Genomic DNA, 57,671 nt, shown 5'->3' on the forward strand with positions numbered 1-57,671 from the left:
CCCAACTTCGGTTATAAGATCCCTCAAAGATGATGAGGTTAATAGGTTCGAGGTGGAAGCGTGGTGACACGTGGAGCTGACGAATACTAATCGATCGAAGACTTAATCAATTTATTTCAATGTTTTGTGAAGCAAAATCATTTACTTACTATCTAGTTTTGAATGTATAATCATTCTCTTGTCTGGTGACAATGGCAAGGAGGTCACACCTGTTCCCATGCCGAACACAGAAGTTAAGCTCCTTAGCGCCGATGGTAGTTGGATTTACGTTCCGCTAGAGTAGGACGTTGCCAGGCAAACTAATGAGACCGAAAGGTCTCTTTTTTTATGCATAAAATTAAAACCGAAGATTTAATAAGAAATCAACAAATAAAAGTGTAATAGCTTTACGAAGAGAAAGCGTTTGAAGCTGATGAATTGAAAAAATTGAGAAGCGAGTTTAGTTGAGCTAAAAAAGCAAGCAATTTTATAAAATGAAGAAAGATGCGAGCGCTTGACTCGAAGTAAAGTAAGTTTCTTAGCGCCGATGGTAGCAAATTTACGTTCCGCTAGAGTAGGACGTTACCAAGCAAATTAAAGAAAACACTCCCATCTCAAGGAATGGGAGTGTTTAATATTCAAATTAAAAGTGAGTACAACATTTTATTCTCATTGATATAAATATTTGATGGATCAAAATCATGAACATTAATTTTTAGTTGGTTAAGGTTATCATGATTCTTAAGTTGAATACCGATAATGACAGTACCAGTGTTTTGAGAAGTTTTCTTTAAATATTCAAACTTAGTAATATCATCCTGAGGTCCTAATACATCGTTAACAAATTCCTTTAATGCACCAGGACGTTGAGGAAAGTTAAGAATAAAGTAATGTTTCATCTCCTCGTAAAGTAATGAACGTTCTTCAATTTCTTTCATTCGATTAATATCGTTATTACCACCACTAACTACACATACTACTGTCTTACCTTTAATTTTTTCCTTATAGTGCTCTAATGCTGAAACACTTAATGCACCTGCTGGTTCAGCAACTATGGCTTGTTTAGAGTACATATCTAAAATAGTTGAACAAACAGCACCTTCATCTACTTGAATATAATCGTCTACAAATTTCTTAGCTATATCATAAGTGATATTACCAACTCGTGCCACAGAAGCACCATCTACAAACTTGTCAATATGATCAAGTGTCACTATTTTGTTTTGGACAACAACTGATTCATACATGCTACTAGCGCCAGAGGGTTCGACACCAATAATTTTAGTTTGTGGACTATATTGATCCATATAAGTACTAATACCTGAAATCAAACCTCCACCACCAATAGCAGCAAATAGATAATCGAACGTAATTGAATCATTACTTGATTGATTCAAAATTTCTTTTGCTAATGTTCCTTGTCCAGCTATTGTATCTACATTATTAAAAGGGTCGATAAAAGTCATGTGATTTTGTTCAGTATAAATTAAAGCTTCTTTTAAGCAATCATCAAAAGTATCTCCAGTTAATATGATTTTAACGTTTTTAGAACCAAAAAATTTAACTTGATTAACCTTTTGAAGAGGTGTGGTAACAGCCATGAAAATCACAGCTTTTAAATTTAATGCTTTAGCAGTATAAGCAACACCTTGAGCATGATTTCCAGCACTTGCGCATGTAATACCTTTTTCTTTAGCTTCACTTGTTAGAACAGAAATTGCATTATATGCACCTCTAAGTTTGAAAGAGCGAACCCATTGTAAGTCTTCTCTTTTTAAATACACATTACAGTCATATTTTTGAGAAAGATAGAGATCGAATTGTAAAGGTGTCTCTTTAACAACATCTTTTATTCTTAAGTATGCATTTTCTACATCTTTAGCATTTAAAGTTGTCTTCACAGTCATTTTATCTCAACCCTTATTTTTATTTTCATATTGTTCTATTAAATCTTCATATTCTAATGTTATGGCTATATCATCTAAACCATTAACTAATTTATGTTTCCATGTATCATCAATTTGAAAGTTAAATGATTTATCATTAGCTGAAACAGTTTGATTTGGTAAATCAATGGTAATTTCTTTTTGAGAAGCTAAATATTTTCTCTCGTTTTTACCTAAAGTAATAGGTAACATGCCATTTTTTGTACAATTCATAAAGAATATGTCACTAAAGCTACCAGCTATAATAATATTGAATCCATAATCTTTTAAAGCCCACGCAGCATGTTCACGACTTGAACCACAACCAAAATTGTCACCAGTGATCAAAATAGTAGCACCAGAGTATTCAGGTTTATTCGGATTAAAATCTGGATTATTTGTACCATCAGCAAGGTATCTCCATTCGTCAAATGCAAAAGGACCGAAACCACTTTTAGTTATTCGTTTAAGATGTACTTTGGGAATAATTTGGTCAGTATCAATATTATCATTAAACAATGGTACAATTTTTCCTGTATAGGTTGTAATAGGTTGGATATCCATTACTAAACAACCACCTTTCTAACATCTACGAATCTACCTTTAATAGCCGCTGCAGCAGCCATAGCAGGGGACACTAGATGCGTTCTAGCGCCTTTACCTTGTCTTCCTTCAAAGTTACGATTGCTCGTAGAGGCACAATGTATGCCTTCAGGTACTTGATCAGGATTCATACCTAAACACATTGAACAACCTGGTTCTCTCCATTGAAATCCTGCATCTTTAAATATTTTGTCCAACCCCAATGCTTCAGCTTCTTTTTTAACTGAGCGAGAGCCAGGTACAACGATTGCAGTGATTTTTGGATGGACTTGTTTACCCTTAACGATTCGACTAGCTTCTACTAAGTCTGATAATCTTGCATTGGTACAAGAACCTAAGAACACATAACCTAAATCAATATCTTCAGCTTTTTGGCCTGGTTTTAAGCCCATATATTGATAAGCGCGTTCATCATTAATATTTTTAATTTTGGGGAAAGGTGTATTAAAACTAACACCCATTTCAGGATTTGTTCCCCATGTAACTTGAGGTTCTAAATCTGTAACTTCAAGTTTGATAACTTTATCAAATTTAGCATCGGCATCAGTATATAATTGACGCCAATCATTGATAAAACGGTCAAAATTTTGGGCATATTTTCTGCCTTTGACATAAGCAAATGTCGTTTCATCTGGTTGCATCAATCCATATTTAGCACCAGCTTCAATAGCCATGTTGCAAATAGTCATTCTAGCTTCCATAGACAGAGATTTAATCGTTTCACCTGTAAATTCAATAGCGTACCCAGTACCAAAATCCACACCATATTGACTAATAAGATACAAGATAATATCTTTCGCATAGACGCCTTTTGGTAATTGACCTGTAACGTCTATCTTTAAATTTTTAGGTTTAGTTTGCCAAAGTGTTTGAGTAGCAAATACATGTTCAACTTCACTTGTCCCAATACCAAATGCAATTGCACCAAAGGCCCCATGCGTGGCAGTATGTGAATCACCACAAACGATTGTTTTTCCAGGTTGAGTGAGACCTGTTTCTGGACCTACCATGTGAACAATACCTTGTTCATCAGAACCCATATCAAATAATTGAACACCAAATTCCTTTGCATTCTTTTGAAGTGTAGTAATTTGTTTGTTCGCAATTTCATCTTTAATATTAAAAATATCTATTGTAGGAACATTATGATCTAAAGTTGCAAATGTTAAATCAGGACGTCTTAATTTACGATTTTGAAGTCTTAAACCTTCGAAAGCTTGTGGAGAAGTCACTTCATGAATTAAGTGTAAATCAATATATAATAATTGTGGTTCACCTTCTTTCCCGGTTAAAACATGTTTATTCCAAACTTTATCGAATAACGTTTGTCCCATAAAAGCATGCCCCCTTATTATTAATTCTTTTTTAATTCATTGAATATATCTGATGTAGTATAGTGCCCATTTAAATCTTTAGTTGTTTTACCATCTTTAATAAGTTGATATACAGCCTGTTCTAGTTCAGACGCCGCATCGTCAAAGTTAAAACTTTCACGTAAACACATTGCTAATGAAAGTATCATACCAAATGGGTTAGCTAGATTTTGATTTGCAATGTCGGGTGCTGAACCATGTATAGGTTCATAAAGTCTTGGTCCTTCTAAACTAAAACTTGCAGAAGGTGATAAACCTAATGAACCTGGAATGGTAGAAGCTTCATCACTTAAAATATCTCCAAATAGATTTTCAGTAACAATGACATCAAAATTAGTAGGTTGGGAAATTAACTGCATGCTACAAGCATCAACTAGTAAATGATTCACTTTAACATCAGGAAATTCATGACTAATTTCATTAATAGTTTGACGCCAAAGTTTACTTGTAGCTAACACATTTTCTTTATCAACTGATGTTAATTTTTTCTTTCTTTGAGATGCTAATTCAAAAGCTACCCTTGCAATAAGTTCAATTTCCTTTTTAGTATAAGTTAGTGAGTCTAGTGCACTTTGATTATCACTATGCCGTGGTTCACCAAAATATAAGCCACTAGTTAATTCTCTCACTATGATAAAATCCGTTCCTTTGACACGTGATTCTCTAATTGGAGAAAAATGACTTGTGCCTTCAGTAACTTTAGTAGGTCGTATATTGGCAAACAAGCCTAGAGATTTACGTAATGCTAATAATCCTTGCTTAGGTCTATTATTAGGATCAGTCCATTGAGGACCACCTACAGCACCCAATAAAATTGCGTCAGCATTTTTACAAGCATTTAAAGTATCATCAGGAAGGGGAACACCATGCGAATCTATGGCTGCACCTCCAAAATCATAAGAAGTTAATTGATAATCAAATTGATATTTTTTACTGATTAGTTCTAATAATTCTAACGTACCACTTAAGATTTCTGGTCCTATTCCATCACCTGGCAAAGCTACAATATTATAAGTCATTAGTGATTACCTTCCTTTTTGTGAATTTCACTAGCGTATTTAGCATGTGCTTCTACATATGCTTTGCAAGAGGCATATAACACATCATAATCAATACCAATACCATTAACAGGTTGACCTTCAATAATTAATGAAACATGTACTTCTGCTTGAGCGTCGGTACCTTCAGTGACAGAATCAATACGGTAATCAATGAGTTCACTTTTATATTTAAAAATTCGATCAACTGCATTATATATAGCCACAATTGAACCAGTTCCTATACTTGAATCTTGATAAATATTACCATTTTTATCTTTTATAACGACAACAGCACTTTGTAAACCATTGGAAACAAACTGCAATTGAAGCGTATCAACTTGATAAATTGCATTTTGCTCATGTTCAGTACCTTGGATAATCGCATGTATATCTCGATCAGTTACACTTTTCTTTTTATCAGCAATGGCTTTGAATTGTTTAAATAATTCAGCCTGATTTTGTGGTTCAATATCATATCCTAAAGATTTCAATTTTTCAGCAAAAGCGTGTTTACCGGATAGCTTACCAAGAGGTAAATCATTTTTACTTATACCAACAAGTTGTGGCGTCATGATTTCATAAGTTTCTGGATTTTTTAAAACACCATCTTGGTGAATGCCAGACTCATGACTAAAAGCATTTTGACCAACAATGGCTTTATTTCTAGGAACGCGTATGCCAGCATAACGAGATATAATATCAGAAGTATTTTTTGTTTCTGATAGTTTCAATCGTGTTTCATTGCCATAGTGGTCTTTGCGGACATACAGTGCTAAAGCTAATTCTTCTATAGCAGTATTGCCTGCTCGTTCACCGATGCCATTTACTGTTCCTTCGATTCGTGTGGCACCATTTTCAATAGCAGCCAGACTATTAGCAACTGCCATTCCTAAATCATCATGACAATGTGCACTATAAGTAATGTCTTGTTTAGAGTTAATGTTCTCAATCAAGGTTTTAAAAATTCGACCATATTCATTTGGATAACTATAACCAACTGTATCTGGGATGTTAATGATTGTAGCACCACAGTCTACTGCCATCTGTACACATTTTATTAAGAAATCTGTATCAGTTCTTGTGGCATCCTCAGGTGAAAATTGAACGACATCAAAGTATTGTTTGGCGTAACTGACGTGCGCTTTAATTGATTCCAAAACCTGTTGTTGGGTCATTTTGAGTTTATGCGTTAAGTGAATAGATGAAGTTGCTATAAAAACGTGAATAACTGGTTTTACAGCATCTTTTGTAGCTTCATAAACAGCATCGATATCTGATTTTTTACAGCGTGCTAAACCACATACAGCTGTTTTAGTTAAAGTATTTGATATAGCTTGAACAGACTTAAAGCTACCAGCACTTGAAGCGGGAAAACCTGCTTCAAGTATATCCACACCCCATGTTTCTAACTGTTTGGCAATCTTTAATCGCTCATCAAAAGAAAAGTTAACTCCAGGTGTTTGTTCACCGTCTCTTAATGTTGTATCAAAAATTTGAATATGGCTTTCCATCTTTAACAACCCCTTAGCTTTTATTTTTGAATACTTTTAGATTTAATGAATGGCATCATTTTTCTTAATTCACGACCAACTGCTTCAATTTCATGACCGTGTTGTTGTTCACGTAATTTATAGAATTCTTTAAAGGCATTTTCATTGTCTTTAACAAAGCTATTTGCAAAATTACCATTTTGAATATCTTTTAATACTGCTTTCATATTGTCTTTAACATCAGGAGTGATGACTCTAGGACCTGAAACATAGTCACCATACTCTGCTGTGTTAGAAATTGAGTAACGAACGTTCTCCATACCGCCTTCATACATTAAATCAACAATTAACTTCATTTCATGTAATACTTCGAAATATGCTAATTCTTTTTGATAGCCCGCTTCAACTAAAGTTTCAAAGCCACTTTGGATTAATTTATGAATACCACCACAAAGTACTGCTTGCTCACCGAATAAATCTGTTTCGGTTTCTTCTTTAAATGTTGTTTCAATTACACCTGCACGCGTAGCTCCAATACCTTTCGCATAACTTAATGAAATATCACGTGCTTGACCAGTAGCATCTTGTTGTACACCAAATAGTGCTGGTACAGCAGTTCCTTCAACAAAGGTACGTCTTACTAAATGACCAGGTCCTTTAGGAGCTACTAAGAAGACATCAACATTTTTAGGTGGTTTGATAACTTCAAAGTGGATATTAAAACCATGCGCAAATGCTAGGGCATTTCCAGCTTCTAAGTTAGGTTCAATTTCATTTTTATAGACATTTCCTTGGATTTCATCTGGCAATAACACCATGATGACATCTGCTTGTTTAACAGCTTCTGCAACTGGATAAACATCGAAGCCATCTTCTTTAGCTTTATCAAAAGAATCACCAGAGCGAATACCAACAATAACGTCATAACCATTGTCTTTAAGGTTTTGTGCATGCGCATGTCCTTGTGAACCGTAACCGATAATTGCAATTTTTTTACCTTGTAATGCATCTTTCTCAACTGATTGATCGTAATAAACTTTAGTCATAATACATTCCTCCAAAATTTAAATAACTTAATATTTAGAATATTCTTAAAATTTTAGATAAAGAAATTATCTAAATTATGTGATGTTAGTGGTGATTTATTTAATTATACTAGCGCATCAATGTACAGCTTAACTCAGTTCTGACTAATATCTTGAACTTCGAGTACACTGACTTGTTTTTTTAACTTCGCAATTAAAATTTTAAATATAGCTTCATCTTCAATATCTGCAGTAATTTGCATATCAGAGATACCTTTTTCTTTAGATGGTTTAACTGTTAATTCATTAATATTATATTGTAGTCTAACGAATGCACTTGTAATTCTGTTTAATGTGCTCACTTGATCGGTTACTTTTAAATGTAAAATTCGTTTCATTCTAACCCCTCCATTTCATGGTTCGCTTTGCCACTTGGAATCATAGGATTAACTGGTTCAGTAGGTGAGATTCTCACTTCGATTAGCGCAGGTCCACTATAATTAAATGCTGAATCAAGTGTTTTAGTTAGTTTATTTGGATGATCAACTAAGAAACCTTTTACACCATATGCTTCTGCCATCTTCATGAAGTCAGGTTGATCATTAAATACTGAATGAGAGAATCGATGGTTAAAGAATTTATCTTGCCACTGTTTAACCATACCTAATGTGCCATTATTGATTAGAACGATTTTTACATTGAGTCCGTATTCAGGCAGTAACGCTATTTCCTGATTTGTCATTTGAAAACCACCATCACCAACAAAGCAAATAACTGTTTTATTGGGTTCAGCTAATTGAGCACCGATAGCTGATGGAATACCAAAGCCCATAGTACCTAAACCACCGCTAGTAACCCATTGACCATGATGTTTGAATGGATAAAATTGAGCTGCCCACATTTGATGTTGACCAACATCAGTAGTAACTATAGCTTCACCGTTTGTAATTTTTCCGATATATTCAATAGCTTCTTGAGGTTTGCAAAATGTGTCATCAGCTTTTTTATATTTAAAAGGATGTTTGTGCTTATTCTCAATACAATGATTAACCCAGTGTTCATGGGAAGTTTTATTTGTAAATTTTTGAAATAAAGCTTCTAGTACTTTTTTGCAGTCGGCAACTATCCCTAGGTCAGTCGAAATCACCTTGTTAATTTCTGATTCATCAATATCCACATGAACTACTGTTGCATGAGGAGCAAATTCATTAGGGTTACTTGCTAATCTATCATCAAACCGACTACCTAAATTAATTAATAAATCACATTCAGTTAAAGCCATATTACTTGCGTAGGAGCCATGCATACCACCCATACCTAGAAATAGTGGATTGTCATAAGGAATAGCTCCCAGACCTAAAAGTGTAGTAGCTACTGGAATTTGATGTTTGGTTACAAATTGAGTTAATAATTCATTAGATTGTGAATGATTGATGCCAGCGCCTGCTAAGATAAGTGGTTGTTTTGCATTCTCTAAATATTGAATTAATTGACTAATATCTTTATCTTTAGGATTTTCAATGACATTATATGCCGGTAAGTCCACCTTATTTACAAGTGGTACGGATGTTTTAAGCACACCCATATCTTTAGGAAAATCTATAACTACAGGGCCTTTGCGTCCAGAATTTGCTAAGTAAAATGCTTCATGAATGATTCTTGGAATATCATTTACATTTTTAACTTGGAAATTAGCTTTTGTAATTGGTGTAGTCATAGAAAGTAAATCTGCTTCTTGAAAAGCGTCTTTACCAATTCCTGGTGTTGCTACTTGTCCAGTGAATACAACTAAAGGGAGGGAATCACAGTACGCATCTGTTATACCGGTAATAGCATTTGTAGCGCCAGGACCACTTGTTACAACCACTACACCTGTTTTGCCAGATACTCTTGCATAACCTTCTGCAGCATGAGTAGCACCTTGTTCATGTCTTGCTAAGATGTGTTTAATTTTACCATCATAGAAAGTGTCGTATAATGGTAAAACTGCGCCACCAGGATAACCGAATATGAAATCAACACCTTCATGTAATAATGCCTCTACTAAAAGTTCTGAACCAGATCTGAAATTATTATTTGCGTCTAAATCACTATCTACTTTTAGACTAGTTTGTTTTGAATAGTCCATAGCATCAGGACTTACTATGCTACTTTCCTTTTTACTTGTCATGTCGAACAACTCCTCTAGTTAGATTAGATTTTCGGGAACTTGCATAATACCACCAGTATTCGCACTAGTGACCAAAGCAGTATATCTTGCCAGATAACCTGATTTCACTTTTGCCTTAAAAGGTTGTAATGCTTCTTTACGATGATTAAGTTCTTCTTCAGTTTGATTAACATCTAAAGTTCGATTGATTAAATCAATAGTGACTTCATCGCCGTCTTTAATGAGTCCAATAGGTCCACCTGAAGCTGCTTCTGGTGAAATGTGGCCGACAGCGATACCTCTCGTTGCACCAGAGAATCTACCATCAGTTATTAATGCGACATCCTTACCTAAACCTCTACCTACAATTGAAGAAGTAGGGGCTAACATTTCAGGCATTCCTGGTCCACCTTTAGGACCTTCATATCGAATAACAACGACGTGACCTTCGCGTACGATTTTATTATCAATTGCTTCAACAGCTTCATCGTGTGAATTGAAACAAATTGCTTTACCAGTAAATGTCTTAATAGAAGGATCAACGCCACCAACTTTAATGACAGCCCCTTTAGGCGCTATATTTCCAAATAATATTGAGAGACCACCTTGCTTATCATAAGGATCATCTAGTGAATGAATGACATCAAAATTCTTAATTTCTTTACCTTCATTATTTTCACGAAGTGTTTTTCCAGTAACTGTGAGTCTATCTGGATGTAATGTTCCTTCTTTTTTCATCAATTCATTGATGATAGCTGGACAACCACCTGCTTCGTGGACATCATGCATAGAATATGAAGAACTTGGTGCAATCTTAGATAAATAAGGCGTCTTTTTAGCGATTTCATTGATACGTTCCAAATCGTAATTAATACCAGCTTCGTTTGCAATGGCTAGCGTATGTAATACCGTGTTAGTTGAACCACCCATCGCCATATCAAGTGCAAATGCATCATCGATAGCTTCTCGAGTTACGATATCAAGTGGTTTGATATCTTTTTTGATATTATCTACTAATTTAAATGCAGCTTCACGAATCATTTCTCTTCTTTGTTCGCTTACTGCTAAAGCTGTACCGTTATATGGTAGTGCCAAGCCTAACACTTCCATTAAACAATTCATTGAGTTTGCAGTAAACATTCCCGCGCAAGAACCGCAAGTAGGGCAAGCGTTTTGTTCCATATCTAAAAATGCTTCTTTGGAGAGTTTACCTTCTTTAAATGCGCCAACCGCTTCAAACATTGATGATAATGTCAAAGCTTTACCTTGCGCTGATAAACCAGCTTTCATAGGCCCACCAGAACAGAATATAGCTGGTACATTGGTTCTAACGGCAGCTAATAACATACCGGGTGTTATTTTGTCGCAATTAGGAATGTAAAATACGCCATCGAACCAGTGCGCATTAATAACGGTCTCTGCAGCATCAGCAATGATTTCTCGAGAGGGAAGTGAGTAACGCATTCCAATGTGTCCCATAGCTATACCATCATCAACACCAATAGTATTAAACTCGAAAGGTATAGCACCTGCCTCACGAATAGCTTCTTTAGCAATGTCAGCCAATTCTCTTAAATGCACATGTCCAGGTACAATATCGATATAAGAGTTACATATTGCTACAAAAGGTTTGTTCATATCTGTAGGATTTTTAAGTGCGCCCGTGGCGTGTAAAAGACTTCGAGCAGGTGCTTGATGATCACCTTTTTTTATCATGTCACTTCTCATAAATAATTTCCCCCCATAAAACACAATAAGTTTAAAACATAAAAAGACGTCCCAATTTATGATTGGGACGTCTATAAGTCCCATTCAATGAGAAATAGGACTTAAACATTTAGTAACAGATAATTACTAAAGTTCCAGTCCTTGCGAGTATAATAAAATAATTAAATTGTCAGTCGGGTTATATGTTTGATTTGTCATTTTAATATACTCCTTTCTTGAATGGTTATATTAGAATAGTTAGAATTGTTTAAAAATTCGATAAACTTAATTTACTATATCATTTTTATTAAGTCAATAGCATTTTTAAGAATTTTCTAACAACTTAATCTCATCATTCTTGTGTTGAGTATAGGGAAATTGTTTAAGGAATTTGTTATAATTAGTAAGTTAAAATTTTTATGACTTAATTTAGTTTACGAGAATAAAATAAGTTACCATAAGTTCTGAAATGGTCATGAATAATCATTTGATTAAAAAAATTTGAAAGAGTGGGACTAATGATAAGTATTAATAATTTGGATGAATTAAATCATTTTGCAAACGTGTTAGTTCGACACTTAGAGCCTAGTGATTTAATCCTTTTAAATGGCGACCTAGGGGCAGGTAAAACTACACTAACACAATTTATAGGTAAACATTTAGGAGTTAAGCGTAATATTAATTCTCCTACTTTTAATATTATAAAATCATATAAAGGGAGTAATTTAAAATTACATCATATGGACTGTTATCGTTTGGAAGATTCAGATGAAGATCTAGGATTTGATGAATATTTTCAAGATGAAGGCATTACCATTATTGAATGGAGTCAATTTATTCAAGATTTATTACCTAAGGAACATTTAATAATCAATATAGAAACTTTATGTGAATCAAAAAGAATTATAAAATTAGAAGCCCAAGGAACCCATTATTTAAAAGTAAAGGAGGAAGTTGAAAGTGAATTTATTAATGATTGATACATCTAATCAACCGATGTCAATCGCAATCATGCAAGATGATATCGTCTTGGCAGAAACTACGTCGGAAGATAAAAAAGATCATACGAGTCAACTTATGCCTGGTATTCAGCACTTATTTGAAGAAGCAAAAATTGAAAAAAATGCTATTGATGGGATTGTAGTTGCTAAGGGTCCAGGTTCCTATACTGGAGTTAGAATTGGCGTAACCACCGCTAAAACGTTGGCCTATGCATTGAACACTAAATTATATGGTGTATCATCTTTAGCAGCATTAGCTGCAACAGTAGAGAATGATGAACAAAAATTATTAGTTCCAATCATTGATGCACGTCGTGAAGCGGTATACACTGGTGTTTATCAAAACGTTGATGGAAATATAACAACTATTTTAGAAGATCAATATTTACCTATTGAAGAATTAAAAAAGCAATTAACTAAAATGAACCAACCATTTCTTTATGTTGGTAGAGATGCTGATAAGTTATCCGAACAACTTGGTGGAGAAATAAAAAATAATTTACCTCATGCTCCAACTATGAAACAACTCATAACTAAAAGTGAACCGATTCATACATTTGTTCCTAATTATATTAAATTATCAGAGGCTGAAAGAAATTGGCTAAACCAACAGAAGCAGAATTAACAATTAGAGCAATGCAAGTAGATGATGTCCCCAGTGTATTCGATATAGAACGAGATAGTTTCAATGATAGTTCGTGGACAATTGATGCATTTTATCATGAATTGAATGAAAATAACTTTGCTAAATATTTTGTGATTGTTTTTAAAAATGAAATTATCGGATATCTAGGACTATGGATGGTTATTGATCAAGCTCAAATTACAACAATAGCAATTCATAAAGACTTTAGAGGTTATGGACTGGGACAATTATTATTAAAATATGTCATGGATTATGCAAGCCATTCATGTGAAGTGATGAGCTTGGAAGTTAGGGTAGATAATGTAATTGCGCAACATGTTTATACTAATTTGGGTTTTCAATATGGAGGTAAACGTAAAAATTATTATGGAGAAGGCGAGGATGCAATGGTAATGTGGGTGAACTTAAATGAATAAAGAAACATTAATATTAGCAATAGAAACGAGTTGTGATGAAACAAGTGTAAGTGTCATTAAAAATGGAAATTCAATTTTATCTAATATTGTATTAAGTCAAATTGAGAGTCATAAGCGTTTCGGTGGTGTTGTACCTGAAGTTGCAAGTCGACATCACGTTGAAGGGATTACGACAACGATTGATGAAGCATTAACAACTGCAAATATATCAATGAATGATATTGATGCAATAGCAGTGACTCAAGGACCAGGATTAATTGGTGCACTACTTATCGGTATTAATGCAGCGAAAGCACTAGCTTTTGCTTATGACAAGCCACTTATTCCTGTACACCATATTGCTGGTCACATTTATGCTAATCATTTAGAAGAAACATTAACATTTCCATTAATTGCGCTAATTGTGTCAGGGGGCCATACTGAATTAGTATATATGAAATCTCATATGCATTTCGAAGTAATTGGTGAGACAAGAGATGATGCAGTGGGAGAGGCGTATGATAAAGTCGCTCGAACAATTGATTTACCATACCCAGGAGGGCCACAAATTGATAAATTAGCTCAATATGGTAAAGATACTTATGATTTTCCTAGAGTGTGGTTAGAAAAGGAAAGTTATGATTTTAGTTTTAGTGGATTGAAAAGTTCTGTTATAAATAAACTGCATAATTTGCGACAAAAGAATGAAGAAGTTGTAAAAGAAGATGTAGCAACTAGTTTTCAAAATAGTGTTGTAGACGTATTAAGTACTAAAGCGATTAATGCATGTAAAGCCTATAAAGTTAACAGACTTATTGTTGCTGGAGGTGTTGCAAGTAATAAAGGACTGCGACATCGTTTACAACAATTATGTGAAGATAATAATATTCATTTATCCATTCCAAGTCCTAAATTATGTACTGATAATGCAGCAATGATTGGTGCTGCAGCATATTACTATTATAAGTCAGGAATTACAGCTAAGTTAGATTTGAATGGCGAAAATAATATGGATATAGAAGAAGCTACTATAGACGTTTAAATTTATATTATTTAATCGAATTAATTATTTCAATAATCATAAGGAACCTCTTTTAACGTAAGGATTAAGATCCACTGTTAACAAGAGGTTTTTTATTGAGATAAAAGCAATTGAAAAGGTCAATAGGGAACGTTTGTACTTATCAACATTAAGTGTATAAGTTGTGGATAAACCGTTCTTAACAATGTGGATATGAATTTAATTTTGTGTAAAAAGTTTGTAAAAGAATTTTAAATAAGTTGTGGATAAGTGGGATAACTATGTGGATAGTTGATAATATCGTATTTTAGCTGTTTATAACTTTTGTTGAAATTTGTATAAAAAAATTAGCTAGAAAGTTAATTAATACTTTCTAGCTAATAGTGAAATGATGAGTTTTTAGATATTTTCTTGTAAATTTTCCCATTCCAACATAACCTGTTCTAACTTCTGTTCGGTTTCAAGTTTCTGATTCGCTAATGATGAGGCTTTATCAGGATTATTGAACACGTCAGGCTGAGTGAGTTGTTCATCAATGCGTGCTATTTCATTCTCAAATGTTTCAATTTTGGCTTCACAGTTCTCAATGAGACGTTCTAATTTTCGTTGCTCACGACGTTGTTGCTTTTGAGAATCATAAGTATTTACATTTTCATTAGCTTCATTTTGATTTGAAGTATCCTCTTTACTTAAATCATTTCGTTCATTTTTAAAAGCTTCAAGTGCTGCTTCTTCTTCTGTTTTCTCGATGTAATATTGATAATCTCCCAAATACATTTGGCCACCGTCATTATTTAAGTCGAATACTTTATTTGCTAATTGATTAATAAAGTAACGATCGTGTGACACAAAAAGAATAGTTCCTTCAAAATCTTTTAGCGCTTGTTCTAACATCTCTTTAGAATCTATATCAAGATGGTTTGTTGGTTCATCAAGGATTAATACATTATCTCTTTGAAGCATAAGTAGTGCTAATTGCAAACGAGCTTTTTCTCCACCAGATAAATCATTGATGACTTTTTTTACATCATCTTGCACGAATAAGAAACGTCCGAGTATAGCACGAATATCTTTTTCATTCATTGTTGGATATTGATCCCAAACATAGTCGATAATTGTTTTATTAGATTTAAATTCAGCTTGCTTTTGATCATAATAACCAATTTGAAGATTTGCACCAAAGGTAATTTCACCTTCTAATTGCTTTTGACGTCGAGCGATGGTCTTGATCAGAGTAGTTTTACCTACGCCATTTGGGCCAATAATAGCAATATGATCCCCCTTACTTACTTCAATATTAATAGGAGATGTTATAGGCGAATCATAACCAATTTTCAGATTACGAATATGCATAACGTCATTACCTGTATTACGATTAAAGCCAAATTGAATGTTAGCACTTCTTGCGTCCAACATAGGTTTGTCAATACGTTCCATTTTTTCTAGTGTTTTTCGACGGCTTTTTGCCATTCCACTAGTTGAAGCACGTGTTATATTTTTCTCTACAAATGTTTCTAATCGTTTAATTTCATCTTGCTGACGTTCATATTCTTGCATTCTGCTTTCGTAATATTTATCACGTTGCTCAATAAATTGTTCATAATTTCCGACGTAACGTTTAACATCGCCAAGTGCAACATCATAAATTTGAGTGACGATTTTATCTAGGAAATATCTATCGTGACTAATAATAACAATGGCACCTTTGAAATATTTTAAATAATCCTCTAACCATTTCGTCGTTTCTAAATCTAAATGGTTTGTAGGTTCGTCTAGTAGTAATAAATCTGGCTCATTCAATAGCATTTGGGCTAAGGATAATCGCGTTTTTTGACCACCACTGAAATCGTTGATAGGTTTATCGAAATCATCTTCATTGAAATTTAAACCATGTAGAACAGTTTTAATTTTACTCTCATACTGATAACCATCAAGTTGCTCGAATTGATTAGTTAAAGATTCATAGCGTTCCATATGTTGTTGATATTCTTCTGAATCGTAGTTAGATGCTTGATCAGCTAGCCAGTTCGTTTCTTCTCTAATTAGAAGTTCCATTTTTTTTAAATGTTCAAACGGTTTTGACATTTCTTCGAAGACTGAAGCGGATGAATTAAGTGTCATTTGCTGTGTTAAATAACCCATACGTAAATTTTTGATTTTTGATATATGACCGCTATCATAATCTTCAACACCGGCAATGATTTTCATTAGAGTCGATTTACCGGCACCGTTTCTTCCTACGACACCAATTCGTTCGCCTGTTTTTACTTCGAAATTCACACGCGTAAAAATATCTTCGCCATCAAATGATTTCGAAATATCGTTTAATTGCAAGAGTATCATTCAGGTTTCACCTTTCTATTTATAAGTTTATTACTCGAAATTAGATTGTATATTACTCTATATTTTACCGTATAACTTAGTTTCTTGAAACTAAGTTATTTATTTTTAAAATATGTTAAGGTATAATATTCCAGTATTCATAATAGGACATAACGACATATTTAAATTTAAAACGTATAGCACTCAAAATAGTTTGGATACATAGATTATAAAATTCAAACATAAAGGGGGGGCATTTTAAATGGCTCATAATAAATCTAAAATTCCACGGGCAACTTTGAAGCGATTACCTTTATATTACAGATTCGTTAACACACTCAAGTCTAAAGGCATTGATAGGGTTAATTCTAAGGCTATTAGTGAGGCACTTAATATTGAATCAGCAACCATCCGAAGAGATTTCTCTTACTTTGGAGAATTAGGCAAAAAAGGTTACGGTTACAATATAGATAGTCTATTAGAATTCTTTAAAACAGCACTAAGTGATAGTGATAATATATACATAGCTTTAGTAGGTGTTGGTAATTTAGGTCGAGCACTTTTGACATATAACTTTTCAATTCATGATGAAATGACAATAACTGAGGCTTTTGATATAGATGAACAGATTGTCGGAACAGAGATTGGTGATGTATCTGTGCATCATATGAACGATTTAAAAAAAGTACTCAATGCTCAAAAAATAAATGTTGTAATATTAACTACACCAGAAGAAGCGGCACAACAGGTTGCGAATCAATTAGTTGAAGCTAATATTCAAGGTATACTAAATTTCACACCAGCTAGAATAGAAGTACCTAATACCGTACAAGTGCATCATATTGACTTGGGCATAGAATTGCAATCATTGCTATTCTTTATGAAAAACTATTCTAATTAAATTTTTATATTTATATTCTTACATCCTTCTTTATAAGAGGGATGTTTTTTAATTTACGTTTAAAATTCATTAATTTCATTTAGTATTGAAAACATCATATTATTAAAAATCAAAAGCGTTTAATTTTAAGATGTTGCCAAATTTAGTACAATTGATTATAATACCTTAGTAAAATAATCGGGAAAGGATGAAATGATAGTGATATGGATGATTATTAGTGGTCTTATAGTAGGTATATTATTAGGGTTTGTGATGCAACGTACACGCTTCTGTTTAGCTGGTGGCTTCAGAGATATGTACGTTCAAAAAAATAATAAAATGTTTTATGCCTTATTAGTTGCTATTACAGTCCAAAGTATTGGACTACTTATTTTAACCGGATTAAATGTTATATCTATCCCAGATAGTACATTTCCAATTATAGGTACAATTATTGGTGGTTTTATATTTGGAATCGGTATTGTATTAGCAGGAGGATGTGCTACAGGTACATGGTATCGAGCTGGTGAAGGTTTGATTGGCAGTTGGGTAGCGCTCGTACTATATGCTGTAACTGCCGCTATTACTAAAACTGGTATTTTACTTCCAGTAATGACATGGATTAATAAACCTACAAACATTAGTGCAAATATGTCTCAGACTACCGGTATTCCTATGTGGGTGTTTACGTTAGTATTAACAATTATAACTATCATTTTTGTAACTAAAACATTACGTAAACCAAAACCCAAATTTGCAGTTCCAAAGCTTAAACAAAAGTATAGTGGCTTGAGACACTATTTATTTGAAAAACGATACCATCCATTTGTGTCTGGTATTGCAGTAGGGTTAATTGCTTTGATAGCTTGGCCAATGAGTATTTCTACTGGAAGAGATTACGGCTTAGGCATTACTACACCTTCAGCAAACTTAATTACCTTTTTAATTACAGGTGATACTAAGCTAATTGATTGGGGAGTATTATTGATTTTAGGTATATTCTTAGGTTCTTATATTGCTGCTAAAGGATCACGTGAATTTAAATGGCGATTACCTGATAAGAAGACCATTCGCAATAGTGCTATTGGTGGTATTTGTATGGGATTTGGTGCTTCAGTAGCTGGAGGATGTTCAATTGGAAATGGTTTAGTAGAAACTGCTATCATGTCTTGGAAAGGATGGATAGCACTTGGTTCTATGATTTTAGGTGTATGGTTTATGAGTTACTTTATATTTATTAGACCAATGAAAAAATTAGAAAAACAAACATCTAAGTCTCAAGCAACAACAGCGACAAAACAAGTACAAACAACTTAATTAATTTGGAGGTAATACAATGTTATATGAGTTAGGTACTGTAGGTATGGTTTGTCCATTCCCATTAATAGAAGCGCAAAAGAAAATGCAAACACTAGATAGTGGTGATGAACTTAAAATTGATTTTGATTGTACACAAGCAACAGAAGCTATTCCTAATTGGGCAGCCGAGCAAGGTTATCCAGTTACGAATTATGAACAATTAGACGATGCTTCATGGACAATTACAATTCAGAAAGCTTAAAACAAAATAGGCATGTAAAGCGTCTATGTTACATTATGTAACATATTGTGTCATTTTATCTTACGTATTTTTGCTATTTCAATTTAGTATCATTATGATATTTTTAAAGGAAGTGGTAATTATGAAGATGGATGACACAATTTTTTTATTTCTTTGCACTTTACTTGTATGGATTATGACACCAGGTCTTAGCTTGTTTTACGGTGGTCTAGTTCAATCAAAGAATGTTTTGAATACAGTAATGCAAAGTATGGCAGCAACGGTTATCGTGACTTTCACATGGGTTACATTAGGATTTTCATTAAGTTTTGGAACTGGGAATGCTTTGATAGGGAATTTTGATTTAATTGGGTTACAGCATGTTGGCTTTGCAATTAATGATCAATTAAGTCCGCATATTCCATTTGCATTATTTATGCTATTCCAAATGATGTTTTGTACAATTGCAGTTTCAATACTTTCAGGTTCAATCGCTGAACGTATGAAATTCTTTCCATTTATTATCTTTATCTTTTTATGGGTGATTTTAATATATAGTCCAGTTGCGCATTGGGTGTGGGGCGGAGGTTGGATTCAACAACTTGGTGCTCTTGATTATGCAGGTGGTACAGTTGTACATATCACATCTGGACTCTCAGGACTAATTTTGGCTATTATGATAGGTAATGGTAAAAAAATTGAAAAAATACAGCCACATAATCTTTTAATCACTTTAATTGGAGGTATTTTAGTATGGATAGGTTGGTATGGCTTTAACACAGGTAGTGCATATACTTTAAATGATGTCGGATTAACATCATTTGTAAATACGATTATTGCTGCAAGTGGTGGCGCTTTTAGCTGGTTAGTAGTTGAGTACTGTATTACTAAGAAATTAAGTTTACTTGGATTGTTATCAGGCGTGTTGGCAGGATTAGTCGCTATTACACCGGCATCAGGCTACGTTAGTTATTTCAGTGCTTTTATTATTTCATTTGCAGGTGGAATCGCTTGTTACCTTGTTATTAATGTAATTAAAGTGAAGTATAAATATAATGATACACTTGATGCATTTGGTATTCATGGAGCTGGAGGAATTGTTGGTGCCATTCTTACCGGTGTTTTTCAATCACACCATGTTAATAATGATGTATCAAATGGTTTAATCTATACAGGAGATGTACACTCAATCTTAATTCAAATACTAGCTGTTGTCGTGGTAATGTGTTATACCATTATTTTAACATAGATTATAGGAAAAATTTTACAGAAAATAATGCCTATCGCTACTACTGAAGAAGAAGATAAAGCAGGTTTAGATCAACTTGTTCATGGTGAGAAAGCCTATTTTTATGGAGAACTAAACAAATTAAATAAGAGATATTGATAATATTATTAGACTAATACATATTAAAAAAGTTACTTTGAGAGATTATTTCTGTGATAAAATAATCTTTAAATGAAAACTAATTTAGGTGATTAATCTAATGAAAAATATATCAGATATCGCAAAATTAGCGGGAGTATCTAAAAGCACGGTCTCCCGCTTTTTAAATGGTGGCTCAGTAAGCCATCAAACTAAAGAAAAATTAAGTCGAATTATTGAAGAACATGATTATCAGCCGAATCAGTTTGCTCAAAGTTTAAGAGCTAAGCATACGAATCTTATTGGTGCTATCATTCCAAGGATGAATTCACATGCGGTTGATGAAACTGTGAAAGGAATTGTATCTGTATGCCATCAACATCAATATCAATTATTACTTAACTATACTGGTTTAGATATACGTGCTGAAATAGAGGCCTTGGAGACATTTTCAAGAAGTAAAGTGGATGGCATCATATTAATGGCTACTACTTTGACTGATGAACACTTGGAAGTAATTGAAAAATTAAATGTACCGGTAATTCTGGTTGGGCAATCCTATCCCAATTTACATAGTATAATTCATGATGATTATCAAGCTGGTTTTATAGTAGGGGAACAGATAGGGCGTAAAAAGCATAAAAACGTTGTATTCTTTGGTGTAGGTGAGGAGGACGTTGCTGTAGGCGTCAAACGTAAACAAGGTATTATTGATGGTTTAAAAAAATACGATGTTCATCCTGAAATTTATTTAACTTCTTTTAAATATGAAGAGGCAAAAAATGATGTTTCTAAGAAGTTAAAAAATTCTAGTGGTATCGATGCGTTAATTGGAGCAACAGATCCTATTGCATTAGCAATTCATAAATTTTATTCTCAACAAAACAATGCTACTGGAAATTATCAAATTTTTGGATTTGGGGGAGACCCAATGACCCAACTTGTTACACCCGCTATTACGACAGTTAAATTCAATTATTTTAAAGCTGGCACATATGCTATGAACCAATTGAATGAATTAATTTTTTCTAAAAATGCAGTATCTAAAACTGTCATTCCTGTTGAAATAGAGAATTTTTAAAAATATTTAAAACTATGGAACCGATACCATAATCAATGATAAAATTATATTAAATTTAGATTTAAATTATTTTGGAGGAATAATATGGCTGAATGGTCAAGAGAAGAACGTTATCGTCGTATTGAAGACGTTGATAAAAAGTACTTAGAAAATCTCAAGCAACAAGTTAAAGCGTCAAGATTTCGTCAAATATTTCATATTCAACCTGAAACTGGTTTGCTAAATGATCCTAATGGATTAATTTATCATAACGGCAAATATTATGTTTCACATCAATGGTTCCCATTAGGAGCAGTGCATGGATTGAAATATTGGTTTAATTATACTAGTGATGATTTAGTGGCATTTGAACCACAAGATACCTTAATTAAACCCGATACATATTATGATAGCCATGGTGTTTACAGTGGTAGTGCTTTTGATCATAATGGAGATTTATATTACATGTATACAGGCAATCATCGTGATGAACAATGGAATCGATATGCTAGTCAGATGATTGCTAAAGTTCAAAGTAATGGAGAGATTACTAAATTTGATGAACCCGTAATTCCTTCACAACCTGAAGGGTATACAAGTCATTTTAGAGATCCTAAAGTTTTTGAATTAAATAATGAATATTATGCGATTATAGGTGCTCAAACAAACGAGGAACTTGGTTGCTGCTTAATTTATAAAACGAATGATAAGCAACTAAATCAATGGTCATATTGTGGAGAAATTGATACTAAATTAAAAAACTTTGGTTATATGTGGGAATGTCCCGATTATTTTAAATTAGATTCTAAGGATATCTTACTGTTCAGCCCTCAAGGAATAGATCCACAAGGGGATCAGTTTAGAAATATATATCAATCAGGATATTTAATTGGGGATTTAAATTTTGATTCATTATCCTTTGATCATAGTGAATTTGTAGAACTGGATAATGGTTTTGATTTTTACGCACCCCAAACTTTCTTAGATGAAAATGGCAATCGAGTTTTAATAGGTTGGATGGGCTTGCCAGAAATAAATTATCCTACTGATGAAGAAGGATGGGCACATTGTTTAACGATACCTAGAGTACTAACAATTGAGAATAATCAATTACGACAACGCCCGTTTAAAGGTCTTGAACGATTACGTAAAAATAAAGAAACGGCATTAGGTTATGCAAATAAATTTAACCGAAAATTACATCCATATGAAGGCAAACAATATGAACTAATTATTGATATTATTGAAAATGACGCTTCAAAAATTTATTTTGAATTACGGACCTCAAAACAAAATAACACCAAAATTATCTACAATACAAGGGAACAAAAAATTACATTAGATCGCTCAGAAAGTGGATTATTGCCTGAAAATGTTCAAGATTTAACGAGAAGTACGATATTGGATTCTCCTCTCACACGTTTGCAAATATTTGTTGATACATCTAGTATTGAAATATTCTGTAATGATGGGGAACGTGTTTTAACATCAAGAATATTTCCAAATGAAAATGCTACAGGTATAGAAACTTCAACAGAGACTGGACAAGTATATTTAAAATTCACTAAATATGAACTTAAGGATGAGTAAAAAATGAGAAAGTTATATGGGATAGGTGAAGCATTAATAGATTTTATTCCAAATGTTAAGAACTCTGAACTTAAAGATGTTGAACAGTTTAGTAGGCAGGTTGGAGGTGCACCAGCTAATGTTGTGAGTGTAGCTCGAAAAATGGGTGCCTCCACTGAAATGGTCACTCAATTAGGTAATGATGCATTTGGAGATATTATCGTAGAAACTTTAAAAGATATTGGTGTAGGTACTCAATTTATAAAGCGAACAGATGAAGCTAATACTGCACTAGCATTTGTGAGTTTAAAAGAAGATGGACAAAGAGATTTTTCATTTTATCGTAAACCCTCAGCTGATATGCTTTATAAAGCTGAATATCTAAATGAAATTACAATCAAGCCAAACGATGTATTACATTTCTGTTCTGTTGATTTAGTTGAAAGTAATATGAAAGAAGCTCACAAATCTATAGTAAATAAATTTAAGTCAGCAAATGCAACCATTGTTTTTGATCCTAATGTTCGTTTACCTCTTTGGCAAAACGCTGAAGCATGTAAAGAAGCAATTCATGAATTTTTACCGAAAGCTAATGTGATTAAAATTTCAGATGAAGAGCTAGAATTTATAACTGGTGAAGCGGATGAAGATAAAGCTATTCAATCATTATTTGAGGGTTCTGTAGAAGCAGTTATTTATACTCAAGGTGCTGCAGGTGCAAGTATCATTTTAAAAGATGGGACTAAGATACATCATGAAGGATTTAAAGTAAAAGCAATTGATACAACTGGCGCAGGGGATGCCTTTATAGGAGCTGCAATAAGTAGAATGCTATTGAGTGACGAATTAAATATTACTAAGTTGCTAAAAGAAGAAGGACAGGACATTCTCAAATTTAGCAACATGGTGGCCGCAAAGGTTACAACTAAATACGGTGCAATAGAGAGTATTCCTACAATTGAAGATGTTACAACTGAATTAAATAAATGATAAAAATTGCCAGTAAATGATTTTAGTAGATCATTTACTGGCTTTTTTATACGTGATATTCTCAATTATTTTTACTTCTGTGATGAAATTTATATTTAAAAAGTTTGATAGACATAACTATATTTTTTTAACATTACGAACCGAAGCAAAACAGTGCTCACCGTTTTTAAAATTGACAATACGTTCTTTTGAATCTATGGATTCAATATTATGTCTGTTAACAACGAAGCTGTTGTGACATCTAAAGAACCGCTCATCAAGTTGTGCAAATTCTTTTAAATTGCCATAGAACTCAATTTGACGATTATCTAAATGTGCGATTAATCGATGTGATTTTGTAGATGATTCGAAAAACATTACGTCATCATATTGAACATAAATTGAATTACTTCCTCGTTTCAATTCAATCGTTTCAACAGTACTTTCTTTAGATAATAATTTTAAGCGAGTGTGTGCAGTTTCTAAGCAATCAATAATTCTGGATTGTAATTGGCTTGGATCATCTTTAAAGATAAAATCCATTGCTGACACTTTGTAAACAAAGGTTAGGTATGTTAACTCACTATGACTTGTAACGAATATGATATTTCCAATAGGGTCATACTTACGAATTTCACTACCTAATTTAATACCGTTGATATCAGCCTCTAATTGAATATCTAGAAAGTAACATCCGACATCATTCATTTCTTTAGATTTTTCAATGACTTCATAAGGATCGTCTGTTGCAAGCGCAATCTCCATAGGTTTTTCTTCAATCATAATGTAATTATTAATAATTGAAACCATATTTTCGCGTTGTTTTACATCATCTTCACAAATGAATATTTTCATGATTACACATCCTTATGACTAATTGTTAATGATTTCTACTTTTTGTATAAAGTAGCCATTCTCTATTGTGGTATCTAGCAATACATTTTCAGTAGAATCAGTAATTTCCTTCAGAGTACTTAATCCTAGACCTCTATTTTCTCCTTTTGTTGAAAAGCGTTCTTGAAATAGTTCGTGAATACGTGGCATATCTTCTTTACATTTATTCATAACAATAAACATGACAGAAGAGTCTGTATTAATAAAAGCGATACGTATTAATGCATCTTCAAGCGTTTCAGATGCTTCTATTGCGTTATCAGTAATAATTCCAATGATACGACTAAGATCAATCGTGTTCATTTCTATATGTTCTACTAACTCAGGTACTTCTATACTAATTGGAATGTTTTTTTCTTGAGCTTGTAAAATTTTAGTGGTAACTAAGCCTTTAATCGCACGTACTTTTAAATTCTCAGTTCCATTAATTTTAATAGATTTCATTTGCAGATTATCTTTCATAGGTACGATATTTTCATTAAAATATTGTCTTAATCCAGGCATATCATCTTCACGAATATATTCAGACATTGTAGTTAAGATGTTCACGTAATCATGTCTAAACTTACGCATTTCATTGTTAATTGACTCAATTTGTAACGTATATTCGTAGTATGTTTCAATCTCTTCCATGTTACGTTTATAACGTAGTTCTTTAATCATAAAGTTAGATATGAAAATAATTAGAACAGTAAAGAAAAGAATAATTCCAATGAAAATTAAACCGTACATTTTTAAGGATGAAATATCTAACTTCGGTGTTTGTGAGTAAGCGTATAATATTATAAAAGATAAAATCAAGACAAGCGAAATAATTGTAAGATACGTTTTGTTGATAGATAAATATGATTGTTTTAATTTATTTAATAAAAAGCGGAAAAAAACACCAAACAGAATTGAAAAGCTGCTAAATATTGTTATGTATACAATAAATATTAAAAATTTAGTGTTTAAGTAATTTTCAAAGAGCACAAATGTAATAACTGTTACAAAATTACTAAAAAACATTATGATAGCACAACTTAGTACAGTCAAAATAGAATAAAATTGAACTTTTGAATATAAAAAAATGGCACATCCTACTAATAAAACAATCAATGCAAAGCTATCAAAAAAATAATATAGAATAGAAGAAGGGATTATTATTCCTGCAATTAGTAAATAATCCCTTAATGTGTATTTTAAATTTAAAATTATATTTGAAACTATAAATAGTAGTATTCCTTGGAAAACTGCTAATGGCACATTTGATAAAAAATCCATACTCATACACACTTTCTACACTTTTTTATCATTATTTAGCGTTTGTTAGTTCCTCAGGTACTTCTGGTTCATCAAAATAAGTAGTACAAGGAGTGAATGAAGCTATTGTACCAATTGATTGTAAAAGAAATGTAAATAATTTGATGATTAAATTTAATAATACTGTCATAGTTAATAATCCTCCCTAGGAAAAAAGATTGGTAATAATGTAATGCTCTCAAGTGTAATTCCTAATAAAATTAATTGCTTAAACGGTTCTGGTGCTAAAAATGAAATTATTAATAAAACCATTGTTATGATGACTGATAATAGCTTCTTTTTCATTTTTAAGTGACTAGGAATTGGTTGTTTCTTAGTTGCTGAAGGAGCATAGTAAATAATTAAAACAGTCCCAATTGCAACTACAGAATACATAATACCCAGATTCACTTGAAAATATACTAGCAACCAGGGTAATGCTACAAATAAAGCTAAATTTTGAACATGACATAGCAATGATAATTTTGCATGTGCCCCGTGTGCATAACGTCTAACTAAAAAATAACTAACATGTGTAAATAAAGTGTATAGAAATGTATGGAAGATAAGTGCAACACCATATGTCACTATTGTTTTTGATAGATTGCTTACAACAACTTGTAATCCCAATCTTACTTTCAAAAATTGAATATAATCAAGATTATTTTTGCGTTGCAAATATAATGCGAATTGCTCAATCTTATTATCAATTGCTTTCAATGGTGTGCCACTCTCCTTATATCAATTATACAATTTAGTGCAATTGGTCTGGGTACTTATGCTTAACTGTTCAAAATAAATACTTAACTGTTATATTGAAATTACAAGTAATATTTTAACATATAAAATATTACAGTTATGTATAAAAAAATGCGATTTAAGAAATAATTGATTATTTATTCATAGGTTGTGTTTAAATAGACTCATATCACTTACAAGTGATAAAAACTTAATAATCTTAGTCTTTAAATTTAATAGTTATTGTTTGGTAATTGAGTTAAATAATTTTGTTTGTAGTTGCGAAATTATTGACACCTTTACTATATTGTTGTAAGTGTTATTAATGGTTATGAAACCATTGCAATAGTAGTAATGTCCCATTGATCATTATTACTAAAGTGACTTCTTGTTTATATGAAGTTTCTTACTTTGTTTTCTTCGTGTAGTTAAACGAGTTCATTAATAAGCCATCCCAACTTATTAATGAACTAAGTAAAGTTACTGAAGTTTAAACTCAGTGGAAAGTGTTTAACTTAGCTATTGTAAGATATAGAAGTTAAATATTTTCAGGATGTAAGCTATCGTAAAATTTTCATAATTAATAACATCCCCAAAAGATTGAAATAACTGTAAAAACATTCCCTTAATATGAAAGTCGCGAGTTCCTCCCAAGCTCGTGACTTTTTTTGTAAAAAAACTGTATCCATATAATTGGATACAGATTAGTAACTATTTATATAGATTTGGTTTTAAATTTTTGAATACAGGAATATTCTCACGTTGAACATCAACTTCATTTAAATCAATATTAAATGAGATTGTGTCCTCATCCTGGCCTAATTCAACTAATATATCACCATTTGGATTGATAATCATTGAATGACCAGCGTAATCAGTATTACCGTCATTTCCAGTTCCGTTACAAGCAACAACAAACATGTCATTTTCAATTGCACGTGCTTGAAGTAAGACTCTCCAGTGATTCAATCTAGGTGTTGGCCATTGAGCTACAAAAAAAGCTATCTGTGCACCATTACGCGCGGGATATCTTAATAACTCTGGAAATCTTAAATCATAACAAATAATTTGTGTAGCTTGAGTACCTGAAGATAGAGGAAATGGTTCTGGTACTGTTTTGCCATCTTCTAAATATGTCGGCTCATCTAGCATTGGGACTAAGTGAACTTTATCGTACTTATTTATTCTATGTCCGTTTTTAGAAACGGTAAATGCAGTATTATAAACTTTGCCATTTCTAATATTTGATACAGATCCAGCTACAATATCGACGTTATATTGTTTAGCTAAGGATTGGATGAAGGGAAAGCTTCTGCTAAGTTCTCTATCTGCTTTCTCACTTAATTCATCCAATGCATATCCGTTATTCCACATTTCAGGAAGAACAACAACCTCCGTATCTTCCTCCAAATTATTTTCGAACCAATTTTTTATTTTATTTTCATTTTTTTCTACATTGCCATATGATACATAAAATTGAAATAATTGTATTTTCATTTAAAAATCTCCTCATCCCATGATTATCTCTAATTTACTAAAATAGAATAAGAAAATCAAAATTTGAAATTGATGATTAAAATGCTTTATTTTTGAAAATAAATATAAAAAGGACTCAATTTCAACAGAGAAATGAATTCTAGAGAGAAACTGAGTCTTGAATTGTTGATCTAATCGATATCAATGAATGTAGATTATTTTTTAACTATTAATCTATTATTAGTTGGTTGTATTTCTTTTTCACGGATGTCACCAAATGGCATTTGAGCAACAAGTTTCCATGAAGCAGGGATGTCAAATTCTTGTGTAGTGATTTGATCTACTAAAGGGTTGTAATGTTGTAATGAAGCGCCAATTCCTTTTGAACTTAGTGCAGTCCAAACTGCAAATTGATGCATTGCGTTTGTTTGAATTGACCAATTAGCAAAGTTATCAGCATAATTTGGCATTTGTTCTTGTAAACCTTTAATCACATCTTCGTCTTCGAAATAAAGAATTGTGCCATACGCATGTTTAAATCCGTCGATACGTTGTTCAGTTGGAGTGAAATCACGGTCAGGTCCCAACACATCTTTTAATACTGTTTTAGTGTTGTCCCAAAATTTGTGATGTTGATCATTTAATAACAATACGATTCTAGTAGATTGAGAATTAAAAGCAGAAGGAGTGTATTTAATAATATGCTCTATCATATCTTCTAGTTCTTTATCACTGATTGAAATTGTTGTTTCAGTGCTATAGATAGTACGTCTATCTTCGATTTCTTGTAAAAATGGTTTTGTTTTTGATTTGCTAAATAACCCCATGTTAAATCTCCTTTGTTTGTATAAGTTATATCTCTAGTATAAATATTATACTTAAATATGTAAAATGTTTTTAACAAAAATGTCAAAAATATTAATATTTTTTATCATTAACCTTATTTCAATGCATTATATGTAAATATTCTTTATACTGTAAGTGTTATAAAACGAGGAGGTGGAAGATTGATGAAAAAGAAAATAGCTCATACAGGTCTCATTTTAGCTTTAGGCACATCTATGCTAGGAAATGAGAGCATCGTAAAAGCTGCAGAAAATAATCAACAAGCTATGAATGAAGTTAATAGTAGTAAGGTTAGTTCAGACACGGATACCCAAGAACGTCAAAATAGTAGTAATAACATCAATGAAAATCATCAATCTGATACCCAAAATTCAACTGAATTAGAAAAAAATAATAATAATCAAAATAGCGGTGAAAGCGATACATCATCAAATAACGAGAATGATGCTAATCAAAATAGTGATAATACTGTTGATCAAAGTAACTCATCTGATAATAGTAACTCAGGCAGTAATACTGATTTAAATAATGGTGATGACACAAATAATTCTGGAGACAATGAAACAATCAATCCGGATGACGGAAAGCAACCAGGAGATAATGATTCAGGCAACCCGGATGATAGAGAGCAACCAGGAGATAATGATTCAGACAACCCGGATGATGGAGACCAACCAGGAGATAATGATTCAGGCAACCCGGATGATGGAGAGCAACCAGGAGATAATGATTCAGGCAACCCGGATGATGGAGAGCAACCAGGAGATAATGATTCAGGCAACCCGGATGACGGAGAACAACCAGGAGACAATGACTCATCAGGCAACCCTGATGACGGAGAACAACCAGGAGATAATGATTCAGGTAAACCAGACAATGGAAACAATCCAGGGAATAATGACTCAGGCGAGCAAGATGATGGAGGAAATAAACCAGGAGACAGTGGCAATCATCAGCAACCACCTAAACATGATGAGGATTCTGGTTCAAATCAAGGTGATAATCATTCAAATTCTGGATCAAATAATGGTTCGCAAAATAATTCCAATAGCAATTCAAATAATAATAGTAACTATCCTGGCAATCATTCAGAACACTCAAGTACCAATGATACAGTAAAACCTAATAAACCCGTTTTTAATAATAATAATGGTTCAACAAGCGGAAACCAATCAACTGGTTCTAACCGTCATAACAACACTGTATCTGATTCAATGATTCATCAAATTTTCCCACATAAGAATAATGGCAACTCGACATCTCATTCTAAAAGAAATCAAAATCAATCAATTATGAGTGGGTCTAATACTAACCAATGGCACTATGGCGATAACTTACAACAAAATCATCGACAAAGTCATATTGAAACTTATTCAAATAATGACAATATGCAAAGTGAAGTTTTGGTTTATAGCAAGTCAATGCTATTAAATAGATTAAATAGTTTAGCAACTGGTTCATATAAATACAATCCATATATTATAAATCAGGTAAACCGGTTGGGGAATAATAATGAGTATATCTCGAATCAAGATTTTTACAGGCTTTTCCGAAAACAATCATTTAATAATGAATACTTAGATTATTTACAAAAAGGTTCTAACTATTTCAGATTTGAATATTTTAACCCTTTGAATTCGAAAAAGTATTATAAAAATTTAGATGAGCAAGTATTGGCACTTATAACTGGGGAAATTGGATCTATGCCTGAATTGAAAAAGCCAAGTGATAGAGATAAAAAAGAGGATGCAGATATACAGAGCCATGATGATGATAAAATTATAGATACCAATGAAAAAAGTAAAGAAGCGGAAAATAAAGACAAATATAAAAACATAAATATTGCTTTAATTACATCTATAATTATGATTTTCGTAGGTGTTACAGGTAGGTTTATTTATAGGAAAATTAAAAACTAAAATAGAAAACGCATCTATTATTGTCATTTAAAATGATGAGGTTAATAGATGCGTTCATTTATTAAAATAGAAAATGAATTATAAAATTACTTTGTTCTTGTAAATGTTTAACTGTGTCACCAAAGAAAAATTGGACTGCCACTACAAAACCATTTTGTAACATATGAATGATAATTGGAACCGCAATACGTCTAGTTAAAACATAAGCAAGAGAGAATAACATACCCATACCAAAATATATGAAGAAAAATTTAACATCGTTATGTGCTATCGCAAATAAAATTGAACTTACTATTGAAGCGATTAAGAACGCAACAATTCGATTTCCTTTAATTTTATTATAGATTTCACCAAATATAACTTTTCTAAATATGTATTCCTCTAGAATTGGGCCAACTATTGAGATTAATAATATGAAAACTGGAAGCTGTTTTGCAATTGCCATAATTCTCTCAGTATTTGGACTTTGCTGTGGTTGTCCAACTAACCACATAGTGATTAGATTAGCTACCATTTGATAAATCATCACGACAACAAATCCTAATAAAGCCCAAGGTAAAATGTAGCGTTTAGGTTCTTTATAACCTCGCTCCAGTGTTGTTGGATTTTTGATAATACTATTTAACCAAATTATTAATAATGCTGCTATTACAAATAAAATAACTTGAGTGTATACGCCCGCTTTAGCTAGTTCCATCCCTTTTAAATCTTTAAAGAAAGGTAATTGCTGTGCAAGTAAGGGTAAAAACTGTGCTAATCCATAAATAATAATGGTAAGAAATGCTACCCAAATTCTCCTCATACTATTCCTCCAAAAAAATTAATCAACATTAGTTAGTTTATCGCAAAATTGTGAGTTATACAAAATATAGATAACCCTTTCGCTTGAAAAATTGACCAAATTTGATTAATATAAAATATAGATTAGCACTCATTATATTTAAGTGCTAAAAAGGAACCTGTTAAGGAGGAACGATCATGCTTAAACCATTAGGAAATCGTGTGATTATTGAACGCAAAGAACAAGAACAAACAACTAAAAGTGGCATTGTACTTACTGACAGTGCAAAAGAAAAGTCTAACGAAGGTATAGTAGTAGCTGTTGGAACTGGACGAGTTTTAGACAATGGTGAAAAGGTTGCTCCAGAGGTTAAAGAAGGAGATCGAGTTGTATTCCAAGAATACGCTGGCTCAGAAGTTAAACGTGGAGATGAAACATACTTAATTTTAAATGTTGAAGATTTACTTGCTATAATTGAAGACTAAAATTTATAAATAATAATTAATAAGTAATAATAAACTATTTTAAACAATGGAGGTATAATCAATGGTTAAAGACCTTAAATTTTCTGAAGATGCAAGACAAGCTATGTTACGTGGTGTCGATAAATTAGCTAATGCCGTTAAAGTTACAATCGGACCTAAAGGACGTAACGTTGTATTAGATAAAGAATATGTAGCACCATTAATTACAAATGATGGTGTCACAATTGCTAAAGAGATTGAATTAGAAGATCCTTATGAAAATATGGGAGCTAAATTAGTTCAAGAAGTTGCTAATAAAACAAACGAAATTGCTGGTGATGGTACAACAACTGCAACTGTATTAGCACAAGCAATGATTCAAGAAGGATTAAAGAACGTAACAAGTGGTGCTAACCCAGTAGGATTACGTGAGGGTATTGATAAAGCAGTAAGAGTAGCTGTTCAAGCTCTACACGATATTTCTCAAAAAGTTGAAAATAAAAATGAAATCGCACAAGTAGGTGCAATTTCTGCAGCAGATGAAGAAATTGGTAAATACATTTCTGAAGCAATGGATAAAGTTGGTAATGATGGTGTTATTACCATTGAAGAATCAAACGGACTAGATACCGAATTAGAAGTTGTTGAAGGTATGCAATTTGATAGAGGGTATCAATCACCATACATGGTTACAGATTCAGATAAAATGATAGCTGAGTTAGAAAGACCATATATTTTAGTAACAGATAAAAAAATCTCTTCATTCCAAGATATCTTACATTTATTAGAACAAGTTGTTCAATCTAGTCGTCCAATCTTAATTGTAGCAGACGAAGTTGAAGGAGACGCTTTAACAAATATCGTATTAAACCGTATGCGTGGAACATTTACTGCAGTTGCAGTAAAAGCACCTGGATTTGGTGATAGACGTAAAGCAATGTTAGAAGACTTAGCTATTTTAACTGGAGCTACAGTTATTACAGATGATTTAGGTTTAGAATTAAAAGATGCTTCAATCGATATGTTAGGTAGTGCTAATAAAGTTGAAGTAACAAAAGATAATACTACAGTTGTCGATGGTGATGGAGATGACAATAGTATTGATGCTCGTGTGAGTCAAATTAAAGCACAAATTGAAGAAACTGATTCTGACTTTGACAGAGAGAAATTACAAGAACGTTTAGCTAAATTAGCTGGTGGCGTTGCAGTCATTAAAGTAGGTGCTGCATCTGAAACTGAATTGAAAGAACGTAAATTACGTATTGAAGATGCCTTAAACTCTACACGTGCTGCAGTTGAAGAAGGTATTGTTGCTGGCGGTGGTACTGCATTAGTAAATATTTATAATAAAGTAGATGAAATCGAGGCTGAAGGTGATGTTGCAACAGGTGTTAACATCGTACTTAAAGCTTTATCTGCACCTGTACGTCAAATCGCTGAAAATGCTGGGCTAGAAGGTTCAGTTATTGTTGAAAGATTAAAACATGCAGATGCAGGTGTTGGATTTAACGCTGCGACAAATGAATGGGTAAACATGCTTGAAGAAGGTATTGTAGACCCAACTAAAGTTACACGTTCAGCTTTACAACATGCGGCAAGTGTTGCTGCGATGTTCTTAACTACAGAAGCAGTAGTTGCAACTATCCCTGAACCAGATAATAATGATAATCAAGGTATGGGTGGCATGCCAGGTATGATGTAAAACGATATATATTATGATAGAGTATGAAAAGGGTAGCTGAAAGAGCTACCCTTTTATTGTTGATATGAAGTTTCGATATTTTTAAGTTTTACTTAATAATGTTATCTAAAATATAACTAAAAAACAAATAAAAATGGCTTTGAAACAAATTTAAAGGATTTTTGGGTGATTATTGCTTTCTAAATATAGCATTATGACCTTCTCCGCCATCTAATTTGATAGTTTCGCCATTTTCTTCAACTTTATAATTTATACTTTCTTTATCATTACCATCAGTAAATATCATTTTTCCACCTTTTATTGTAACTTTTAATGTTTCGCCACCATATGTTAATTTAGCTGTATTGGCATTATCTTTTGGAACTTTTAAAACCATGTCGACATTTAAATAGACAATACCACTACTCTGTGCAAAATAATATTTTCCTTTTTTTAGTCCATTACCACATGCAGCAAGTAATAATACTAAGCCAGTAATTGAGATAAAATAAATTAATTTACGTTTTATAAATGATCCCCCGAATAAGTATTGTTAATATCTTATGATAATAATTAATTAAATTTAGAAACTCTCCCATATGCTATTAATGAACCAGCTGCAAATAATATAGAAGCGACAATTGAAATTAAACCATAATTAGATTGCTTACCTGTTTCTGATAAAGATTTACTAGTTGATTTAGATTCGTTTAATGAAATGTTATTTTCATTTGTTATATTACTGATGTCATCAGTTGATGTAGTTTTTTTGAACTGATTGATAATTATCGTTAGATAGCTTTTGGCTATTCAAAGATTTGTCCTATTCATATTTACCAATATAAATAAAGTTACCTTTGTCAATAGTAGCATTGTATCCACTCTCTTTAGTTACATCACCGTTTTTATAAACCCTTATAGCTCCAGTTCCAGCACCAGATTTATTTCCGTACTGAACTAAATAGTGATTTCCTTTATTTTCTACATCATAATAATTTTCTAATCTAGGGCCATCATTACCATTTTTATTCATAACTTCAACAGCGATATTAGTAGCATTGTTAGCATTTACTACGCTATCAGTAGCATGTACATGTTGACTTGCTCCGACCCCTGTAAATAATAATGTTCCGGCTAATACTGATGTTACTAAAACTTTGGATTTCCTCCTTGATAATTATTAAAAACTACTTTTTTAAGTGGTACACAATACAAATTAACAAATAGAAAGGACATATTATGTCTATAAATAAGGTTTTTGTATAATGTTAGTAGGAAATAAGATGAGATTAATAAACTGAAGACCTATATTAAGAACATTATTAAAAAAATAGTAATTTTGATTTTGAAAAATCAAATACAAGGAAAACATTAATGCTACTAAGCATTGACTTGTTATTTCTTACAAAGCGGAGGTTTATTGGTTCACAAATCCTATCACAATAGAAAATTTAAGAAGTAAATTAAAAAAGAAATTTTATTATATAATCGGTTTTAGTGGGGGTGAAGCTTTTTAACAATAAATATACCAATAATTTAAGTTCTAATATAGTTGATAAATACATATTTTAATTTAATGAAATATTATATAATAAATATATAAATGCTAGGCGGTGATAACATGCAGACTTATTCAAATAAAGATGATTTAATATTTGAAATTAGTAAGAGAGCTGAACTTTTTATTAATGAATTTAGTGATGTATCAGAATCAGATAAGGATGTATATAAAATTGGTGTCGATAGAACACCTGCACAGATGATCGCATACCAGCTTGGATGGTTAAATTTAATTCAATCGTGGGAGAATGATAATAAAAAATATACCAGTTGTAACCCCAAGTCCTGACTATAAGTGGAATAATTTAGGAGGATTATATCAAGAATTCTATAAAACGTACTCAAACTACACATTAGAACAACTTATTAATCAGTTCAATAAGGAAGTAGATAGCATTATTAATTTAATTAAAAGTTTAGATAATGTAACATTATTTGAGAGCGGAAAAGGCAATGGGCTTCATTAAGGCCTTCCAAATGGCCAGTTTGGAAATGGATTCACATTAACATCGTAGCACCATTTAAGTCATTTAGAACTAAAATTAGAAAATGGAAGAAGCAGAAATATAAAGATAACTTAACTTTCGAAAGATTATAACAATTTGAAAAACCATATTATCTAAAATAAAGACGAGTCTAGGAATTAAACCCAAGACTCGTCTTTTAATTAAGAACTATAATCCGAAAATTTATAATAAATCTAATAACCATGCTCCAAATAAGATAAATAGGATGAGTGATACTATGAACAAATATAAATTTTTGGGTACATGTGCTTTCGAAGTAAAAGCGTAAAGATACAAATAATACGAAGTGGAGATTAATGTAATAATAAGCAATATTGAAAAAATAATTACCATTTAGATCACAGCTTTCGAGTTATTTTTAATTTCGATAGATTGAATAAATCGAATATAAATACTTCTTCAATGTCATCCTAATTACTTTTTTTATTTATATCAATCTCTTACTTTAAATCATCGATTGCTTTTGCGATTGATTCAAAAACATGTGGAATGTCATCTTTTTCAATGCAACTGAAAGCAATACGGATATCTGAGTCATTTAACGCTATAATACCGATTGAATATTCGTTAATTAAATGCGTACGTAGTTCTTCAGGATTTACGCCATTGACTTTGACTGCCATGAAATAACCAGAATTGAAATCATAGGCTTGCCAATGATTTTTGTATTTATCGTCATAAACAACAGTTTTTGTAACTTCATATCTTTCTTTTAGTGTATCTATATTTTGTTGGGTTTCTTTACCAAATTCATCATGATTTTCTAAAACGTATTTAATAGCACTTTGAGAAGGCATTGGTCCACTTGAAATATTACTTCTTATTAAACCTTTAACTTTCGCTTCTAGCACTTCTTTAGCAACATTATTATTTAATCCAAATGTAAGGAAACCAACACGTAGCCCCCACGCAAAGAATTCTTTAGTAGCACCATCTAAACGAATTGGTAAAATATTGCTTGATTCAATTTGATTTAGTGCAGTAAAAATAGACTGACGATAAACATCTTCATAGAATAAACCATAATATGCATCATCTACTACAGCTATCACTTTTGTTCCTTTTTCAGCTAGTGAACGAACCGCTGAAACTATAGTTGTAACTTCAACATTGTTCGGTGTATAGCCGGTAGGGTTGTTTGGATAATTTAAAATTAAAATGACTTTGTCTTGATTGAAATTTTCTAAAGTATTAACTAAATCATTTGTTGTGTAATGTCCTTCTTGGTTAAAGATTGAATATGTCTCAATATTTGCAGAATGACGTGTTTCATAAATTAATTTGTAGTTACCCCAATTATGTGTTGGTACTAAAACAGTATCTCCACTCTCTACAAATAAATCAGCTATTAAAGATAATCCATGAGTTAACGCATTAGTGACAATAGGTCTAGTAATTGTCTCTTTGGATAAATCAGGGTTTTCTTTTAGCATTTTGTCTTGCCATAAATCTCTTAAAGCTTCTAATCCTTGAGGTGGGGCGTATGGAAAGACTTCATCTGGAGATAAATGATTATAGACATCAAATAAAGTATCAGCATACATTTTCCCGTTTTTATTAGTAGCCATTCCAATTGTAGCGTTATATTTAGTTCTTTTAGCATCAGCAGATTGAGATAAAATGCCTTTTGGATAATACATTGATTGACCTAAATTTGATAGCATACTTAATATTTCTGGACAATGATCAACAAGTTGATTATTTAAATTTTGTGCTAATGGGTTCATTTATTTAACCTCACTTTATTTTAGTGTTTAATAATATATTATCTTTAAATGACTTAAAGATAAAGTGTTCCTATAATGATTACAAAGAATTGAGAGTTGAGTTTTTAAAAAATCGAACATTTGTTCGTGTTTTATGTTAGAATAATGTCAGGTCATCATAAGATATGACACTTTTCATTTGGAGGTGTAGTGTAATGTCGTGGCTATTAGATGGTATGGTGACATTAATTTCGGGTGGTATACTCGTTATATTCCGTGTTTGGTTAGAATCTAAGTGGAAAGATAAATAGATGACCATACACAAAAGCCCCTAACTTGCCGTCACAAGTTAGGGGTTGTGTAATGTAATTCGTGGATACAATTAAATTGTAACATATGGATTAATATTTTCAATTTTAAATGTATTTAGTAAGCAAATTTATAATTTTAATTTGTTATAATACATGTATTGAGGTGTTGATTATGATGAAACATTTAACTAAGATTTTCGTTAGTTTGGCAATTATCTTATTTGTTATTGGATATTATTTACAGGCTACAGGACACGAGAATCAAGGGGTTAAATTATTATTAGCAGCAATTATGTTTATCATATGTGCTTTTATTAATCGTAATAATGATAGAAAGAAAAACAGAAAATAACATTTTTAAACTCTATATTAGCGTTTGACGTTAGATATAGAGTTTTAATTTTTAAAAGAATTGTATCTATAATGTATATACAGTTTGTAGCTTTAATACCAACTAATATAAGTATTTTCATTGTTTCCTTTACAAACGTGTATATAGTGTGTATATTATTTATATACAGTTATTAAAGGGGGACATCAATGAAAATTATATTGAAGAACACCAGTGAGCAACCCATTTATGAACAAATCAAACAACAAATAAAAGAGAATATTTTAAAGGGTTATGTTGAAGCCGGTAGCCACTTACCTTCGATGCGTGAGCTTGCAAAGGATTTACAGGTGAGTTTAATTACAACTAAAAGAGCTTATGAAGATCTTGAGAAAGAGGGATTCGTAACAACTGTCCGAGGAAAAGGTACATTTGTTAAAGAACAAGATAGTTCCATATTAAAAGAAAAGCAATTCTTTGTAATTGAAAATCTTGCTCGATTAATGATTAAAGAAGCAAAAACAATAGATATGCCTCTCAAGGAATTAAAAGAAATACTAGCTTTAATTTATGAGGAGGAAGAAGAATGAATGTCATTGAAGTAAAAGATGTGTCGTTACAAAGTAGTGCATTTTCAATAAACAATCTTTCATTCAGTATTCCTCAAGGATTTGTAACTGGATTCATTGGGGCTAATGGGGCAGGGAAAACAACGATAATTCGTATGATAATGGATATTATAGAACCTAATCATGGTCATATATCAATATTTGGTAAACAAATAGAAAACAAACCGAAATGGATAAAAAATAAAATAGGTTTTGTTTATTCAGAAGTTTATTTTAACCAACAATGGACTGCAAAAAAACTTGAAAAAATGGTCTCACCATTTTATACCGATTGGGACTCACAAGCATTTAAAAATTATTTAGAAAAATTCAATTTACCTTTCAATGAAAAAATAAAACATTTTTCTACAGGTATGAAAATGAAATTGTCTTTAGCACTAGCTTTGAGTCACCATGCTGAATTGTTTATATTAGATGAACCAACTGCGGGGTTAGATCCTATTGTTCGTAATGAAGTGTTAGAAATTTTACAAAGTGAATTACTCGACGAACATAAGACTTTATTTATTTCAACCCATATTATTTCGGATTTAGAGAAAATTGCTGACTATCTTGTACATATAAAAGATGGAGAAATTATTATGCAAGGTTTTCGTCATCAACTTCAAGAACAATACTCAATTGTACAAGGTGATAATCAAGATTTAGACGAGGAATTAAATCGCTTGTTCCTTTATAAAGAAGTGAAGTCGACAGGTTTTGTTGGTTTTACTAAACAGGCACAAGTTTTTAAAGAATTGTTCGGAAAAAAAGTTAATATTAAACAACCTACGATTGAAGAACTTATGATCTACATCGAAAAGTCTAAAAGTAATGACAATCAACAAGATTTTCAGCAAAGTAGGTTGATAAAATGAAGCAATTACTTATTAGAAATTTTAAATGTAGGAGTATAACGATTGCCATTTATATCTTGTTACTTCTATTAAATCCGTTATATGCTTTCGTATTTTCTAAAACAGAACTTTATTTTTTATTCTATGCACCGATTGCAATCACATTAATGGCGGTTAGCATATTAGACTCTGGACACTTGTTTAGACTACATAGAAGATTAGGAGGTAAAAGTTCATATTTATTTTACGAAAGTTTACCTGTCTCTAAAAAAGACATGCTTAATGCGAATTACATTACCTGTATCGTATTAACACTTTTTGGTGGTTTTATTATCGCTTTGTACAATTTTCAATCATCTAATATTGATTTTGGGGATTTAAGATACTCAACTGCGATTGCTTTTATATTTGTAAACTTTTTCAGTATTCCAATTGCATTTAGTAGGAATACTGAAAAGAAACGCGAAGGGATATCATATGCACCTTATATCTTGATAATGATGTTAGTTTTTCCATTCGCTATTACAATGGTTTTTACACTAATTAATGCATTCGTTTTTCATCATCATATTTCTTATAATATCTTTGGCATATATTACAATTATGGTTTATTAAGTTTAAGTATTGTTTGGATGATTATAAATTATTTGATTCAATTAAGACGTATAATTCAGCGTGAAAATAAAGGAGGGCCTATATGAAATTAGAAAATATTACAAAAACATATGGAGATAACAATGTTTTAGATAATATCAATTTTGATTTTGGAAATAGCAAAATTGTAGGTTTAATTGGTAAAAATGGTGTTGGTAAAACAACATTAATGAAAGTCATGAATGGCAATATTATTAATTTTAAAGGGAAAGTTCAATTAAATGATAACGAGAACGTTGGCTATCTTATTGAACATCCGAAATTATATGATAATAAAACAGGATTAAATAACTTGAAATTATTTGCTCAAGTTCTAGGCAAAGGTTTCGACAAAGAATATACAGATAAAATCATTGACGCATTTGGTATGAGACCATACATTAAGAAAAAAGTGAAAAAGTATTCAATGGGTATGAAACAAAAACTTGCGATAGCAGTTTCATTAATGAACAAACCCAAATATCTAATTCTTGATGAACCGACAAACGGTATGGATCCAGATGGTTCAATTGATGTATTAGAGACTATTCAATCATTAGTGAATGATTTAGAAATGAAAATTCTAATTTCAAGTCATAAATTGGAAGATATTGAATTGATTTGTGATAGAGCTGTCTTTCTACGTGATGGAAATTTTGTACAAGATGTCAATATGAAAGATGGTAGTGCGCAAGATCATACATCGATTAAATTTGAAGTTAGTGAATTTAATACAGCACTAGACTATTTAACAGAACATTTTAACGTGCTTCAATCACACAAAGATAGTGGAGAAATAATGATTAAAGCACAAAAAGATTATAAACAATTACTCAAATCTTTAGCACAAAAAGATTTATATCCTAAGTATATTGAAACAAGAAAAAGTTCGCTTCGTGATACGTACTTTAATATTAATCAAAGAGGTGACAAATAAATGAGAAGTTTACAATTAGTTAAATATGATATATTGAGTTTTTGTAAAAGCTACTTAACATATATAGCACTAATTTTAATCTGGTTAGTTTTAGGATTAATAACGTTCTTAATGGCACGAAATAATGATCAAGTAAATTATTCATCTATTTTATCTATGGCAAATTGGATGTTCTTATTCTTTGGCTTGTTAGTAGTGATTAAGACAATTACACGTGATTATTCACAAGGTACGATTCAACTTTATATGAATAAAGTGAAAAATAGAATTGGATATATTATTGCTAAAACAATTTCAATTATTTTATTTTCATTCATTTTTGCATTCATCACATATATCACATTAATGTTAGTACAAGCATTTACTGATGGAAAAAATTTAGACGGAGATAAGTTCTTAACGAACATTTGGTTCTATCTTATCTTCTTACTGTTCTTTGGTTTACTCTTATTCTTAGTTACATTAATTGTTCAAAAACCGGCAGTAATCTTTACACTAGGTATATTCTTAGTATTTATAGTTCCATTTATTCAACCTTTTATTGGTTTGATTCCTGACTGGGGGGAAAAAATTCAAAAATCATTAAAGTATATTCCGTTTAGTTACTTAACTGAGAAATCTCAAACGGATAGTATTAAATTTTCAAATTGGCAATGGTTTATTTCTTTAGCATCAATTGTTATTTTATTCATTGCGAATATTGCTTATGCAGCTAAAAGGGATATATAATAGATGCCAAGAAATTGATATCCAAAAAGAGGGTAGTAAAACAAAGTTTGTTTTATTACCCTCTTACTTTATATACTTTTATAGCATTAACTTACTGATTATAGAGTCATAAACTTGATTCCATAAGTCAGTATCTGATTTATATTTAGAAACGATTTCATGATGTACTTCTTTTTCTTTATCCTCATAATTGTGTGCATCTTTAGGTGGTAGTTTTTCAGCTCTAAGTTGAGTAACAAATTCTTGAGCTTCACGAGCTCTAGGGCCCCAAACACTTATCTGTTCAAATTGATTATTCATAAAGATAAAGATTGGAATCGAACGTGCTGTACCATTTGTTAAATATTGATCAATGAGATTTGTGTCTTCATCTCTATGGAATACGCGTACTTCTAGCTGTAGTGATTCACTTATACGCTTTAATATAGGTAAGTTCATCATAGCGTCACCACACCAATCTTCACTTATAACCAAGACTTTAGAATAAGAACTATCTTTAAGTTGATTGATTCTATCGTCAGACGAAGGTAGTGTGAATGCATTGTAAATTGTTAATACATTATCTTTATTCAAAGTCATGCTATCGATATATTCATCAAGTGGCTGACTATTATTAAAATACGTTTCTAAATTAGCCATAAATAAAACCTCCCCGTTAAATTTATATCATTATAACAATTTTTACTAAGAAAGAATAATTATAAAACTTAAAATATATTAGTTTTATCACAATAATAAGAACGTTAAAGCAACGTTACAATTCTGTAAGAAATGATTGTAGTGGTTTAGATGTTTCTCAGTAAGTGGTTATGATATATTTAAGTTAATAAGAATAGAAGTGGTGGTACGTTTGCGCATTCAAAATCGATGGATAATCTTTAGTATTTTTACAATAATAGCTTTTATAGTGGTTACGTGTCTTACAATCTATAAAAATGAAAAAACAATTGATCTTACTGAAGTGAAGATAAATGATATTCAATTGAATGAACCATTTAATGAAAATGATTATGAGATAAATCATCACATAAAGTTGGATAGATACAAATTCTATAACGATAAAAACCATAAAGATTTAACTGTAAAAGTAAAAAATAAACACCAAACAGTAAAAGGGATTGTATTGATTAATGATCATGATGTAACAACCAACTTCGGTGTTAAAATTGGAGATAGAGTGAATCATGCAATCAATTATTTAGGTGATAATTATAGTAAAGATAAAGTAGGTAAAGGATATGATGCGTTAATTTATGTTGATAAAGAGCACCATATGAAGCTGTCCATTTTATATAAAGATAATGTGGTTAAACGAATTGAATTTTTTAGTCGTTAAAAAGTGATACTTTTACAATGTACATCAAAATAAGCTACTTTTCGTTAAGATAGAGATAATTCAATTAAGAAAGTAAGTGAAATAATGGATAAGATTACCTTTTTAAATGAACTTGAATTAGAACTTGATGAATTACCAAGAGAAGAAAAAGATAAACTCATGGATGATTATGAAAATCATTTCTATGAACAAGAATCGAAAGGGAAATCAGAAAAAGATATTATATCGGATTTAAAAGAACCACATGATATAGGTAAAGAAGTTAAAGCCAAAGAAGCAATATCCTATGCTAAAGTAACACCTAACCTACCGAATATTATTAGGGCTATAATGGCTTCATTAAGTCTTGGCGTGCTTTCTTTTTTCTTCATCATCATCCCTATTGTAATATTTATAGCGTTATTGTTTATTGTGTTTATATTCTCTGTTTTTTTAATTTCTCTTCCATTAATAATAATATCAATGAGTATCATTAAAGGGATTGTTGATTCGTTTAGCAATTTCTTATTTAGCATTTCATATGCCGGATTAGGTATCGTCTTATTTGTAGTTACCATGAAAATTACACAAAATTTATATCGACTTGTATTAAAATATTTAACTTGGTATATCCAAACGGTTAAAGGAAGAATTAAACAATGAAGAAAGCAATGATAACAGGCATAGTAATATTTGTAGGATTTTTCTTAGCAGCAACTTTAGTCTGGTTTGTGCATGATAAAGATGAATTTAAAAAGCTAAAATATGATAGAGCATACAGTAATGTGAAAATGAATAATTTAGATATTTACAGCTATAATTCAGAAGTCACAATTAAGCAAGGAGAACATTGTGGTGTTAAATATTATGGTGATAATGATGTTAAGGTATATCGCAAAAAAGATACATTAAACATAAAAGAGCATAAATCTGACAAGAGGGGTTATAGCGTTAATATTAATCCTTTTAATCAAAGTAAATCAAAAATTGAAGTTACACTTCCAAATAAAAGTATTAATAATTTAGATGTATATTCAGGATTTGGAAATGTGAATCTTGATGGCATTAACGTTAAGAAAGGTTCGATTTATCAAGACAACAAATATTTAAAAATTCAAAATTCAAAATTTGATAATCTTTCCTACAAGAGCGATGCTGGTGGAGTAAAAATTAAAAACAGTGATATCATTAATAGTGAATTTAAGACAGGGGTAGGTAACGTCGAAGTAAATAATTCAAAGATAAAAAAATCGTTATTTGTAAGTGAACTTGGTTATCTTAATTTCACAAACATGAATAGTGAAACAGATGTAAAAGGATCAAGTAAGCTTGATTATATTCATTTGGACTATAAAGATGAACCTAAAAATACTTTATTAAAATTACACCCAGGTACAGGAGAGGCAAAAGTTGAAAATAAATCTTTTAATAAAGGTAAGGTAGGAAATAGTAATAATGTAATTGAATTTTACACGGTAAAAGAAGATATCACAATAAAGTAAAATGATTGCCTACACAATAAGAGGCAATCACTTATATAGTCGACGAACGATTTAAAAGTTCGTCGTTTTTTTAATGATTTGCGAATGTTAAATCGGTATCAATTAGACCGCTAAATTGTTGGATAGTTAACTCATTTCCATCTAACCAGGATTGAAAATTTATTGATGTGGGTGTTTGATTTTCACCTAGTGTCATCCAAGCGGTTAAGTTTTGCGGTTCATACATTGAAGTGTGTATCGTACCTGACCAACTTCTAAATAATTTGCTATATATTTCGAATTTTGGATCATTAAATAATTTAAAAGCTGTAAGTTTATCTAAGCATTGAGAGGTTTGTGAGACAGTACGTTCTAAACGTTCACGTGATTCTTTTGTGTAATTACGATTTTCATGCGTTAAGATTTCGAAATGATTTGTACATACTTTATCATATCTGACATCAAAAGAACGTGGTGTAACCTCAACGATTGCGTGATTAAGCTTTTTATCCATTAAAATATAACTGAATGAGCTTCTATGAGGAAGTTCTTTCAAGAATCTAACGGCTTCATCAACGTCTTTGCAATATTCTAAAACAAGACGACCAATCATATAACATACAAAGCCATTAGCGGGGTGTTTACGATGCATAAAGTTATAGCCCATCGTCAAACCAGCTTCATTCATACCATCCATACGACCTGTCACTCTAGACGTAGGCCCAATTTGCGCTAGCCCACCGTCATTAGGTTGGAATAATAGATATCTCCCATCGTATGTGGCAGGATGATAATCATAATTGCGCACCATAAAATCCTTACCTTGAAATACAGTACATCCACTCTCTTTTAAATCCGTGAAGCGGTAATGTGCAAAATTTAATATCATTTGTTTTGTAGGTAAGTTCAGTACTTCTTGCATACCCATTAACTCTTCCCATATTTCTGGAGCGTATGTTTGAAATATTTGATACGTTTCGTTAACATCTATATCAAATCGGGGCATACGTTTTTTCCATTCACGTTCACGATTTTGCAATAAGGGCGTTTGTTTTAGCCATAGCGCTGTTTTGACCCCTAAATCATAATGTGATCCTTTAAACGTCATTATATCTGATTTCACTTGTTGCATGAGAAGGCCTCCTGAAAATTCTAAATATTGTAAAATAGCACTAATTGAAAACTAATATAATTATTATTATACTGAACATGATAGCAAGAAAAATTTAAAAAACAAGGAGGGGTACTATGTTTAAGGACGCATATTTAAAAGTATATAACAAAGTAAAAGCTTGGTGGTTGTATTAAACTAATTTACAATTGAAAATTTATGAAGTTTTTGAATTTTGAAATTTATTTTATAGTTATTATTATAAGACGAAAAAAGGTATCTATTTAACCATAACAGTAAGTATGATAATATATAAAATTGTAAACATACTTATATCTATTTAGAGGTGAAACATACATGTGGGATTTAATTAAAGGTTTATTCAAATTCTTATTAAGCTTAGTAGTTATTACATCAGTAGTAGTTGGTGTAGGTGTTGTAGCATTTGCTTACATCTTCAAGAAAGACTTTGAAGATATCGAAAGAAAAACTAAAGAAATCGTTTCAGATATCGAAAGTAATAACGCGTAATAATATTAATTTAACCAGTGACTTCAGTTTTGGAGTTACTGGTTTTTTATTTCAATAAATTCAAACAATGATTAAGAATAATTGTCATAGACACCAATCTTTTAATAAAATAAAGGTAATTAGACAATAGGAGGTATTCTGATGACGACGAAGGGTTATATCGGTTCATACACAAAAAAAGAAGGTAAAGGTATTTACTTATTCGAATTAAATGAAAATAGTGGACAAATTAGTTCTGTTAATACTGGTTATGAGATTGAAGCATCTACTTATCTTGCTCAAACAGATGATTATTTATACGCAATCACTAAAGAAGGCGCACACTGCGGGGTAGCTGCTTTTAAAAAAGAAGCTTCTGGTTCGTTAACATTAATTAATAAATGCTTAGAATCTGAAGAGGGTACAGGTTGCTATATATCGATATCATCAGACCACAATTTTTTATTTGAAGCAGTATACGGCGCTGGTATCGCTAGAATATATCAATTGAATAAAGATACAGGTGAGATTATTAAGTTAATTCAAGAATTAAATCACGACTATCCACTTGGAAGTCATGAGCGTCAAGAGCATTCACATGTCCACTATATAAATGAAACACCCGATTGCAAATATGTTGTAGCTACTGATTTAGGTACAGACAGAGTTGTAACTTATGAATTCAGTAATGAAGGTCTTAAAGAATACAAAGTTTCTAAATTTAAAGATCAAGATGGTCCAAGACATATTGCATTTCACAATAATGGTGAATATGCCTACATTGTTCATGAATTATCTAATTATGTTAGCGTAGCTAAATATAAAGATGGTCAATTTGAAGAACTAGAACGTCATTTAACTGTTCCTGAAGATTTTAATGATGACACTAAATTAGCGGCTGTTCGCTTATCGCATGATCAACAAACTTTATATATTAGTAACCGTGGTCATGACAGTATTGCGGTATTCACGATTACAGAGAATGGCGCGGGACTAAACCCTGTAGAAATCGTTAAAAGTGGGGACCAATTCCCAAGAGATTTTAATATTACTGAATCAGATGACTATCTAGTTTGTGCCCATCAAGAGGGTAATTATGAAATTACAGTTTTTAAAAGAGACACAAATACTGGTAAATTAACGCCAACAGATAATCAGCAAATTGCACCTGAAGGTGTACATGTTAGTTTTATTTAAGTAAAAATACAAAGCCACGGCAGTGTAAAATGTCGTGGCTTTTTGCAAATTTTTATAAGTTTTTAAAAAATGTTCTAATATATTTAAATTTACCTTTATAGGGCGGATACATAACACTTGAATCTAATCGCGTAGACTTAAAGATGTATGATTTGCTATGGCTAAAGGTTTGGAAAGTATATTTACCATGATATTGTCCCATGCCAGACATTCCGACACCACCAAATGGTAAATTAGGATTAGCAAGATGCATTAAAGTATCATTAATTGCCCCGCCACCGAAAGATAATTCGTTTAATACACGGTGTGTAGTATTCTCATCTTCACTAAATAAATATAAACTTAACGGTTTAGCTTTACTCTGAATAATATCTACTGCCTCATTAAAATCATCATAAGTAATAATAGGTAAGATAGGTCCAAAGATTTCTTCTTGCATGATTTTAGAACTAGACGTAATACCATCTAAAATAGTTGGTTCTATATAGCGTGTTGTAGCATTTGCATTACCACCGAAAATAACATGGTTTTGATGCACATTAAGTAATTCATTTAAGCGATTAAAGTGTTTATCATTAACTATGCGACCAAAATCTGGACTTTCATCTATGTTAGTACCGTAAAATTCTTGAATACTTTGTTTAAGTGCTTCAATCAATTCATTTTTGACCTTCTTGTTAACTAATATATAATCCGGAGCCACACATGTTTGTCCTGCATTAGTAAATTTACCGAAACTAATACGATCACTAGCAACTTTAATATTAGCGGTATCATCTACAATAACTGGAGATTTTCCGCCTAATTCAAGGGTAACAGGAACTAAATTTTTGCTTGCTGATTCATACACGATTTGACCAACCTTGTCACTACCTGTAAAGAATATGTAGTCAAATGGCAGATTAATTAATGTTTTTGTTTCTTCTATACCCCCCTCGATAACATCTATATAATCCGTAGTAAATACGTCTTCAATAATTTGACGAATGACCGTGGCAACGTGAGGTGTTAATTCAGATGGTTTTATAATAGCAGTATTTCCAGCTGCAATAGCCCCAATTAGAGGTTCAAATAGTAACTGTACGGGATAATTAAACGGACCAATGATTAATACTGTGCCATATGGTTCTTGTTTGATATAACTTTTTGCAGGAAACATAAATAGAGGTGTATCAACTTGTTTTGTTTTAGACCAATTTTTAAGTTCTTTTCTTGCAGTTTTAATACTTTTTAGTGTGATACCAATTTCTGTGGCATATGCTTCAACAGGACTTTTTCCTAAATCAGTCTTTAGAGCATCTAGTAAATCATTTTCATGATTTTTAATACTTTTACTTAGAAGTTTTAATTGATGTTTTCGAAATTTTAAATCTTTCGTTTTATGTGTTTTGAAAAAAGCTTTACTTTCTTCAAATTGTTGCTCAATGCTTGGCAATGTGTGATACCTCCTAAATAGTAAAATCTATATTAAAGAATTAAATTAAAATAAATGATGTAATTCATCATATCTATACCCTAAATATTTTTCAATAAAAAACAGTTGAATGAAAAGATTCATTCAACTGCGTATATAAAGGCGATAACTAAATTGCTAATATGTTTTATTTAGTTAAAGTTTCTGTGATTTGAGGTACCACTTGTTTTTTACGTGACACAACGCCTGATAAGAATGCCATGCCATCATCTAATTGAACTTTAAATGCCTCGCCGACTTTATCTTTTTCTGCACCTACTACTAAGATTTTAGAATCACTATTAATAATGTCAGTAACTACTAATACAAATAAATCATACTTTTCATTAGCACTTGTTTCTAACATTGCTTTTTCAAGATCATCTTTACGATTTAATACTTCATCAATGTCGACAGTATTTACTTGGGCAATGCGTGTAACATAGTCGCCCATATTAAATGATTTAGCATCCATGTCTAATAATTCCTCTGCAGATTTATCAGTAGTTGATGCACCAGCTTTTAACATTTCTAAACCATACTCATCTAAATCAACATTTGCTAAATCTTTTAAATCTTTAGCAGCATTTACATCTTCATCAGTACAAGTAGGAGATTTGAATAATAAGCTATCAGAAATAATTGCTGAAATCATCAAACCTGCGATATGCGGTTTAATTTTAAAGCCACGTTCTTTGTACATTTTGTAAAGAATAGTAGCAGTACAACCAACTGGTTCTGCGCGGTACCAAAGCGGTGAAGCAGTTTCGAAATTAGCGATTCTATGATGATCCACAACGTGTTTAATCTCTGCGTCAGAAATTGTTTCTGCACTTTGTTGGAACTCATTGTGATCGACTAAGATTACTTCTTGACCATCTAAATTATCACTTAATAATTCTGGTGCTTTAACTTCAAAATGATCTAAAGCAAATTTAGTTTCAGGATTAATATCTCCTAAACGATATGGCGTTGCTTCAGAGTTACCAGTTAATTGTTCAAAATCAGCCATGATGATAGCTGAAGCTATTGCATCTGTGTCTGGATTTTGATGTCCAAAAATATAAGTTTTTGCCATTGTTATTATCCACCCTTATCAATTAATTTTTCATCTTATTTTATCATGTTTTATTTAGCTACATCTACCTCTGCGCCTAATGAGTTTACAAAATGTCCTAATGCCCATTTATGACCACTCTCATTGAATGAAGCAACACCATCTTTAGGAATTGTAATGTTATACCCTAAGTTATAGGCTGAAACAGCAGTGTGTAGAATACAAATATCAGTACAAACACCTACTATTTCAATATCCTTTATATTTCTCTCTCTCAATAGACTATCTAGAGGTGTACCATAGAATGAATCATAACGGCGCTTATTTAAGTAATGAATATTACTGTTTCCACTAAAGTTATTATAAAAGGCCTTAATCTTACCATATAATTCACGTCCTGCTGTGCCCTCAATATTATGAGGGGGGAATAATTGTGTCTCAGGATGGAACATATCGTTCTCATAATGTAAATCCATCATAAAGAAAATGTCATGGCCTTCAGACTGATATGTCTCTAAACGCTTCAGTATAAAAGATTCAATATCTTGCCCAGGTTTACCACATGTTAATCGACCATCATCTGCAATGAAGTCATAAGAATAATCTACTACTATTAGTGCTTTTCTAGTCATGATCAATCTTCCTCTCTATTAAATGTTTGAGGTATTTAAAAATTGTATAATTATAATAGAAACGATTAAATTATTACCTCATTAATCATTATATATATTATAGCTAATCCCATTCTAAAATGGTATATAGCAATATAATAGGTTTGAAAGTTTAGATAGGGGATACGTTATGTTAATAAATGCTCAAGATTATGGATTAAAAGGATGTAATAAACGCAAAGACACTAAAGCAATACAACGAGCACTGAATAAAGCAAGATATGGTGAACACACTGTACTTATACCTAGCGGTACATATTATATTTCGAAAGCACTCATCATTTATGACTCAACAACTTTATTACTAGAAGATGATACGACATTACTAAGATGTGGTACGGATGCACTTTTAAAAAATGGTCATCGTTTCGGTTTTTATAAAGGGTATCAAGGTAATAGTCATATTTATATTAAAGGTGGGACGTTTGATATGAATGGCTCTAAATATCCATACAATAATACTGCGATGTCAATTGGACATGCAGAAGATATTCAATTAATAGGTGTAACAGTATTAAACGTAGTTGGCGGACATGCTCTAGACGCTTGTGGTATTAATGGTTTGTATATCAAGAATTGTAATTTTAAAGGTTTTAATGATTTTGATGGGGATCGTTCATTTTCTGAAGCAATTCAATTAGATATTCAAGTACCTGGTGCGTTTCCTAAATTTGGGACGACAGACGGAACCATCACTAAAAATGTAGTCATTGAGAATTGTTATTTTGGGAATTCAGATGACCATCAAATGCGTCCATGGAATAGAGCAATTGGCTCACATGCAAGCAGGTATAACAAGTTCTACGAAAATGTGCATATAAAAGATAATTGTTTTGAGGGAACTCAAGACTATGCATTAACACCCCTAAAAGCTAAAAATATGATTATTTCACGCAATAAATTCAAAAATTGTAACGGTGGTATTCGATTTTTAGGGGTAAAAGATGGAAAAAATGCTGCTGACCCTGTTACTGGCAAAGTCATGGAATCTCAAGCTGGTGAGAATTTCAGTGTGATTGGTAATCACTTTATTGGAGAAATGAAAAAAGATGCCATTCACATTAGAAGCTATAATAATATAAAACATCAGCAATTGTTTATCGCCGGTAATACTTTTGATAAAGCATCACAAACCATACATTTAGAAGATATAGAAGATTTAACCCTAAACCAGGGTGAAGATGTTACGATTAAAAAAATTAATGTAGACTGAGTAGAGATAATGTTTTCGAACACAACCCAACAATAAATAGCCAGTAAATACGTTTTGAAGACGCATTTACTGGCTATTTAATTTCGATAAATCAGTGTTAAATAAGGACAAGACAACAATTTTTTATAATTTCGTCATAATGCCTTACGATGCTTATCTAATGGCGATTAAATGCACCTATAATTTTAACTTCAAAATTTAAAGTCTGTAATATTGTGATAACCTTATAGAGTTTTTCATTTTTCCCAATATCGGTTTGAACAAAAAATCTGTACATACCTAACTGCGTCTTAAGAGGTCTAGACTCAATCCATGACAAGTTAATGTCAAATAATGCAAATGTGTTAAGTATACTAGCTAATAATCCAGCTTTATCATGTTTAGGTGTTATTAGTAATAGCGTACTAGAAGCAGATTCATTATAGTGCTCATTACTTTTTACTACCAAAAAACGAGTGACATTATGTGGATAGTCTTGTATATGTGTGTCTATCGGTTCGAAACCATATGACTCTCCGCTTCCTAATGGTGCAATAGCAGCGATATGTGTGTCAATTTTCTCTAAACTTTGAATAGTACTATCAACATAATCATATAAGAAATGATGTCGATGGATATATTGACTCGTTTGACTTATTGCAGGTGCAATGGAATAAACCTTTTCAATATCATCCAGTGAAGTACCTTTATTAGCGTATAAACCAAAATTAATATCTAAATGGATTTCGCCATGAGCGTATATATCTTCTTGTGCAAGTGCATCAGCTACAATATTAATAGTACCTTCAATTGAGTTCTCAATAGGTACGATACCAACAGCATCACTATGACTATTAACGGCTTTAATTACTTCATAGAGATTTGATTTAGGTGAATATGTAACTTCTTCCTCAGATAAATAAGTTTTTGCAGCTAAATAAGAAAATGTTCCCTTAGGGCCTAAATAATATAAACGCATCTTTGTTCGTCACCTCGTATTATCGAACACTAGTGAAATGGACATTTCATTGACTGTTTCATTTTATAATGAAAATTAGGATCCTTGATTTCATTATTATAACCATGATGATAATTTGAGGTTAGGGTCGGTGAAAGTGGTGGGGCTAACCACGACCATTTACCCGTGACATCACGGTTATTTGCTAATTCCTTTTCTTCAAATAATTGAAATTGTTTTGATGCAGTTAGGTGATCAACAATAGAAACACCTTGAGATTTAAATGAATGGTATACCGCATAATTAAGTTCAACGAGTGTTCGATCTTTATTAAAAGAATTATTTTTTAGTGTACCAAATTCAAACGCTTCTGCAATACTTTCCAATAAATTATAGCGGTAAGAGTCAGTGAAATTGCGTACTGCTATTTCGGTTACCATATACCATCCATTAAACGGGGCAGTTGGATAAGTAATGCCACCAATTTTCAAATCCATATTAGAAATGATTGGAACACCATACCATTTTAAATTTAAATCTTTTAATTTTGGATAATGTTCATGTTCTATTTCAACTTCTTTTATTAATTCATGGGGTAATTCATACCATTTTATAGAATCATTAGGTAATTGATAAATGAGTGGTAGTACATCGAAATCAGTACCTTTGCCTTTCCAACCTAAATGCTCCGCTATTTGTGTGATTTCACGTTCAGATGGATCACCGGCATGTTCATAACCAGCATATCTAATAAGTTGATTATTATAGATACGAGGTGCTTGACTAGGTGAAAAAATCGTTATATAAGGCTTGATCTTACCATTATTCGTCGCATGTTTAAGATGATGATTGATTGTATCTATAAAATCACGCTCATTATCAACATTCCTAGCATCTTCTACATATAAAGAATCCCAAAATAAGCGCCCAATACAGCGATTAGAATTACGCCAAGCAAGTTTAGCACCATACGTCAACTCTTCCGAAGTATGCGTATATGTACCAGTATGTTCAATTTCTTTTCTTATCTCTTTTATTCTTTTATCAAAAATAGATGGATTGTAATTAAGTTCACGATACATCGTTTCGATAAAACTTCTTGCTTCTTCCAATAACATATAACCACCTCGGTTCATATTATAATCTAGACATTGAATTAACTCATTCAATTACATAGATTGTCACGAATTTGTCTTATTGGTACTTATTTAAATTTTAATTGTATCAATGGTATGTGAATACGCACTTCTACTGAATTATGATAAAATGTACTAAAACAGCGTTAGGAGAGATTGTGGTGCATCGTTACGAAGATGACAGTTTAATGTTACATAATGACTTATACCAAATTAACATGGCAGAGAGCTATTGGAATGATGGTATTCATGAACGAAATGCAGTATTTGATTTGTATTTTAGAAGTATGCCATTTGAGAGTGGATATGCAGTTTTTAATGGTTTAAAAAGAGTAATTCAATTTATTGAACATTTTCATTTTAGTGATTCTGATATTGAATATTTACAGTCAATAGGTTATAAAAATGATTTTTTAAACTACTTAAAAAATTTAAAGTTCACTGGTAATATTCGCTCAATGCAAGAAGGTGAATTGTGTTTTGGAAATGAACCCTTACTTAGAGTGGAGGCACCATTAATTCAAGCGCAACTTATAGAAACCGTATTACTTAATATAATCAACTTCCATACATTAATTTCGACTAAAGCAAGTAGAATTCGTCAAGTAGCACCTGATGATACATTAATGGAATTTGGAACTCGCCGTGCTCAAGAGTTAGATGCTGCGCTCTGGGGTGCTAGAGCTGCTTATATCGGTGGTTTTGATTCTACTAGTAATGTGCGTTCTGGTAAATTATTTGGTATACCTGTTTCTGGTACGCATGCACACGCTTTAGTTCAAACATATGGTGATGAATATAAAGCTTTTAAAATTTATGCAGAACGCCATAAAAATTGTGTGTTCTTAGTTGATACGTTCCACACGCTTAAATCAGGTGTTCCTACAGCTATTAAAGTAGCGAAAGAACTAGGGGATAAAATCAATTTCATTGGTATCCGTTTAGATTCTGGAGATATTGCTTATTTATCTAAAGAAGCACGCAGAATGCTAGATGAAGCGGGATTCAAAGATGCTAAAATCATTGCATCTAATGACTTAGATGAACAAACGATAATGAGTTTGAAATCTCAAGGAGCTAAAGTTGACTCATGGGGTGTAGGTACAAAATTAATTACTGGTTATGACCAACCAGCACTTGGTGCAGTATATAAACTAGTAGCAGTTGAAGATGATAACGGTCGATATGTTGATAGAATTAAACTGTCCAACAATGCAGAAAAAGTGACAACACCTGGTAAGAAGAAAGTGTATCGCATCATCAATACTAAAACAGGTAAAGCAGAAGGTGACTATATTACTCTAGAATATGAGAATCCAAATAATGAAAAACCTTTAAAAATGTTCCATCCAGTTCACACGTATAAAATGAAACATATCAAACACTTTGAAGCGATTGATTTGCATCATTCAATCTTTGAAAATGGGAAACTTGTTTACCAATTACCGAGTGAAAAAGAGGCACAAGAATACTCTAAAAATGCATTATCTAAATTATGGGATGAAAATAAACGTTATTTAAATCCTCAAGAATACCCTGTGGATTTAAGTACAGCTTGTTGGGACAACAAACATAAGCGTATTTTCGAAGTTGCAGAACACGTAAAAGAGATGGAGGAAGACAATGACTAATATACAAGATATTGTAGTCAATGAAATGAAAGTGAAGAAACATATTGATAGTGAACAAGAGTCACGTGAAATTATTCAATTTATTAAAAGCTATGTGCAATCACATTCATTTATTAAATCTTTAGTGTTAGGTATTTCTGGTGGTCAAGATTCTACTCTGACTGGTAAATTAGCGCAGCTAGCAGTTGAAGAATTACGTAATGAAGGGCGAGATTGTCAATTTATCGCTGTGAAATTACCATATGGTGTACAGAAAGATGCAGAAGAAGTTGAAGACGCTTTAAACTTTATTCATCCCGATGAAATCATTACTGTCAATATTAAACCTGCTGTTGATCAAAGTGTTAAATCTTTAAACGAGGCTGGTATTGAATTAACGGATTTTCAACGTGGTAACGAAAAAGCACGTGAACGTATGAAGGTTCAATTTTCAATCGCATCAAATCGTAGTGGTATTGTTATTGGTACGGATCATTCTGCAGAGAATATTACAGGATTTTATACTAAGTACGGTGATGGTGCTGCTGATATCGCACCTATCTTTGGTCTAAATAAAAGACAAGGAAGACAGCTACTTAAATATTTAAATGCACCAAAGCATTTATACGAAAAAGTTCCCACAGCAGATTTAGAGGATGATAAACCACAATTACCTGATGAAGAAGCTTTGGGTGTTACTTATAATCAAATTGATGACTATTTAGAAGGAAAACACATATCTAGTGAAGCCCGTGATACGATTGAAAATCACTATGTCAAAAATGCACATAAACGTGAATTAGCCTATACGCGTTACACTTGGCCTAAAAATTAAAAAAGTTTTTCTAGTGACAAAATAAAAATTCACTGATAAAATTATCTGGATTTTAGATATCCAAGTAAGAAAAGGGGATTAGTATGTCAGTGATAACTTCAAATCCATGGTCAATGGTATTAGCGATATTCGTCATCAACGTTTTTTATGTTACATTTTTAACAATGCGTACAATATTAACGTTAAAAGGTTATCGTTATATGGCGGCTGCAGTAAGTTTCCTTGAAGTGTTAGTATATGTAGTTGGTCTTGGTATGGTAATGTCTAGTTTAGACCAAATTCAAAATATCTTTGCTTATGCGTTTGGTTTTTCGATTGGGATTTTAGTAGGTATGAAAATTGAAGAAAGACTCGCATTAGGGTATACTGTCGTAAATGTAACCTCATCAGAGTATGAAATTGATTTACCAAATGAGTTAAGAAATTTAGGTTATGGTGTTACACACTATGCAGCACATGGTCGCGATGGTAGTCGAATGGTAATGCAGATTTTAACGCCAAGACGTTATGAACGTAAATTAATGGAGACAGTACGAAATTTAGATGAGAAAGCGTTTATTATAGCGTATGAGCCAAGAGCAATTCACGGCGGTTTCTGGACTAAAGGCGTTCGAACTCGAAAAGTAAAAGCATACGAAGTAAAAGAAATAGAAAGTGTTGTGGAGCATGACGATGAAGTTCAAAGTAAATGAAAATGAAACTATCTCAAAATGTTTATCACGTATGCGTGAAGAAGGCTATATGCCAGTTAAACGAATTGAAAAACCTATATATACAGAAGATGAAAAAGGTAATGTAGTAGTATT

General features: G+C 31.9%; 57 protein-coding genes, 2 rRNA genes and 3 pseudogenes (1 of these 62 running past the window's edge). 35 read left to right on the top strand and 27 right to left on the bottom strand.

Features of this window, described 5'->3' with window-relative positions; all coding sequences use genetic code 11:
- A 23S ribosomal RNA gene (locus BDW31_RS06715) occupies window positions 1-110 on the top strand; the annotation flags it as partial.
- A 71-nt stretch (window positions 111-181) separates the two neighbouring features.
- Window positions 182-296 (top strand): 5S ribosomal RNA (rrf, locus tag BDW31_RS06720).
- Window positions 297-617: 321 nt separating this feature from the next.
- On the opposite strand, the gene ilvA is transcribed toward rrf, so the two are convergent.
- From ilvA to ilvD, 9 genes are all read right to left on the bottom strand, one after another.
- Window positions 618-1,886 carry a threonine ammonia-lyase IlvA gene (gene ilvA, locus BDW31_RS06725; RefSeq protein WP_110709375.1) on the bottom strand — a complete coding sequence of 423 codons (1,269 nt, stop codon included), beginning with the start codon at window positions 1,884-1,886 and terminating at the stop codon, window positions 618-620.
- A 6-nt stretch (window positions 1,887-1,892) separates the two neighbouring features.
- A complete protein-coding gene (gene leuD / locus BDW31_RS06730; protein ID WP_037551286.1) occupies window positions 1,893-2,468 on the bottom strand; it encodes a 3-isopropylmalate dehydratase small subunit in 576 nt (191 codons plus the stop codon).
- A gap of 2 nt (window positions 2,469-2,470) precedes the next feature.
- Window positions 2,471-3,841, bottom strand: coding sequence for a 3-isopropylmalate dehydratase large subunit (gene leuC, locus BDW31_RS06735; protein ID WP_110709377.1), 1,371 nt, complete (start codon window positions 3,839-3,841; stop codon window positions 2,471-2,473).
- Between the two features lie 20 nt (window positions 3,842-3,861).
- Window positions 3,862-4,899, bottom strand: coding sequence for a 3-isopropylmalate dehydrogenase (gene leuB / locus BDW31_RS06740; protein ID WP_110709379.1), 1,038 nt, complete (start codon window positions 4,897-4,899; stop codon window positions 3,862-3,864).
- Window positions 4,899-6,431, bottom strand: a complete 1,533-nt coding sequence (locus tag BDW31_RS06745; RefSeq protein WP_110709381.1) for a 2-isopropylmalate synthase — start codon at window positions 6,429-6,431, stop codon at window positions 4,899-4,901. The genes leuB and BDW31_RS06745 overlap by 1 nt, the downstream gene beginning before the upstream one ends.
- Before the next feature lie 20 nt (window positions 6,432-6,451).
- Complete coding sequence (gene ilvC, locus BDW31_RS06750; RefSeq protein WP_110709383.1) at window positions 6,452-7,456, bottom strand: ketol-acid reductoisomerase; 1,005 nt, start codon at window positions 7,454-7,456, stop codon at window positions 6,452-6,454.
- A 134-nt stretch (window positions 7,457-7,590) separates the two neighbouring features.
- Window positions 7,591-7,833 (bottom strand): ACT domain-containing protein, encoded by a 243-nt coding sequence (locus BDW31_RS06755; protein ID WP_037538958.1) that lies wholly within the window; start codon window positions 7,831-7,833, stop codon window positions 7,591-7,593.
- The gene (gene ilvB, locus BDW31_RS06760) at window positions 7,830-9,563 is read right to left on the bottom strand and encodes a biosynthetic-type acetolactate synthase large subunit (protein ID WP_181414821.1); all 1,734 of its coding nucleotides are present in this window, start codon (window positions 9,561-9,563) and stop codon (window positions 7,830-7,832) included. Before ilvB ends, BDW31_RS06755 begins: the two co-directional genes overlap by 4 nt.
- A 60-nt stretch (window positions 9,564-9,623) precedes the next feature.
- A complete protein-coding gene (gene ilvD / locus BDW31_RS06765) occupies window positions 9,624-11,312 on the bottom strand; it encodes a dihydroxy-acid dehydratase (protein ID WP_053025136.1) in 1,689 nt (562 codons plus the stop codon).
- A 497-nt stretch (window positions 11,313-11,809) separates the two neighbouring features.
- On the opposite strand from ilvD, the gene tsaE reads away from it, so the two are divergent.
- The 4 genes from tsaE to tsaD are packed head-to-tail and all read left to right on the top strand — an operon-like array spanning window position 11,810 to window position 14,375.
- Complete coding sequence (tsaE, locus tag BDW31_RS06770) at window positions 11,810-12,271, top strand: tRNA (adenosine(37)-N6)-threonylcarbamoyltransferase complex ATPase subunit type 1 TsaE (RefSeq protein WP_110709387.1); 462 nt, start codon at window positions 11,810-11,812, stop codon at window positions 12,269-12,271.
- Entirely contained in the window at window positions 12,252-12,917 is a 666-nt protein-coding gene (gene tsaB / locus BDW31_RS06775) for a tRNA (adenosine(37)-N6)-threonylcarbamoyltransferase complex dimerization subunit type 1 TsaB (RefSeq protein ID WP_037551272.1), read from the top strand. Before tsaE ends, tsaB begins: the two co-directional genes overlap by 20 nt.
- Window positions 12,890-13,354, top strand: a complete 465-nt coding sequence (rimI, locus tag BDW31_RS06780) for a ribosomal protein S18-alanine N-acetyltransferase (RefSeq protein WP_053025135.1) — start codon at window positions 12,890-12,892, stop codon at window positions 13,352-13,354. The genes tsaB and rimI overlap by 28 nt, the downstream gene beginning before the upstream one ends.
- Window positions 13,347-14,375: a tRNA (adenosine(37)-N6)-threonylcarbamoyltransferase complex transferase subunit TsaD gene (gene tsaD / locus BDW31_RS06785; protein ID WP_070440178.1), complete on the top strand. Its 1,029-nt coding sequence runs from the start codon at window positions 13,347-13,349 to the stop codon at window positions 14,373-14,375. The genes rimI and tsaD overlap by 8 nt, the downstream gene beginning before the upstream one ends.
- A 378-nt stretch (window positions 14,376-14,753) precedes the next feature.
- Here tsaD and abc-f read toward each other — a convergent pair whose 3' ends face one another.
- Window positions 14,754-16,697 (bottom strand): ribosomal protection-like ABC-F family protein, encoded by a 1,944-nt coding sequence (gene abc-f / locus BDW31_RS06790; RefSeq protein ID WP_110709389.1) that lies wholly within the window; start codon window positions 16,695-16,697, stop codon window positions 14,754-14,756.
- A gap of 241 nt (window positions 16,698-16,938) precedes the next feature.
- Between abc-f and BDW31_RS06795 the strand changes: the two genes are divergently transcribed.
- The 7 genes and pseudogenes from BDW31_RS06795 to BDW31_RS06825 all read left to right on the top strand — a co-directional run bounded on the left by BDW31_RS06795 (window position 16,939) and on the right by BDW31_RS06825 (window position 24,081).
- Entirely contained in the window at window positions 16,939-17,577 is a 639-nt protein-coding gene (locus BDW31_RS06795; RefSeq protein ID WP_037551263.1) for a redox-sensing transcriptional repressor Rex, read from the top strand.
- Window positions 17,578-17,775: 198 nt separating this feature from the next.
- Window positions 17,776-18,873, top strand: coding sequence for a YeeE/YedE family protein (locus tag BDW31_RS06800; RefSeq protein ID WP_110709391.1), 1,098 nt, complete (start codon window positions 17,776-17,778; stop codon window positions 18,871-18,873).
- 19 nt (window positions 18,874-18,892) lie between these two features.
- The gene (locus BDW31_RS06805; protein WP_037538043.1) at window positions 18,893-19,117 is read left to right on the top strand and encodes a sulfurtransferase TusA family protein; all 225 of its coding nucleotides are present in this window, start codon (window positions 18,893-18,895) and stop codon (window positions 19,115-19,117) included.
- Window positions 19,118-19,238: 121 nt separating this feature from the next.
- Window positions 19,239-20,483 (top strand): annotated as a pseudogene (locus BDW31_RS06810) (ammonium transporter).
- Window positions 20,484-20,583: 100 nt separating this feature from the next.
- Window positions 20,584-21,543 carry a LacI family DNA-binding transcriptional regulator gene (locus BDW31_RS06815; RefSeq protein WP_085060369.1) on the top strand — a complete coding sequence of 320 codons (960 nt, stop codon included), beginning with the start codon at window positions 20,584-20,586 and terminating at the stop codon, window positions 21,541-21,543.
- A gap of 84 nt (window positions 21,544-21,627) precedes the next feature.
- Window positions 21,628-23,112: a sucrose-6-phosphate hydrolase gene (locus tag BDW31_RS06820; RefSeq protein WP_110709393.1), complete on the top strand. Its 1,485-nt coding sequence runs from the start codon at window positions 21,628-21,630 to the stop codon at window positions 23,110-23,112.
- A gap of 3 nt (window positions 23,113-23,115) precedes the next feature.
- Window positions 23,116-24,081 (top strand): carbohydrate kinase family protein, encoded by a 966-nt coding sequence (locus BDW31_RS06825; protein WP_110709394.1) that lies wholly within the window; start codon window positions 23,116-23,118, stop codon window positions 24,079-24,081.
- Between the two features lie 117 nt (window positions 24,082-24,198).
- Here BDW31_RS06825 and agrA read toward each other — a convergent pair whose 3' ends face one another.
- The 6 genes from agrA to BDW31_RS06855 all read right to left on the bottom strand — a co-directional run bounded on the left by agrA (window position 24,199) and on the right by BDW31_RS06855 (window position 29,276).
- On the bottom strand, window positions 24,199-24,915 hold the full coding sequence (gene agrA / locus BDW31_RS06830) for a quorum-sensing response regulator AgrA (protein WP_053027037.1): 717 nt from the start codon (window positions 24,913-24,915) through the stop codon (window positions 24,199-24,201).
- An 18-nt stretch (window positions 24,916-24,933) separates the two neighbouring features.
- Window positions 24,934-26,217, bottom strand: a complete 1,284-nt coding sequence (gene agrC, locus BDW31_RS06835) for a quorum-sensing sensor histidine kinase AgrC (protein ID WP_110709395.1) — start codon at window positions 26,215-26,217, stop codon at window positions 24,934-24,936.
- Window positions 26,218-26,248: 31 nt separating this feature from the next.
- Window positions 26,249-26,386: a cyclic lactone autoinducer peptide AgrD gene (agrD, locus tag BDW31_RS06840; protein ID WP_110709396.1), complete on the bottom strand. Its 138-nt coding sequence runs from the start codon at window positions 26,384-26,386 to the stop codon at window positions 26,249-26,251.
- Between the two features lie 2 nt (window positions 26,387-26,388).
- Entirely contained in the window at window positions 26,389-26,955 is a 567-nt protein-coding gene (locus BDW31_RS06845) for an accessory gene regulator AgrB (protein ID WP_110709397.1), read from the bottom strand.
- A gap of 729 nt (window positions 26,956-27,684) precedes the next feature.
- Window positions 27,685-28,470, bottom strand: a complete 786-nt coding sequence (locus BDW31_RS06850; RefSeq protein WP_110709399.1) for a carbon-nitrogen family hydrolase — start codon at window positions 28,468-28,470, stop codon at window positions 27,685-27,687.
- Window positions 28,471-28,664: 194 nt separating this feature from the next.
- A complete protein-coding gene (locus BDW31_RS06855; RefSeq protein WP_110709401.1) occupies window positions 28,665-29,276 on the bottom strand; it encodes a nitroreductase family protein in 612 nt (203 codons plus the stop codon).
- A gap of 183 nt (window positions 29,277-29,459) precedes the next feature.
- Between BDW31_RS06855 and BDW31_RS06860 the strand changes: the two genes are divergently transcribed.
- Window positions 29,460-31,214 carry an SdrH family protein gene (locus tag BDW31_RS06860; RefSeq protein WP_110709403.1) on the top strand — a complete coding sequence of 585 codons (1,755 nt, stop codon included), beginning with the start codon at window positions 29,460-29,462 and terminating at the stop codon, window positions 31,212-31,214.
- Window positions 31,215-31,275: 61 nt separating this feature from the next.
- On the opposite strand, the gene mroQ is transcribed toward BDW31_RS06860, so the two are convergent.
- Window positions 31,276-32,016: an intramembrane glutamic endopeptidase MroQ gene (mroQ, locus tag BDW31_RS06865; RefSeq protein WP_110709405.1), complete on the bottom strand. Its 741-nt coding sequence runs from the start codon at window positions 32,014-32,016 to the stop codon at window positions 31,276-31,278.
- 176 nt (window positions 32,017-32,192) lie between these two features.
- On the opposite strand from mroQ, the gene groES reads away from it, so the two are divergent.
- Entirely contained in the window at window positions 32,193-32,480 is a 288-nt protein-coding gene (groES, locus tag BDW31_RS06870; RefSeq protein WP_016931053.1) for a co-chaperone GroES, read from the top strand.
- Between the two features lie 61 nt (window positions 32,481-32,541).
- Window positions 32,542-34,161 carry a chaperonin GroEL gene (gene groL / locus BDW31_RS06875; protein ID WP_110709407.1) on the top strand — a complete coding sequence of 540 codons (1,620 nt, stop codon included), beginning with the start codon at window positions 32,542-32,544 and terminating at the stop codon, window positions 34,159-34,161.
- Window positions 34,162-34,330: 169 nt separating this feature from the next.
- Here groL and BDW31_RS06880 read toward each other — a convergent pair whose 3' ends face one another.
- A complete protein-coding gene (locus BDW31_RS06880; RefSeq protein WP_037551205.1) occupies window positions 34,331-34,537 on the bottom strand; it encodes a hypothetical protein in 207 nt (68 codons plus the stop codon).
- 426 nt (window positions 34,538-34,963) lie between these two features.
- Window positions 34,964-35,173, bottom strand: coding sequence for a hypothetical protein (locus BDW31_RS06885; protein WP_110709409.1), 210 nt, complete (start codon window positions 35,171-35,173; stop codon window positions 34,964-34,966).
- A gap of 305 nt (window positions 35,174-35,478) precedes the next feature.
- On the opposite strand from BDW31_RS06885, the pseudogene BDW31_RS12875 reads away from it, so the two are divergent.
- Together BDW31_RS12875 and BDW31_RS06890 are read left to right on the top strand one after the other, a co-directional pair.
- Window positions 35,479-35,657 (top strand): annotated as a pseudogene (locus BDW31_RS12875) (hypothetical protein); the annotation flags it as partial.
- A gap of 104 nt (window positions 35,658-35,761) precedes the next feature.
- Window positions 35,762-36,298: pseudogene (locus BDW31_RS06890) on the top strand (ClbS/DfsB family four-helix bundle protein).
- A gap of 369 nt (window positions 36,299-36,667) precedes the next feature.
- Here the strand turns inward: BDW31_RS06890 and BDW31_RS06895 are convergent.
- The gene (locus tag BDW31_RS06895) at window positions 36,668-37,954 is read right to left on the bottom strand and encodes an aminotransferase class I/II-fold pyridoxal phosphate-dependent enzyme (protein WP_110709411.1); all 1,287 of its coding nucleotides are present in this window, start codon (window positions 37,952-37,954) and stop codon (window positions 36,668-36,670) included.
- Window positions 37,955-38,148: 194 nt separating this feature from the next.
- Between BDW31_RS06895 and BDW31_RS12730 the strand changes: the two genes are divergently transcribed.
- The 7 genes from BDW31_RS12730 (at window position 38,149) to pmtD (ending at window position 42,339) form a co-directional block, all read left to right on the top strand.
- A complete protein-coding gene (locus BDW31_RS12730; RefSeq protein WP_011275325.1) occupies window positions 38,149-38,244 on the top strand; it encodes a Trp-rich small protein in 96 nt (31 codons plus the stop codon).
- Window positions 38,245-38,419: 175 nt separating this feature from the next.
- Complete coding sequence (locus BDW31_RS06900) at window positions 38,420-38,596, top strand: SE1626 family protein (protein WP_029376652.1); 177 nt, start codon at window positions 38,420-38,422, stop codon at window positions 38,594-38,596.
- 188 nt (window positions 38,597-38,784) lie between these two features.
- Entirely contained in the window at window positions 38,785-39,165 is a 381-nt protein-coding gene (pmtR, locus tag BDW31_RS06905) for a PSM export ABC transporter transcriptional regulator PmtR (protein WP_011275327.1), read from the top strand.
- The gene (pmtA, locus tag BDW31_RS06910) at window positions 39,162-40,061 is read left to right on the top strand and encodes a phenol-soluble modulin export ABC transporter ATP-binding protein PmtA (RefSeq protein WP_110709412.1); all 900 of its coding nucleotides are present in this window, start codon (window positions 39,162-39,164) and stop codon (window positions 40,059-40,061) included. Before pmtR ends, pmtA begins: the two co-directional genes overlap by 4 nt.
- On the top strand, window positions 40,058-40,741 hold the full coding sequence (gene pmtB, locus BDW31_RS06915) for a phenol-soluble modulin export ABC transporter permease subunit PmtB (RefSeq protein WP_037551199.1): 684 nt from the start codon (window positions 40,058-40,060) through the stop codon (window positions 40,739-40,741). The genes pmtA and pmtB overlap by 4 nt, the downstream gene beginning before the upstream one ends.
- Window positions 40,738-41,610 carry a phenol-soluble modulin export ABC transporter ATP-binding protein PmtC gene (pmtC, locus tag BDW31_RS06920; protein ID WP_011275330.1) on the top strand — a complete coding sequence of 291 codons (873 nt, stop codon included), beginning with the start codon at window positions 40,738-40,740 and terminating at the stop codon, window positions 41,608-41,610. The genes pmtB and pmtC overlap by 4 nt, the downstream gene beginning before the upstream one ends.
- Window positions 41,611-42,339 carry a phenol-soluble modulin export ABC transporter permease subunit PmtD gene (gene pmtD, locus BDW31_RS06925; RefSeq protein WP_037538020.1) on the top strand — a complete coding sequence of 243 codons (729 nt, stop codon included), beginning with the start codon at window positions 41,611-41,613 and terminating at the stop codon, window positions 42,337-42,339.
- Between the two features lie 78 nt (window positions 42,340-42,417).
- On the opposite strand, the gene BDW31_RS06930 is transcribed toward pmtD, so the two are convergent.
- A complete protein-coding gene (locus BDW31_RS06930; protein WP_110709414.1) occupies window positions 42,418-42,978 on the bottom strand; it encodes a thioredoxin family protein in 561 nt (186 codons plus the stop codon).
- A gap of 211 nt (window positions 42,979-43,189) precedes the next feature.
- Between BDW31_RS06930 and BDW31_RS06935 the strand changes: the two genes are divergently transcribed.
- The 3 genes from BDW31_RS06935 (at window position 43,190) to BDW31_RS06945 (ending at window position 45,156) form a co-directional block, all read left to right on the top strand.
- Window positions 43,190-43,675: a hypothetical protein gene (locus tag BDW31_RS06935; RefSeq protein ID WP_085060357.1), complete on the top strand. Its 486-nt coding sequence runs from the start codon at window positions 43,190-43,192 to the stop codon at window positions 43,673-43,675.
- Between the two features lie 84 nt (window positions 43,676-43,759).
- A complete protein-coding gene (locus BDW31_RS06940) occupies window positions 43,760-44,317 on the top strand; it encodes an HAAS signaling domain-containing protein (protein ID WP_110709416.1) in 558 nt (185 codons plus the stop codon).
- Window positions 44,314-45,156, top strand: coding sequence for a DUF4097 family beta strand repeat-containing protein (locus BDW31_RS06945; protein ID WP_110709418.1), 843 nt, complete (start codon window positions 44,314-44,316; stop codon window positions 45,154-45,156). Before BDW31_RS06940 ends, BDW31_RS06945 begins: the two co-directional genes overlap by 4 nt.
- Window positions 45,157-45,226: 70 nt before the next feature.
- Here BDW31_RS06945 and BDW31_RS06950 read toward each other — a convergent pair whose 3' ends face one another.
- On the bottom strand, window positions 45,227-46,267 hold the full coding sequence (locus BDW31_RS06950) for a C45 family autoproteolytic acyltransferase/hydrolase (protein ID WP_110709420.1): 1,041 nt from the start codon (window positions 46,265-46,267) through the stop codon (window positions 45,227-45,229).
- Window positions 46,268-46,603: 336 nt separating this feature from the next.
- Here BDW31_RS06950 and BDW31_RS06955 point away from each other — a divergent pair, with 336 nt between their 5' ends.
- Together BDW31_RS06955 and pglS are read left to right on the top strand one after the other, a co-directional pair.
- The gene (locus tag BDW31_RS06955; protein ID WP_011275337.1) at window positions 46,604-46,777 is read left to right on the top strand and encodes a hypothetical protein; all 174 of its coding nucleotides are present in this window, start codon (window positions 46,604-46,606) and stop codon (window positions 46,775-46,777) included.
- Window positions 46,778-46,918: 141 nt separating this feature from the next.
- Window positions 46,919-47,953, top strand: coding sequence for a 6-phosphogluconolactonase (gene pglS / locus BDW31_RS06960; RefSeq protein ID WP_110709422.1), 1,035 nt, complete (start codon window positions 46,919-46,921; stop codon window positions 47,951-47,953).
- A gap of 52 nt (window positions 47,954-48,005) precedes the next feature.
- Here the strand turns inward: pglS and BDW31_RS06965 are convergent, their stop codons facing one another.
- The 3 genes from BDW31_RS06965 to BDW31_RS06975 form a co-directional block, all read right to left on the bottom strand.
- Entirely contained in the window at window positions 48,006-49,388 is a 1,383-nt protein-coding gene (locus BDW31_RS06965) for an aldehyde dehydrogenase (protein ID WP_110709424.1), read from the bottom strand.
- A gap of 166 nt (window positions 49,389-49,554) precedes the next feature.
- Window positions 49,555-50,484, bottom strand: a complete 930-nt coding sequence (locus tag BDW31_RS06970; protein WP_085060352.1) for a manganese-dependent inorganic pyrophosphatase — start codon at window positions 50,482-50,484, stop codon at window positions 49,555-49,557.
- 50 nt (window positions 50,485-50,534) lie between these two features.
- Window positions 50,535-51,095: a cysteine hydrolase family protein gene (locus tag BDW31_RS06975; protein WP_085060351.1), complete on the bottom strand. Its 561-nt coding sequence runs from the start codon at window positions 51,093-51,095 to the stop codon at window positions 50,535-50,537.
- Between the two features lie 169 nt (window positions 51,096-51,264).
- Here BDW31_RS06975 and BDW31_RS06980 point away from each other — a divergent pair, with 169 nt between their 5' ends.
- Window positions 51,265-52,347, top strand: coding sequence for a glycosyl hydrolase family 28-related protein (locus tag BDW31_RS06980; protein WP_110709426.1), 1,083 nt, complete (start codon window positions 51,265-51,267; stop codon window positions 52,345-52,347).
- Window positions 52,348-52,504: 157 nt separating this feature from the next.
- Here BDW31_RS06980 and BDW31_RS06985 read toward each other — a convergent pair whose 3' ends face one another.
- Together BDW31_RS06985 and BDW31_RS06990 are read right to left on the bottom strand one after the other, a co-directional pair.
- Window positions 52,505-53,305 (bottom strand): prephenate dehydratase, encoded by an 801-nt coding sequence (locus BDW31_RS06985; protein ID WP_110709428.1) that lies wholly within the window; start codon window positions 53,303-53,305, stop codon window positions 52,505-52,507.
- 29 nt (window positions 53,306-53,334) lie between these two features.
- Window positions 53,335-54,402 carry a nitric oxide synthase oxygenase gene (locus BDW31_RS06990; protein ID WP_110709430.1) on the bottom strand — a complete coding sequence of 356 codons (1,068 nt, stop codon included), beginning with the start codon at window positions 54,400-54,402 and terminating at the stop codon, window positions 53,335-53,337.
- A gap of 179 nt (window positions 54,403-54,581) precedes the next feature.
- Between BDW31_RS06990 and BDW31_RS06995 the strand changes: the two genes are divergently transcribed.
- The 4 genes from BDW31_RS06995 to BDW31_RS07010 all read left to right on the top strand — a co-directional run.
- Window positions 54,582-56,051, top strand: a complete 1,470-nt coding sequence (locus BDW31_RS06995) for a nicotinate phosphoribosyltransferase (RefSeq protein ID WP_110709432.1) — start codon at window positions 54,582-54,584, stop codon at window positions 56,049-56,051.
- Entirely contained in the window at window positions 56,044-56,865 is an 822-nt protein-coding gene (nadE, locus tag BDW31_RS07000; RefSeq protein WP_037551167.1) for an ammonia-dependent NAD(+) synthetase, read from the top strand. Before BDW31_RS06995 ends, nadE begins: the two co-directional genes overlap by 8 nt.
- A gap of 83 nt (window positions 56,866-56,948) precedes the next feature.
- Complete coding sequence (locus tag BDW31_RS07005; RefSeq protein ID WP_037551165.1) at window positions 56,949-57,557, top strand: DUF2179 domain-containing protein; 609 nt, start codon at window positions 56,949-56,951, stop codon at window positions 57,555-57,557.
- Window positions 57,538-57,671: the 5' portion of an NETI motif-containing protein gene (locus BDW31_RS07010; RefSeq protein ID WP_070631709.1), read on the top strand. It continues 37 nt past the right edge of the window; only the first 134 of its 171 coding nucleotides appear in the window; the start codon lies at window positions 57,538-57,540; the stop codon falls past the right edge of the window. The genes BDW31_RS07005 and BDW31_RS07010 overlap by 20 nt, the downstream gene beginning before the upstream one ends.

The sequence above is a fragment of the Staphylococcus sp. AtHG25 genome, from assembly GCF_003217445.1.
Taxonomy (GTDB): domain Bacteria; phylum Bacillota; class Bacilli; order Staphylococcales; family Staphylococcaceae; genus Staphylococcus; species Staphylococcus haemolyticus.

Coding starts and splice junctions, on each gene's coding strand:
- ilvA (WP_110709375.1), bottom strand. CDS start 1,886: ATGACTGTGAAGACAACTTTAAATGCTAAAGATGTAGAAAATGCATAC.
- leuD (WP_037551286.1), bottom strand. CDS start 2,468: ATGGATATCCAACCTATTACAACCTATACAGGAAAAATTGTACCATTG.
- leuC (WP_110709377.1), bottom strand. CDS start 3,841: ATGGGACAAACGTTATTCGATAAAGTTTGGAATAAACATGTTTTAACC.
- leuB (WP_110709379.1), bottom strand. CDS start 4,899: ATGACTTATAATATTGTAGCTTTGCCAGGTGATGGAATAGGACCAGAA.
- BDW31_RS06745 (WP_110709381.1), bottom strand. CDS start 6,431: ATGGAAAGCCATATTCAAATTTTTGATACAACATTAAGAGACGGTGAA.
- ilvC (WP_110709383.1), bottom strand. CDS start 7,456: ATGACTAAAGTTTATTACGATCAATCAGTTGAGAAAGATGCATTACAA.
- BDW31_RS06755 (WP_037538958.1), bottom strand. CDS start 7,833: ATGAAACGAATTTTACATTTAAAAGTAACCGATCAAGTGAGCACATTA.
- ilvB (WP_181414821.1), bottom strand. CDS start 9,563: ATGGACTATTCAAAACAAACTAGTCTAAAAGTAGATAGTGATTTAGAC.
- ilvD (WP_053025136.1), bottom strand. CDS start 11,312: ATGAGAAGTGACATGATAAAAAAAGGTGATCATCAAGCACCTGCTCGA.
- tsaE (WP_110709387.1), top strand. CDS start 11,810: ATGATAAGTATTAATAATTTGGATGAATTAAATCATTTTGCAAACGTG.
- tsaD (WP_070440178.1), top strand. CDS start 13,347: ATGAATAAAGAAACATTAATATTAGCAATAGAAACGAGTTGTGATGAA.
- abc-f (WP_110709389.1), bottom strand. CDS start 16,697: ATGATACTCTTGCAATTAAACGATATTTCGAAATCATTTGATGGCGAA.
- BDW31_RS06795 (WP_037551263.1), top strand. CDS start 16,939: ATGGCTCATAATAAATCTAAAATTCCACGGGCAACTTTGAAGCGATTA.
- BDW31_RS06805 (WP_037538043.1), top strand. CDS start 18,893: ATGTTATATGAGTTAGGTACTGTAGGTATGGTTTGTCCATTCCCATTA.
- BDW31_RS06815 (WP_085060369.1), top strand. CDS start 20,584: ATGAAAAATATATCAGATATCGCAAAATTAGCGGGAGTATCTAAAAGC.
- BDW31_RS06820 (WP_110709393.1), top strand. CDS start 21,628: ATGGCTGAATGGTCAAGAGAAGAACGTTATCGTCGTATTGAAGACGTT.
- BDW31_RS06825 (WP_110709394.1), top strand. CDS start 23,116: ATGAGAAAGTTATATGGGATAGGTGAAGCATTAATAGATTTTATTCCA.
- agrA (WP_053027037.1), bottom strand. CDS start 24,915: ATGAAAATATTCATTTGTGAAGATGATGTAAAACAACGCGAAAATATG.
- agrC (WP_110709395.1), bottom strand. CDS start 26,217: ATGGATTTTTTATCAAATGTGCCATTAGCAGTTTTCCAAGGAATACTA.
- agrD (WP_110709396.1), bottom strand. CDS start 26,386: ATGACAGTATTATTAAATTTAATCATCAAATTATTTACATTTCTTTTA.
- BDW31_RS06850 (WP_110709399.1), bottom strand. CDS start 28,470: ATGAAAATACAATTATTTCAATTTTATGTATCATATGGCAATGTAGAA.
- BDW31_RS06855 (WP_110709401.1), bottom strand. CDS start 29,276: ATGGGGTTATTTAGCAAATCAAAAACAAAACCATTTTTACAAGAAATC.
- BDW31_RS06860 (WP_110709403.1), top strand. CDS start 29,460: ATGAAAAAGAAAATAGCTCATACAGGTCTCATTTTAGCTTTAGGCACA.
- mroQ (WP_110709405.1), bottom strand. CDS start 32,016: ATGAGGAGAATTTGGGTAGCATTTCTTACCATTATTATTTATGGATTA.
- groES (WP_016931053.1), top strand. CDS start 32,193: ATGCTTAAACCATTAGGAAATCGTGTGATTATTGAACGCAAAGAACAA.
- groL (WP_110709407.1), top strand. CDS start 32,542: ATGGTTAAAGACCTTAAATTTTCTGAAGATGCAAGACAAGCTATGTTA.
- BDW31_RS06880 (WP_037551205.1), bottom strand. CDS start 34,537: ATGGTTTTAAAAGTTCCAAAAGATAATGCCAATACAGCTAAATTAACA.
- BDW31_RS06885 (WP_110709409.1), bottom strand. CDS start 35,173: ATGAATAAAAATGGTAATGATGGCCCTAGATTAGAAAATTATTATGAT.
- BDW31_RS06895 (WP_110709411.1), bottom strand. CDS start 37,954: ATGAACCCATTAGCACAAAATTTAAATAATCAACTTGTTGATCATTGT.
- BDW31_RS12730 (WP_011275325.1), top strand. CDS start 38,149: ATGTCGTGGCTATTAGATGGTATGGTGACATTAATTTCGGGTGGTATA.
- BDW31_RS06900 (WP_029376652.1), top strand. CDS start 38,420: ATGAAACATTTAACTAAGATTTTCGTTAGTTTGGCAATTATCTTATTT.
- pmtR (WP_011275327.1), top strand. CDS start 38,785: ATGAAAATTATATTGAAGAACACCAGTGAGCAACCCATTTATGAACAA.
- pmtA (WP_110709412.1), top strand. CDS start 39,162: ATGAATGTCATTGAAGTAAAAGATGTGTCGTTACAAAGTAGTGCATTT.
- pmtB (WP_037551199.1), top strand. CDS start 40,058: ATGAAGCAATTACTTATTAGAAATTTTAAATGTAGGAGTATAACGATT.
- pmtC (WP_011275330.1), top strand. CDS start 40,738: ATGAAATTAGAAAATATTACAAAAACATATGGAGATAACAATGTTTTA.
- pmtD (WP_037538020.1), top strand. CDS start 41,611: ATGAGAAGTTTACAATTAGTTAAATATGATATATTGAGTTTTTGTAAA.
- BDW31_RS06930 (WP_110709414.1), bottom strand. CDS start 42,978: ATGGCTAATTTAGAAACGTATTTTAATAATAGTCAGCCACTTGATGAA.
- BDW31_RS06940 (WP_110709416.1), top strand. CDS start 43,760: ATGGATAAGATTACCTTTTTAAATGAACTTGAATTAGAACTTGATGAA.
- BDW31_RS06945 (WP_110709418.1), top strand. CDS start 44,314: ATGAAGAAAGCAATGATAACAGGCATAGTAATATTTGTAGGATTTTTC.
- BDW31_RS06950 (WP_110709420.1), bottom strand. CDS start 46,267: ATGCAACAAGTGAAATCAGATATAATGACGTTTAAAGGATCACATTAT.
- BDW31_RS06955 (WP_011275337.1), top strand. CDS start 46,604: ATGTGGGATTTAATTAAAGGTTTATTCAAATTCTTATTAAGCTTAGTA.
- pglS (WP_110709422.1), top strand. CDS start 46,919: ATGACGACGAAGGGTTATATCGGTTCATACACAAAAAAAGAAGGTAAA.
- BDW31_RS06970 (WP_085060352.1), bottom strand. CDS start 50,484: ATGGCAAAAACTTATATTTTTGGACATCAAAATCCAGACACAGATGCA.
- BDW31_RS06975 (WP_085060351.1), bottom strand. CDS start 51,095: ATGACTAGAAAAGCACTAATAGTAGTAGATTATTCTTATGACTTCATT.
- BDW31_RS06980 (WP_110709426.1), top strand. CDS start 51,265: ATGTTAATAAATGCTCAAGATTATGGATTAAAAGGATGTAATAAACGC.
- BDW31_RS06985 (WP_110709428.1), bottom strand. CDS start 53,305: ATGCGTTTATATTATTTAGGCCCTAAGGGAACATTTTCTTATTTAGCT.
- BDW31_RS06990 (WP_110709430.1), bottom strand. CDS start 54,402: ATGTTATTGGAAGAAGCAAGAAGTTTTATCGAAACGATGTATCGTGAA.
- nadE (WP_037551167.1), top strand. CDS start 56,044: ATGACTAATATACAAGATATTGTAGTCAATGAAATGAAAGTGAAGAAA.
- BDW31_RS07005 (WP_037551165.1), top strand. CDS start 56,949: ATGTCAGTGATAACTTCAAATCCATGGTCAATGGTATTAGCGATATTC.